Source organism: Streptomyces panaciradicis (genome assembly GCF_023516615.1).
Classification (GTDB): Bacteria; Actinomycetota; Actinomycetes; order Streptomycetales; family Streptomycetaceae; genus Streptomyces; species Streptomyces panaciradicis.
In genome coordinates this window covers 1-50,718 of the sequence record NZ_JAMGBF010000089.1, presented here as the reverse complement: position 1 = coordinate 50,718, position 50,718 = coordinate 1, and the positions used below count along the sequence as shown (strand labels likewise).

Genomic DNA, 50,718 nt, shown 5'->3' with positions numbered 1-50,718 from the left:
CGGGACTCCGGTGGGCTCCGGCCCGTCCGTGGTGCCCGGCCCGTCCGTGGTGCCCGGCCCCGCCGTCCCCGGGTCCTCCGCCGTCCCCGGGTCCTCCGCCGCCTCGGGGCGGACCGCGGTCTCCGCGCAGCGCCGATACGCGCGCGCGTCCGCGCCGCTCGTGCTCGTGGCCTGCTCCGGCGGCGCCGACTCCATGGCCCTCGCCTCCGCCCTCGCCTTCGAGGCCCCCAAGCTCGGCATCCGCGCCGGGGGCGTCACCGTCGACCACGGCCTGCAGCCCGGCTCCGACCTGCGCGCCGAGGAAGTCGCCCTGCGGCTGCGCGAGTTGGGCCTGGACCCGGTCGACTCCGTCGCCGTGACCGTCGGCCGCGAAGGCGGCCCGGAAGCCGCCGCCCGCGACGCCCGCTACGCCGCCCTCGACGACGCCGCCGCCCGCCACGGTGCCGAGGCGATCCTGCTCGGCCACACCCGCGACGACCAGGCCGAGACCGTTCTGCTCGGCCTCGCCCGCGGCTCCGGCATCCGCTCCCTGTCCGGAATGGCCGCGGTCTCGGGGGCCGGCGGCCGTTACCGCCGCCCCTTCCTCCAGCTCGACCGGCAGACCGCCCGCAAGGCCTGCATGGTCCAGTCCCTGCCCGTCTGGGACGACCCCCACAACGCCGACCCCGCCTACACCCGCTCCCGGCTGCGCCACGAGGGCCTGCCCGCCCTGGAGAAGGCCCTCGGCAAGGGTGTCGTCGAGGCTCTCGCCCGCACCGCCCAGCTCTCCCGCGACGACGCCGACGCCCTCGACGCCTGGGCACGTCAGGCCGAGGCCTCCGTACGGGACGCCGCGGGTCTGCTGGAGTGCGCCAAGCTCTACGCCCTGCCGCCCGCCGTGCGCCGCCGCGTCCTGCGCCAGGCCGCCATCGAGGCCGGCGCTCCCGCGGGCTCCCTGTTCGCCCGCCACATCGAGGAAGTCGACCGGCTGATCACCGGCTGGCGCGGCCAGGGGGCCATCAACCTGCCCGGCAAAGTCGTCGCCCAGCGCCAGGGTGGCAGACTGGTGATTCGGCAAGGCTGAATCTCATCCCCATTTGTGGGGGATCCGGGTCCCTCCAGGGGCCGGGCAGCCGGTGGGACGACCGAAAGTGATGCGGGTGGACGCGAAAGACATGGGTGCCGACCTTCAGCAGGTGCTCATCACCAAGGAAGAGATCGACGCGAAGCTGGCCGAGCTGGCCGCGAAGATCGACGCGGAATACGCGGGCAAGGACCTGCTCATCGTCGGTGTCCTCAAGGGCGCGGTGATGGTCATGGCCGACCTCGCGCGGGCGTTGTCCACCCCCGTCACCATGGACTGGATGGCCGTGTCGTCGTACGGCGCGGGCACCCAGTCCTCCGGAGTGGTGCGGATCCTCAAGGACCTCGACACCGACATCAAGGGCAAGCACGTCCTGATCGTCGAGGACATCATCGACTCCGGACTGACGCTGTCCTGGCTGATCAACAACCTCGGCTCGCGCGAGCCCGAGTCCCTGAAGATCTGCACCCTGCTGCGCAAGCCGGACGCCGCCAAGGTCGCCATCGACGTCGAGTGGGTCGGCTTCGACATTCCGAACGAATTCGTCGTCGGCTACGGCCTCGACTACGCCGAGAAGTACCGGAACCTCCCGTTCGTCGGTACGCTCGCGCCCCACGTCTACGGCGGCTGACCGGTCCCCGAGGGCATCCTTGGGGCCAAGAGAGCCTTCTTTGTAGGACGATCGGGAACCCCAGCGGGTTTCGCGCCGTTGGAGCATGCAGACGGGTTGCCAGCCCGCCCGTGCGGCTTCGGGCGACAATGCTGGGGTACCGTCAGAAGAACTGTCTTATCAAACTCACTATGGCAGGAGGGACGGGGCGGCTCCGCTCCGTGTGGATGGACGTGAAGCGATACTTCCGTGGGCCGGTCATGTGGATCGTGCTGGCCGTCCTTGCCGTGGTCGTGTTGATGCAGGTCGTCGGTTCGTCCGGCGGCTACAAGACGGTGGACACAGGCCAGGTCGTCGCAGCGATCAACGACAACAAGGTGGAGTCGGCCAAGCTGACCACCGGTGACGAGCAGACCGTCAAGGTCCAGCTCAAGTCTGGCGAAAAGGTCGAGGGCAGCTCCAAGATCCAGGCGAGCTACATCGGCGACCAGGGCGTGGCCATCGCCAACACGCTGCAGACCAAATACCAGGACAAGCAGATCCCGGACGGCTACACCGTGTCGCCGTCCAAGCAGAACCCCTTCCTGGGCATCCTGCTCTCCCTGCTTCCCTTCGTCCTGATCGTGGTCGTCTTCCTGTTCCTGATGAACCAGATGCAGGGCGGCGGCTCCCGGGTCATGAACTTCGGGAAGTCCAAGGCCAAGCTCATCACCAAGGACACGCCGAAGACGACGTTCTCCGACGTCGCGGGCTGTGACGAGGCCGTCGAGGAACTCCACGAGATCAAGGAGTTCCTGCAGGAGCCGGCGAAGTTCCAGGCCGTCGGCGCCAAGATCCCCAAGGGCGTGCTGCTCTACGGCCGCCCCGGTACCGGCAAGACGCTGCTCGCGCGTGCCGTCGCCGGTGAGGCGGGGGTCCCGTTCTACTCGATCTCCGGTTCCGACTTCGTCGAGATGTTCGTCGGTGTCGGTGCCTCCCGGGTCCGTGACCTGTTCGAGCAGGCCAAGGCGAACGCCCCGGCGATCGTCTTCGTCGACGAGATCGACGCGGTCGGCCGCCACCGCGGCGCCGGCCTCGGCGGCGGTCACGACGAGCGCGAGCAGACGCTGAACCAGCTGCTCGTCGAGATGGACGGCTTCGACGTCAAGGGCGGCGTGATCCTCATCGCGGCCACCAACCGTCCGGACATCCTCGACCCGGCGCTGCTGCGCCCGGGCCGCTTCGACCGCCAGATCGCGGTCGACCCGCCGGACCTGCAGGGCCGTCTGGAGATCCTCAAGGTCCACCAGAAGGGCAAGCCGGTCGCGCCGGACGTCGACCTCGCGGCGGTCGCCCGCCGTACGCCGGGCTTCACCGGTGCGGACCTGAGCAACGTCCTCAACGAGGCGGCTCTGCTCACGGCCCGCAGCGACCGCAAGCTCATCGACAACTCGATGCTCGACGAGGCGATCGACCGTGTGGTGGCGGGCCCGCAGAAGCGGACCCGGATCATGTCGGACAAGGAGAAGAAGATCACCGCGTACCACGAGGGCGGACACGCCCTGGTCGCGGCGGCTTCCCCGAACTCCGACCCGGTCCACAAGATCACCATCCTGAGCCGCGGCCGCGCGCTCGGCTACACGATGGTGCTCCCGGACGAGGACAAGTACTCCACCACCCGCAACGAGATGCTCGACCAGCTCGCCTACATGCTGGGCGGCCGGGCGGCCGAGGAACTGGTCTTCCACGACCCGACCACGGGCGCGGCCAACGACATCGAGAAGGCCACCGCCACGGCCCGCGCGATGGTCACCCAGTACGGCATGACCGAGCGGCTGGGCGCCATCAAGTTCGGCGGTGACAACACCGAGCCGTTCCTCGGGCGTGAGATGGCTCACCAGCGCGACTACTCGGAAGAGGTCGCCGCGCTGGTGGACGAGGAAGTCAAGAAGCTCATCGAGAACGCGCACAACGAGGCCTGGGAGATCCTGGTCGAGAACCGCGACGTCCTCGATAACCTCGTCCTGCAGCTGTTGGAGAAGGAGACGCTGAACAAGGAGGAGATCGCCGAGATCTTCGCCCCCATCGTCAAGCGTCCGCCGCGGCCCGCGTGGACCGGTTCCTCGCGGCGTACGCCGTCCACCCGCCCGCCGGTGCTCTCCCCCAGGGAGCTCGCACTGACGAACGGCGCCAACGGCGCGACCCCGGCGATCTCCACCGCCAAGTCGACGGCGACGGAGCACGCTCCGGCGACCGAGGCGATCCCGGAGGACCGGCCCGAGAGCTGACCTCGCCGTTCGGCCCGCACGGACCGGAATGGCTGCACGCGCCCCCCAGGTTTTAGCCTGGGGGGCGCGGCGTTTTCAGCCAGGCCGCAGACGAGGCGCGTGACCCGCACGCGTGACCCGCACAGGAACGAGAATCCACATGACCGACCCCGTGACGCTGGACGGCGAAGGCAGCATCGGCGAGTTCGACGAGAAGCGTGCCGAGAACGCCGTCCGTGAGCTGCTGATCGCGGTCGGGGAGGACCCGGACCGGGAGGGCCTGAAGGAGACGCCGGCGCGGGTCGCGCGGGCGTACAGGGAGATCTTCGCGGGGCTGTGGCAGAAGCCCGAGGACGTGCTGACGACGACGTTCGACCTGGGGCACGACGAGATGGTCCTGGTGAAGGACATCGAGGTGCTCAGCTCCTGCGAGCACCACCTCGTGCCGTTCGTCGGCGTCGCCCACGTCGGGTACATCCCGTCGGCGGACGGCAAGATCACGGGGCTGTCGAAGCTGGCCCGGCTCGTGGACGTCTACGCCCGCCGTCCGCAGGTGCAGGAACGCCTCACCACGCAGATCGCCGACTCGCTGATGAAGATCCTGGAGCCGCGCGGGGTGATCGTGGTCGTCGAGTGCGAGCACATGTGCATGTCCATGCGCGGGGTCCGCAAGCCGGGCGCCAAGACCATAACGTCGGCCGTGCGCGGGCAGCTGCGCGATCCCGCCACCCGCAACGAGGCGATGAGCCTCATCATGGCCAAGTAGGGCCCGCCGGGGCCCCGGTGTCCCGACCCTCAGGCCGGGGACGCCGCGCCGTTGTCGTTCTCGTCGTCGTCCGGGAGCTTGCAGACGCGCTCCAGGAAGATGGCCGCCGCTATGACCGCGATGCCCGCCACGACCGAGAAGCCGGCGTAGATGGCCTGGTCGCGGCGGGCCGGGATGTCCAGGAGTTCCAGCAGGAAGACACCGGTGCCGCCGTACATCCCGGCGACGAGGGCCGCGACGAGCGCGCTGGCCTGGCCGAAGACGACCGCGCGGGCCGCCATCAGGGGGTCGACGCCCTTGGCCTCGGGACGGCGCTCGCGCTGGGCCTTGAGACGGCCGCGGATCGAGAGCGCCGTGGCCGTCAGGACGACGGCGATCAGGGCGAGGACGATGGGGGCGGCCAGGGGGACGCTGGGGAGCGTCCCGATCGAGTTCCAGAGGCGGGCGCCCGCCCAGGACAGGATCCCGGCCACGACGAACACGCCGGCCAGCACCCTGATGCGCAGCTCTCTCACGGTGTCCCTTCAGCTCCCCCGGTTGACGGGCCCGACCCGTGGACCGTGGTTGTCCCGCGCCCGCGGACGGTGGTCGTCCCGGCGTTGTCGTCTTGACCTTAACGACTACTCGGGCAGGTGGAGTTCCAGGTCCTCGCGGGGTTCCACGCCGTGCCGGGTGACGGCGCCGAGGAGGCCGGCCACCGGGCCGCGGCCGGGCAGCTGGGCCTCGGGGTCGACGTCGTGCCAGGGGGCGAGGACGAAGGCGCGTTCATGGGCGCGGGGGTGCGGAAGGGTCAGCAGCGGGTCGTCGGAGAGGACACCGTCGTAGGCGACGATGTCGACGTCGAGCGTGCGGGCGCCCCAGCGCTCCTCCCGGACGCGGTGGAAGGCCTCCTCGACCGCGTGCGCCCGCTCCAGGAGCGAGGAGGGGGGCAGGGTCGTCTTCACCAGGACCACCGCGTTGAAGTACGAGGGCTGGCTGCCCGGCTCGACGCCCCACGGCTCCGTCTCGTACACCGGCGACACGGCCTTGACCCGGACGCCCGGGGTGTCCTCCAGGGCGTCGATGGCGCCCTGGAGGGTCTCCAGGCGGTTGCCGAGGTTGGAGCCGAGGGAGATCACGGCCCGTTTCGGGTTGTGCAGGGTGGTGTCGGCGGCGTCCACCTGCTGCACGACGGAGGCGGGCACCGGCTGTACGGTCGGGTCGCTGTGCCCCTCGGTGGAGAACGCGGTCATACTCGGCTCCGGGTGATGGTGACGGTCACGTCGTCGAAGGGGACCGTGATCGGCGCGTCCGGCTTGTGGACGCGTACTTCGACCTCCTGGACCCCGTCGTGCTTCAGACAGGCCTGGGCGATGCGCTCGGCGAGCGTCTCGATGAGGTTGACGGGCTCGCCCTCGACGACGGCCACGACCTCCTCCGCCACGATGCCGTAGTGCACGGTCTTCGCCAGGTCGTCGTCGGCCGCGGCCGGCCGGGTGTCCAGCCCGAGGACGAGGTCCACGATGAAGGTCTGGCCCTCCTCGCGCTCCTTGGGGAACACACCGTGGTGCCCGCGGGCCTTCAGGCCGCGCAGCGCGACACGATCCACGCGAATCACTCCTGCAGTCGTCGGTGACGGCCGGTCACTGCCGTGTGCGGGCGGCACACCGGCCTCGAACGAATCTACCCGCGGGCACTGACAGGCACCGGCCACGGGGGCGCGGGCCGATGCCGGGACCAGGAGCTTTCATCGTGTGTTTCCCCTGGGGGACCCGGCGGCTCACGGGTTGGTAGCCGCCCCTACCCAGCACGCCGTGATTCCAACCACTTCTTGCTCCCGGCGGGTGCCGACGTGACCCGTGAGGGTGCGAGCGGGGCGAGGGGGGGTCTCCTCGGAGGTCCGCCTACCCCGTCAGGACGGGGTGTCCTCGTCCTCGCCCTCCTCGTTTTCGGACAGAACCGGGGAGGCGTGGTGCGACCACATCTTCCAGCCGTCGGGTGTGCGGCGGAACACGTTGGTGGCGACCACCAGCTGGCCGACGAGCGGGCCGAGCTCCTCGCCGCCCTCCGGCGCGGGGCCGCCGCTGAGGATGTTCTCGGTGCAGGTGACCAGGGCGGTGTCGCCGGTGACGGAGACGTGCACGTCGGTGAGGAAGAACTGGATGTAGTCGGTGTTCGCCATGATCAGCGCGTACGACCGCAGGACCTCACCGCGGCCGGTCAGCACGGGCCAGCCGGGGTGCACGCAGGAGACCACGCCGGCGTCCGCCGGGTCGTGGTACTCCTCGTCGATGCCCAGGTCGGCGGGGGTGAGCCAGAGGGAGGACAGTTCCTCGAAGTCGCCGCGCTCCAGTGCCTCGTAGAAGGCGGTGTTGGCGGCCTCGACCTGCTCGACGTCGGTGTGGGGGGCGCTCACCGGGCTCCTTCTGCGCCGGGGGCGGTCGCGCGGGGCGCGTGCTCGGTGGTGCGCGCCTCCTCCACGGCGCGCGCGACCCGTACCGCGTCCGCGGTGGCGCGCACCTCGTGCACGCGCACCGCCCACGCGCCGGCGTGCGCGGCGAGCGCGGAGACGGCGGCCGTCGCGGCGTCGCGCTCGCGCGCGGGCGGCGGCGCGCCCTGCGGCCCCGCGAGGACGCGTCCGAGGAACCGCTTGCGGGAGGCGGCGACGAGGAGCGGGTGGCCGAGGACGAGCAGACGGTCGAGGTGGGCCAGGAGCGAGAGGTCGTGCTCGGCGTCCTTGGAGAAGCCCAGGCCGGGGTCGACGACGACGCGGTCGGGGGCGATGCCGCCGGCCAGGACGGCCTCCACGCGCGCGCGGAGTTCGTCGACGACCTCGGTGACGACGTCGTCGTACACGCCCTTGACGTTGCCGCCCTCCAGGAAGCCGCGCCAGTGCATGACGACGAAGGGGGCGCCGGAGGCGGCGACGACGGGGATCATCGCGGGGTCCGCGAGGCCACCGCTGACGTCGTTGACGAGGCGGGCGCCGGCGGCGAGGGCGCGCTCGGCGACGGACGCGCGCACGGTGTCGACGGAGACGGTGACGCCCTCGGAGGCGAGACCGCGCACCACGGGGATGACGCGCTTGAGTTCCTCGGCCTCGTCGACGCGGGTGGCGCCCGGGCGGGTGGACTCGCCGCCGACGTCGACCAGGTCCGCGCCCTCGGCGACCAGCTCGAGTCCGTGTTTGACGGCGGCCGTGGTGTCGAAGAAGCGGCCGCCGTCGGAGAAGGAATCGGGGGTGACGTTCACGACTCCCATGACCGCGCAGCGGTCCCACTCGGGAAGGCCCGCGACGCGCCCGCGTCCGCTCTGCTTGCTCATACGTTCAGCGTAGGCCCCGGACCGGGGCGTACGACGCCACGGTCCGCCGCGGAACACGACGGCCCGGACGCGAGCCCCCGGGCTGGAGGGGAGGGACTCGCGTCCGGGCCTGTCCTTCGCGGCGTGCGGCCGGTCCGGTCGTCCCGTCCGGCCGGCGGCTCACGCCGCGCGCTCGTGCCCCCTCACGCGGCGCGTACGTCGCGCTCCGCGACGGAGTGGGCGCACACGCGCGGCGCGGACCTGCGGCGGCGCAGGAAGCGCGGCAGCGGCAGGGCGAGGTTGACGAAGCCCTCCGCCTGCATGGCGGCGAAGCCGATCCGGGGCAGGTCCGCCGAGGCGCGGTAGACCACGAAGCGGGGCTCCCAGCGGGGCTGGAACTTCGCGTTGAACTTGTACAGCGACTCGATCTGGAACCAGCGCGAGAGGAAGACCAGCAGCCCGCGCCAGGCGCGCAGCACCGGGCCCGCGCCGATCTTCTCGCCGCGGGCGAGGGCCGAGCGGAACATCGCGAAGTTCAGCGACACGCGCGTGATGCCGAACTTCGGGGCCGCCTGGAGGGCGGCGACGATGAGGAGTTCGTTCATGCCGGGGTCGGCCGAGCGGTCGCGGCGCATCAGGTCCAGCGAGGCGCCGTCCTCGCCCCAGGGGACGAAGTGCAGGATCGCCTTCAGGTCGCCGTACTCGCCCGGCTCGTCGTCGGCCTTGTGGGCGGTGGCGATCAGGCAGTCGCCGTCGGAGGCGTCGCCGATCCGGCCCAGGGCCATGGAGAAGCCGCGCTCGGTGTCGGTGCCGCGCCAGTCCTCGGCCGCCTGCCGGATACGCGCCAACTCGGTGTCGCCGAGGTCACGTACACGTCGTACCCGGGTTTCGTAACCGGCGCGCTCGATGCGCTTGACCATCTGCCGCACGTTGCGCATCGCGCGGCCGGCGAGGGAGAAATCCGCGACGTCCACCACCGCCTCGTCGCCCAGTTCCAGGGCGTCGAGACCGGTCTCGCGGGTCCACACCTCGCCGCCCGTCTCCGAGCAGCCCATGACGGCGGGCGTCCAGGAGTGGGCCTTGGCCTCGTCCATGAAGCGCTCGATGGCGCCCGGCCAGGCCTCGACGTCGCCGATGGGGTCGCCGCTGGCGAGCATCACGCCGGAGACGACGCGGTACGTCACCGCCGCCTTGCCGCTGGGCGAGAAGACGACCGCCTTGTCGCGCCGCAGGGCGAAGTGGCCGAGGGAGTCGCGCCGGCCGTGCTTCTCCAGCAGTCCGCGCAGCAGCGCCTCGTCCTGCGGGGTCAGCCGGGCCGCCGGGTGCTCGGGGCGGAACGCCAGGTAGATCGTCGTCACCGCGGTGAGCAGGCCCAGGGCGCCCAGGGAGAAGCCGACGGTCCAGGAGGTGTTGCCCTGGTAGTCGACCGGGCCCTCGAAGCCGAAGAGGCCGTAGAGGACGTGCGTAATGCGATCGGCCAGGCTCGGGTCGCCGACCATGCGATTCGGGTGGACGCTGACGATGATCAACCCGAGAACGAGGGATCCGGCGCCCATGAGGACGAAGTTGGCGAGCGCGCGCCACCGGCTGCGCGGGTCGGGCAGCGCGCTGAACTGGTCGCGGTGGCGCAGCAGCGGCGCGAGCAGCGCCAGCGAGATGACCACCCCGATCAGGGAGTGGCGGTACGTGAACTGCGCGACGGCGCCCGCCGGCAGCAGCGCCACCGCGGCCCGCCAGGCGCGCCGCTTGCCCCGCCTGAGTCCGTGCGCGAGCAGCAGCAACAGCACGCCGGCGCTGAGCGAGAGCGCGGCCGCGAACGGCCCGAACGCTCCGGGCAGCACCTCGGCGATGGTGTGCATACGGCTGTGCCGGAAGCGCGGGAAGACGCCCGCGGCGATGTCCAGGACGCCCACGAGCGCGCAGGCCCGGGCGACGAGGACGGGGACGGCCTCGGGGCGCGGACCTCGCAGTACGCGCCGAGCGTTGCGTGATCGAGAGGGAACCCCGCCCGACATTTCCTCATCTGTCCTGACAGACATCGCATCCCGTAGTTCTGCGAGAGACCTTGAATCCGGTGCCGATCGGGGCATCCGGCGACATTGCGCCCTCTAGGACGGTGTCTCGGGGAGCAAGGTTCCAGCGTCTCCCCAAAGCCGGTCCAAAGGCCGAGGAAAGTCCCGGACAAGCCCTTGCGAAGGCGTGGGGGAGCCGGTTGAGAACCGCAGGCAGGAAGCAGGTCATGGGTCTTACGAGCAACAAAGTGCTGTGTCTGGCGGTCGCGTTCGCCGTGCTGCTGTTCGTCGGCACGGTGTGGCTGTGGCCGCGTCTGGCGCGGCGGCACTGGCGGGCCGTCGGCGGGCGGGTGGGTCTGCTGCTCGGCACCCAGTTGGCCCTCTTCGCCTCCCTGGGCCTCGCCGCCAACCAGACCTTCGGGTTCTACGCCAGCTGGGCGGACCTGTTCGGTCAGGAGAAGGACCAGGGCGTGGTGGTCAACCACACGGCGCTCGGCGGCTCGGGCGGCCCGCTGGAGGTGATCGACACATCGAACGTGCGGGGAGCCGGCGGAGCCCCGCCGCAGTCCGGCGGGCAGATCCAGAAGGTCGACATCGTCGGCCGCCGCACCCACATCGCCACGCCCGCGTACGTGTATCTGCCGCCGGAGTACTTCCAGCCGCGCTACCGCACCCGGACCTTTCCCGCGACCGTCGTTCTCACCGGATATCCGGGTACGGCGCAGGCGCTCGTGGACAAACTGCGCTATCCGAGCACGGCGGAGGCGCTCGCGAAGAACGGGCGTATGCAGCCGATGATCCTGGTGATGCTGCGGCCGACGGTCGCGCCGCCGCGGGACACCGAGTGCGTGGACATCCCGGGCGGCCCGCAGACGGAGACGTTTTTCGCCAAGGATCTTCCCGACGCCGTAATCGCGCACTACAGGGTGGGCAGAAAACCGGCAGGCTGGGGGATCATCGGCGACTCCACGGGCGGCTACTGCGCACTGAAACTCGCCATGCACCATCCCGGGTCCTATGCCGCCGCAGCCGGGCTGTCGCCGTACTACAAGGCGCCCCTGGACCCCACTACGGGCGATCTCTTCCAGGGTGACAGGAATCTGCGGGACCGGGCGGATCTGTGGTGGTGCCTCAAGCACCTGCCCGCCCCCGACACTTCACTGCTCGTCACCAGCAGCCGGATCGGGGAACACAACTACAAGGACACCCTGAAGTTCATTTCGCGCGTGCAGGCGACCCGGTTGACGCGGATCTCGTCGATCATCCTCGACAGCGGAGGTCACAACTTCAACACGTGGCGGCGCGAGATTCCGGCGACACTGCAGTGGATCAGTGGCCGGCTGAGCGACCGGTGACAGGGGATTCGGCGGGTTCGGCAGAGGATGATCTTGCCGAATTTGCGGGAGCCATTTCCTGATGCCCTGTGAACGTTTCGTTATGGCTGTGTTTTTGCGGGGCGGGGCGCCATGGGTCGCCTACGCGCGGTAAGTTTCTGGCCATGCCACGTGGACGTCACCGCCATTCCCCGCCTCTGCACAGGCTGTTGCCGCCGTCGGCGATAGCAGGCGTCTCCCTTGTCTGCGCCTTCGGCCCCTGGGTCTTCTCCTCCGCGGCCGCGCTCCGGGTCGTCGCCGCGTTCGCCGCCGCCACCGCCGTCGTGGGCGCGGCCGTCATGCGCCGCTGGGACGCGCAGGCCGGCAAACAGGTGGCCGACCTCACGCGCGCGCGTGCGAGCGACGAGTGGCGGCACGAGGAGCGGGTCGCCGAGCTGGAGGCCGACCTCGACGAGTCGCGCGAGCTGCGCACCAAGCTGGAGCAGCGGCTGCGGGCCAAGCGGGCGGAACTGGCGGGCCTGCGCAACGAACACGCGGCCCTGCTGCGGCGGTACGCCACGGCGGAGACCGAGCGGGCGAGCGCCCTGGAGGGCCGCCGGCTGCTCGAGATAGAGGCGGGGGATCCCACCCCCTCGCGCGCGTTGCCGCCGGTGCCGGCCCAGGAGGCGGAGCCCGCGACGGACGCCGAGGCTGTGGCTGCCTCGCCGGCCGACGACGAGACGGCGGCCGACGCGGACGACAGGACCGAGGCTCCCGCCGTCTTCTCGCCCGAGGGGTCGCAGCTGTTCCTTCGGGCGAAGGCGGCGCTGGAGAAGTTCGACGAGGACGTCGAGGAAGACGTCGAGGATGACGTCGAAGAGGGTGCCGGAGACGACGCCGAGGAGCGCTTCGAGGAGGACGGCGACGGTTCTCCGGAGGGCGACGACGGTGTGAACGGCGAGAGCGTGGAGAGCGGCGCGCAGGACGGCACCGGTCCTGAGGACGACGGCTCCCCGAAGGGCGCCGGCCCCGGCAAGGGTGACGGGCCGGGGAAGGGTGACGGTCCGGGGAGGACCGGGTCCGCGAAGGGCGGCCCGGTGCGGGCGACCGCCGGTTCCCAGGCCCCCACGGCCGAGACCGCCGCGAAGGGTGCCGCGGAGCCGGTCGCCACGGTGACCGGGGCCGCCGAGGACGACACGGAGGCCGCGGCGCGGGAGGACGAGGCGCAGGGGCAGCCCGAGGCGGTCGACGAGCACGAGCGCGCGGCCGCCACCACTTCGGCCCGGACGCCCGTGCCGTCCGCGCAGCCCGTGCAGCAGCCCTCCGGGCACTTCGTCGAGCCGACCGCGGTGGCCGTCGTGCCGGCCGCGCCCGTGCGGCGCCCGTCGGTCGAGGGCGGCTTCGACTTCTTCGGCACCAAGACCGAGCCCTCGCCCGGCGACCTGGAGTCCGTGCAGAACGAGGACCTCGCCGACGTGGTCGGCCAGGAGGCGCTCGCTCTCCACAAGGCCGAGGCCGAGGCGGACTTCAAGCCCGCCGACGAGGAGGCGCGCGGTGTCGGCCAGGTGATCGACCTGACGGCGCACGACGAGACGGAACAGATCGACCTGCAGGGGCTGCGGGGCGTACGGAGCGCGGTCTCCTAGCCGGTCGGGCCTCGCGGTGGTGAACCGGGCGAGGCCGCCCCGACGGGGTCAGGCCATCCACCGGTCCGGCGGGGCGTCGCGGCGTCCCGTCCGTGACCGCTCCGCCTGCGCCCGCAGCAGCTCCTGCGCCTCCTGGGCGTCCCTCAGCCGGGCCGTGACGGTCTTGTCGGCCCCCGTGTCCACGTGCACGTCGGCGAGCCGCCACAGCCCCTTCCAGGGTCCTTGCGTCAGCCGCACGCTCTGCACCTTCGCGTGTGGAACGAGGGTCAGGCGCCGTCGCAGCAGGCCGTGCCGGGCGGCGAACACCGCCTCGGTGACGGCGAGTCCGTACCCGCGCCACCACACCGGCACACACCGCCAGGCCCGGCGCGGAGGCCGGGAGAGCGCCGCGGCCTCCGGCACGCTCACGTCGGGCAGCACGCGCGCGACGACGGCCTCCGCGAGCTCGCGCGGAGCGACCGGCACGAGCACGGAGTTGGACGACCCGGCCACGTCCAGCTCCACCCGGACCCAGCCGCGCCGCCGCCACAGCAGCGGCTCCACGATCCGCACGGCCTGCACCCGCCCGGGCGGCACCGTCTCGTGCGTACGGTCCAGCAGCCCGTGGTCGATGCGCAGCCCGTCCGGCGACTCGCCCACCGTCCAGTCGTACTCGCCGACGAAGCGCCCCACGCTGCTCGTGGCCGCCGCGCCGAGCAGGGGTACGCCGGTCGCCAGGACCGTCCACACGCTGTGGGTGGCCAGCCACAGCACGGGCGGTACGACGAGGGCGGCGGCGAGGGCGCCCCAGGTGGAGCCCGTCAGCACGAGGGAGATCGCGAGCTGGAACGGGGGCGTGCGCAGCAGCTCGCGCGCCGGCGCTTCTCCGACTTCGTGCGCCGTCTCGGGCGCGAAACCGGCGGCGCGCGCCAGGAGTTCCGCGCGGAGCGCACGCGCCTCGCGCTCCCCGAGAAAGGCTAGTTCGTCCTTCTTGTCCGCCCCTATGACGTCGAGTTTCAGCTTCGCGACGCCCGCCACGCGCGCGAGAAGCGGCTGGGTGACGTCGATCGCCTGGACCCGCTCGAGCCGGATGTGCGCGGTGCGCCGGAACAACAGCCCGGTGCGGATGCGCAGTTCGCTCTCCGTCACGGCGAAGTGTGTGAACCACCAGCTGAGGAAGCCGTACAGGGCGGCCACCGGCACGAGGACGGCGAGCCCGATCAGCAGGGCGGTGGTCGTCAGCCGGGTCAGCTGGCGCTGCGCCTGGTCGGGGTCGTGCAGGGCCCACCCGATGACCACGGCGACCGGCGCCCACGCCCGCCTGAGGGGCGTCACGGGATGCAGCCGCCGCTCGGCGACCGGATTCCCCTTCAGTACGGCGTCGTCGACGCCCTGCGCGGTCACAGGCCCGCCGATCGGGCCTCGCCGAGTTCGGTGAGCCGGTCGCGCAGGCGTTCCGCCTCGGCCGGGTCCAGGCCCGGGATGGTGGCGTCGGTCGCCGCGGCCGCCGTGTGCAGCTGCACGCTGGCCAGCCCGAAGTGCCGCTCGACCGGCCCGGAGGTCACCTCCACCAGCTGCATGCGCCCGTACGGCACGACCGTCTCCTCGCGCCACAGCACGCCCCGGCTGATCAGCAGGTCGTCGGCGCGTTCGGCGTACCGCCAGGAGCGCCAGTTGCGGCCGAGCAGCACCCAGCCCCAGGCCGCCAGCGCGAGCGGCAGCAGGGCGAAGGCCGCCCAGGCCGGCCCGGCGAACAGGCCGAGCAGCACCCCCAGGGCGAGGGCGAGCAGCCCCAGCCACACCACGAGCAGCAGCCGTCGCATGCGCAGCAGCCCGGGCGGCAGTCCGCGCCACACCGGCTCCGTCGTACCGTCCCCCCGCGCGCCCGTGTCCTGCGGGCTCCCCGTTTCCATACGGCCAGCGTACGTAGGAGAGACTGTGTCCATGACTCCCACGACGGAGACCATGGTCGGTATCGGCGGCGCCGCGGAGAGCACCGACATGGTGCTCAACATCGGACCGCAGCACCCCTCCACGCACGGCGTGCTGCGCCTGCGGCTGGTGCTGGACGGCGAGCGGATCACGCACGCGGAGCCCGTGATCGGCTACATGCACCGGGGCGCGGAGAAGCTCTTCGAGGCGCGCGACTACCGCCAGATCATCATGCTCGCCAACCGCCACGACTGGCTGTCGGCCTTCTCGAACGAGCTGGGCGTCGTCCTCGCCGTCGAGCGCATGCTCGGCATGGAGGTGCCCACGCGCGCGGTGTGGACGCGCACGCTCCTCGCGGAGCTGAACCGGGTGCTCAACCACCTGATGTTCCTCGGCTCCTATCCGCTGGAGCTCGGCGGCATCACCCCGGTGTTCTACGCGTTCCGGGAGCGTGAGGTCCTCCAGAACGTCATGGAGGAGGTCTCCGGCGGCCGGATGCACTACATGTTCAACCGCGTCGGCGGCCTGAAGGAGGACCTGCCGGCGGGCTGGGCCGCACGCGCGCGTGCCGCGGTCGCCGACGTGCGCTCGCGCATGGACCGCTTCGACGACCTGGTGCTCGGCAACGAGATCTTCCGTGGGCGCACGCGCGGCGTGGGGCCGCTCTCGCCCAGCGCGGTGCACGCCTACGGCGTGAGCGGGCCGATCGCGCGCGCCTCGGGCGTCGACTTCGACCTGCGCCGCGACGAGCCGTACCTGGCCTACGGCGAGCTGCAGGACACCCTGAAGGTCGTCACCCGGCAGGAGGGCGACTGCCTCGCCCGCTTCGAGGTGCTCCTGGAGCAGACCCACAACGCCCTCGACCTCGCCGACGCCTGCCTCGACCGGCTCGCCGACCTTCCGCCGGGGCCGATCAACCAGCGGCTCCCCAAGGTCCTCAAGGCGCCCGAGGGCCACACCTACGCCTGGACCGAGAACCCCCTCGGCATCAACGGCTACTACCTCGTCAGCAAGGGCGAGAAGACCCCGTACCGGCTGAAGCTCCGCTCCGCGTCGTACAACAACATCCAGGCTCTCGTGGAGCTGCTGCCCGGGACGCTGGTCGCGGACATGGTGGCGATCCTGGGGTCGCTGTTCTTCGTGGTCGGGGACATCGACAAGTAAGCGGTCGTGGCTGGAGCGCGGCGGCCGGCCGGGGAAGGTCCACCGTGGCGGGCCGGGGCGCGGCGGGTCGGTCGTGGTGCGGGTCTTCAGTCGATCGGCGCGGCCGGGATGCCCACCGGTTGCAGCAGCCAGCCGAAGTCGCCGAGGCCGCCCGGGGCGGTGAGCTCGGCGGCCTCCCCGGCGCTCGCGAGAGCGCGTACGTAGGCCGCGGGGTGCGTGGACGCCAGCGTGAGCGGGGGGCGTGCGCCGGTGATACCGAGGGCGCGCAGGGCGTCGCGCTGGCGCAGGAGGCGCGCGCGGGGAACGGAGTGCGCGGCTGAGGGCGCCGTACGCGCCCCTGCCTCCGCCTCTTCGCGCGCCGTGCGCGCCCCCACCGTGGCCTCCCCGCGCGCCGCGCACGCGTCCAGCGCGACGTGCGCCGTGATGTCGCACGACCCGTCCGGCACGGGCGCCGTCTCGCGCCCCGCGCGAAATCCGGTGAGCGTCCCGAACAGGGGGCGCGCGGCCAAGGTGTGCGCGTAGTCCACGGCGACCGCGAGCCCCCGGTCGACCGCGGCGACCGCCCCCGCCCAGGCCTCGTCCCGGGGCAGCCCGATCTCGGCTCGCAGCCCCTCCCCGCCGCCCCCCGAGACCCCGCCCGCACCGCCCAGCGGCCACCACCGCGCCAGCCACTCCGCCTCGGCCCCGTCGACCGGGGCGCCGAGGCGTTCGGTCCCGTCCCGGCGTACGAGAACCCGGCGCGGCACGCCCTCGGAGTCCACCTCGGCGATGTCGAGGGGCACGTTGTCGAGCCACTCGTTGGCGAACAGCAGGCCGGTGACGCCGTGCGGCGGCTCGGACAGCCACTGCACGCGGTCGTCCAGGCCGCCGGGGCGGTCGGTGATGTCGACGGCGTACACGCGCGTGCGTGCGGCAACGTCGGCGGGCAGGGCGGTCAGGACGCCGGCGGCCAGTTCGCCCCGGCCCGCCGCCATGTCGACGAAGTCCAGCCGGGCGGGCCGGGCCAGAGACTCGTCGACCCGGCACAGCAGCCTCGCCACGGCCTCGGCGAACAGCGGCGAGGCGTGGACGGACGTACGGAAGTGCCCGGCCGGTCCCTCGGGCCGGCGGTAGAAGCCCTCCGGCCCGTACAGGGCCGCCTCCGTCGCCGCCCGCCAGCCGTGCCACTCACCCGCCGCCGCTTCCGTCACCGGCCCAGGCTAAGCGCACAGGCGAACGGGGCCTCCACCTTGCGGAGTATGCGCGCCCGGCGCGGATCGGCCCTCCGGTTGACCCCTGCACGCATCTCGCTTCCCTACGCTGGGTTACGTGCAGCGCCTCTATGACTTCCTCCGCAGACACCCGACCGGGGTCGACACCTTCTGGGCGGTCTTCCTGTTCGGGATCTCGCTGGTCAGCGGGGTCAGCCATCCGGACACCCGGGGCACGACGTCGCTGGCGCTGATCGTTCCGATCTCGCTGCTGCTGTGCCTGGTGATCGCCCTGCGGCGGCGGATGCCGGAGAAGATGCTGCTGCTGACCATCGGCCTCGGCGTGGCCCAGCTCGCGCTGGACGTCGCGACGCTGCCCGCCGACTTCGCGATGCTGGTGATCGTCTACACGGTGGCCGTGATGGGCGCCCGCTGGGCCTCCCGCATCGCGCTGGCCGTCGGCCTGTCGGCCGCGACCGCGGCGGAGATCCGCTGGCCCGTGGAGAACTCCAGCTCCCTGGGCCATGTGGCGGTGGTGATCTTCCAGACGGTGCCGTTCGCGCTGGCCTGGGTGCTCGGCGACTCCATCCGCACCCGGCGCGCCTACTTCGCGCAGCTGGAGGAGCGCAACGCCCGGCTGGAGAAGGAGCGCGAGGCGCAGTCCAAGGTCGCGGTGGCGGCCGAACGCGCCCGGATCGCGCGCGAGCTGCACGACGTGGTCGCGCACAACGTGTCGGTGATGGTGGTGCAGGCCGACGGCGCCGCCTACGTCCTCGACACCGCCCCCGACCAGGCCAAGAAGGCCCTGGAGACCATCTCCTCCACCGGTCGCCAGGCGCTCGCCGAGATGCGCCGCCTGCTGGGCGTGCTGCGCACCGGCGAGCACAAGGAGGTCGGCGAGTACGTGCCGCAGCCCGACGTCGAGCAGATCGACGAGCTGATCGAGCAGTGCCGCACCTCGGGCCTGCCCGTCGACTTCAAGGTCGAGGGCACCCCGCGCCCGCTGCCCAGCGGCGTCGAGCTGACCGCGTACCGCATCGTCCAGGAGGCACTGACCAACACCCGTAAGCACGGCGGGCCCAACGCGGGCGCGAGCGTGCGGCTGGTGTACTTCGACGACGGCCTGGGGCTGCTCGTCGAGGACGACGGCAAGGGCGCCCCGCACGAGCTGTACGAGGAGGGCGGCGCCGACGGACAGGGGCACGGCCTGATCGGGATGCGCGAGCGGGTCGGTATGGTCGGCGGCACCCTGGACGCGGGCCCGCGCCCGGGCGGCGGATTCCGCATCAGTGCGCTGCTGCCCCTGAAGTCCGCGCACTGAGCTGCGCGTGCGTACACCGGTGACACCTGCAATGCCCATGGAACGACCCAGCCGAAGCGAACGGAAGAGGCCCCGATGACGATCCGCGTGATGCTCGTCGACGACCAGGTGCTGCTGCGCACCGGGTTCCGGATGGTGCTCGCCGCGCAGCCGGACATGGAGGTCGTCGCGGAGGCGGGGGACGGCGTGGAGGCCCTTCAGGTGCTGCGTTCGACCGACGTGGACGTCGTCCTGATGGACGTCCGCATGCCCAAGCTCGACGGTGTGGAGACCACCCGGCGCATCTGTCAGGACGAGGACCCGCCGAAGGTGCTGATCCTGACGACGTTCGACCTCGACGAGTACGCCTTCTCCGGGCTGAAGGCGGGCGCCTCCGGGTTCATGCTCAAGGACGTGCCGCCCGGTGAGCTCCTGCACGCCATCCGTGCCGTGCACAGCGGGGACGCGGTGGTGGCGCCGTCGACCACGCGCCGGCTGCTCGACCGGTTCGCGCCGATGCTGCCGAGCGCCGGCAAGGAGCCCCAGCACAAGGAGCTGGAGCGGCTCACCGAGCGCGAGCGCGAGGTGATGGTGCTGGTCGCGCAGGGTCTGTCGAACGGCGAGATCGCGGCCCGGCTCGTGCTGTCCGAGGCGACGGTGAAGACCCACGTCGGCCGCATCCTGACCAAGTTGGGGCTCAGGGACCGGGTGCAGGTGGTGGTGCTGGCGTACGAGACGGGGCTGGTGCGCGCGGGTGGGCACGGGTGATCCACGGGAGTGTGATCCCCGCGTGACCGGAGGCCACTAGGGTCTGCGCATGCTCCTGTGGATCAACGGCCCTTTCGGGGGCGGCAAGACCCAGACCGCGCACGAGATCCAGCGGCGCCTGCGGGGCAGCGTCATCTGCGACCCGGAGCACGCCGGTTTCGGTCTGCGCCGGATGCTGCCACCCGAACTGCGCGGTGATTTCCAGGACTTGGCGGCCTGGCGGCAGGGCGTGGTGGAGGTGCTGGACCTCGCCCTGACCCAGCACGAGGGCGTCGTCATCGCTCCCATGACGGTCACGGACTCCGGCTGCTTCGAGGAGACCGTGGGACGGTTGCGCGAACTCGGCCACGACGTACGTCACTTCACGCTGCTGGCCCAGCGCGAGACCGTCCTGAAGCGGCTGCGTGAGCGCGGCCTGGGGCATGTCCTTCGGTTCGTCGGCGGAAAGGGCGCCGGCCCGGGGCGGGAGAGCTGGGCCGTGCGGCGGCTCGACCACTGTCTGGAGCGTTTGCGGGAACCGGAGTTCGCCGAGCACCTGTGGACGGACCACTCGACCGTCCCGAAGACGGCGGACCGGATCGCCGTGCTCGCCGGGCTGACGCTGCGCCCCAACAACGAGGGCGCGCTGCGTACCCGGCTGCGGCAGGCCCGGGTGGGCGTCCGGCACATCCGGTTCGACTGACCGGCCGCGCGGGCGCCCGGCCCACGCGCTACCTGAGGACGCCTTCCAGGAAGTCGCTGCCCAGGCGGGCCACCACCGTCACGTCCAGCTGGTGCTGGACGTACCGTCCGCGGCGGCGGGTGGTGATCAGTCCCGCCTTCTTCAGGACGCCCAGGTGCCGGGATATCTCGGGGGCGGTCATGCCGTGGATCTGCGCCAGCTCGCTCGTCGTGAACGCGCTGCGGGCGAGGCTGCGGCACAGTCTCATCCGCACCGGGTGGGACAGCGCGGTCATCCGCAGGGTGAGCTGCTCCACCGAGGGCGGGGCGGCGAGCTCGGGGGAGCCGACCGGGTAGTGGAGCACCGGCTGCCAGCCGTAGCGGTGCAGGACCATCAGGTGCGGCCAGCCCAGGCTCGTCGGCACCAGGAGAAGGTCGCGGCCCGCCGTGGCGGTGCGGCCGCTGCCCAGTTTGTCGATCGTGATCACGCCGGCCGTCTCGTCCACGGTGACGGCGGGCGACACCGACGTGAGCGCCTCGGTCAGCCCCCTGCGGCGCAGCAGCTCCGTCTTGTGGCGGGCGTCGGCGGCGAGTTGGTGGCGCAGCCGGGACCAGGTCTCCGCGAAGAACGCCTCGTCGCAGTCCCGCAGGAACTGCCTGAGCCAGGCCCGGATGCGGGGCGGGTCGCTCAGCAGCCGTTCGCCGAACCGCAGTTGCCGCGGACCGCGCGCGGCGGCCAGGTCCAGGGCGCGGCGGCGCAGGTCGGCGTCGGAGAGCGGTCCGGGGCCCGGCAGGCCGTAGGGGAGGGCGCAGGAGAACTCCAGTGCCGCGTCCACGAACTGCTCGTCGGACAGCTTGTCCAGCAGGTCCAGTTCCTCGGCGAGGGTCGCGCCGGGCAGCGCGCCCGGAATGCCCGCGTACGGCAGGAAGAGATCCGCGAACGTCGTCCGCCACAGGAAGTCGGCCTCGCACAACCGGTCGGCCAGGTGCGAGTCCAGCCGGGCGGTCACGCCGGTCACCCAGCCCTGCAGCCCGGGGTGGTGGCCCGGCTCGGACAGCGCGTGCAGCGCCATGCAGAGCTCGGCCAGGGGTGAGGGGACGACGGCGACCCTCTCCGGCCGCAGCCCCGCGATGTCGATGCGCACGCTCATGACCTCATGGTGCACCCCGCCACTGACAACGCCGACCCCGATTGACGGCGCCCGTCAATCGGCACGACTTCCCGGCCGGCGCGGCGCAGCCTTGGGACTCCGGGGCAGCCGCGGAGCCCACGAATCCTCGTCTCCACGTCCCGAGAGGGCCATCGGCCATGAGCATCACCCAGCAGTACTTCCTCGACGCCTACCGTGCCGGGCAGGCCGGCGAGCCCGCCCCGCCCGCGCCGGGCGCGAACGACTGGCAGGTCGTGCGCGAGTGGCGCGACCAGCGCGAGTTCCGCGCGGTCGTCGCCGGGCGCCCGGCCCACGGGCCGATACGGCTCGCACTGGGCCGGTGGCTGCATCGGCGCCGGCGCTCTAGCTGCTGACGCCCGCGGTCGTACCGGCCTCTCCCGCCGCGCCGGCCTCCTCGGTGAGGCGGGAGACGAACTCCGCGACCGCCGCCCGTACGTCGTCGGCCGTCCACTCCAGGGCCTCGGCGCGCACGCTCACCTCGGTGGCGGCGACACCCGGGCCCTTCTCGGCCCAGCCGTTCGCGAAGAGAACGGTCTTCGTCTCCTCGCCCTGCCGGATCGCCGCCTCCGAGAGCACGTCGACGTCGTACGGCAGCCAGACCTGGAACTCGTGCGTGTGCGGGGTGCCGGGGTGCACGCGCGCCCACGGCACCCCCGCCGCCGCGAACCCCTCGCGGAGCGCGGCGGCCACCACGCGCGCGTGGGCGACGTACGCGGGCAGCCGGGGCAGTTCGCGCTCCAGCCCGGCGAGGGCCGACAGCGCGGTCGGGAACTGCTGGAAGACCTGGCCGCCGTAGCGGTGCCGCCAGGCCTTCGCCTCGTCGATCAGCGGCTTCGGGCCGGCGAGGGCGGCACCGCCGTAGCCGCCGAGGGACTTGTAGAACGACACGTAGACGCTGTCGGCGAGGGACGCGATCTCGTGCAGGGGGCGGCCGAAGTGCGTGGTGGTCTCCCACAGGCGCGCGCCGTCGAAGTGCACCACCGCGTCGCGCTCGCGCGCGGCGTCCACGACCGCGGTGAGCTCCTCCCAGGAGGGCAGCACGAAACCGGCGTCCCTGAGGGGCAGTTCGAGCATCAGCGCCCCGAAGGGCTCCTCGAAGTCGCGCACCTCGCCGGCGGTGGGCAGCCGCGGTTCGCTCGTCAGGCGCATCGGGCGCAGTCCGCTGACCCGGCTGAACGCGTCGCGTTCGTGCACCTCGGGGTGGGCGAGGGCGTGCAGGGCGACCGTCCGGTCCCCGGTGCGGCCCGCCCAGCAGCGCAGGGCCACCTGCTGGGCCATCGTGCCCGTCGGGAAGAACGCGGCGGCCTCCGTGCCGAGCAGCCCGGCGACCTTCGTCTCCAGGGTCTCCACGACGCCGTCGCCGTAGACGTCCGACGGCTGGTCGAGGTCGTGGACGTCGCCCACGCCGTCCAGCAGCGCCAGGCGCTCCCGGAGCGTGCCCAGATGGCCGGGGCGCCCGAGCACGCGCCGCGCGCCCCGCAACGCGCTGACGCGCCGTGCACGCCGGCGCCTGCCCCGCTCGTCCTCGGACACCGGCTCCGCTGCCTGCCCGTCCTGCTCCACCGCATCGCTCATGACCCGGATCATGCCCGCCGCCGCTCGCTGCGAGCACCCCGATTTCCACCGGCGTTCGAGCGATGCGAACAACGTGCGATAACCCACAGCCTGTGGACAACCGGACGCCCCTGGAACCGATCGCGTTAACATGACGAGAAATCGTCCGGTACCCGGAGCGGACTGGAACGGGAAGGCCGCCGTCGCGTGAGTACAAGCCAACAGCCAGACCCCAGGGACCGCCCCGCGCGGCTCACCGTCGGCGTCGTCGGCGCCGGGCGTGTGGGTCCGGCACTCGCCGCGTCCCTCCAGCTGGCCGGGCACCGCCCGGTCGCCGTGTCCGGGGTCTCCGACGCCTCTCGCCGGCGTGCCGCCGAGATGCTGCCCGACGTGCCCGTCGTCCCGCCCGCCGAGGTGCTGCAGCGCGCCGACCTGGTCCTGCTGACCGTCCCGGACGACGCCCTGCCCGGCCTGGTCGAGGGCCTCGCCGAGACCGGGGCCGTCCGCCCCGGACAACTGCTCGTGCACACCTCCGGGCGCTACGGCGCGAAGGTGCTGGACCCCGCCCTGCGCGCGGGCGCGCTGCCGCTGGCCCTGCACCCGGCGATGACGTTCACCGGCACCCCCGTCGACGTCCAGCGGCTCGCCGGATGCTCCTTCGGGGTCACCGCGCCGCAGGAGCTGCGGCTGGCCGCCGAGGCTCTCGTCATCGAGATGGGCGGCGAACCGGAGTGGATCGCCGAGGAGAGGCGCCCGCTGTACCACGCGGCGCTCGCCCTGGGCGCCAACCACCTGGTCACGCTGGTCGCCCAGTCCATGGAGCTGCTGCGCGAGGCAGGCGTCTCGGCCCCCGACCGGATGCTCGGCCCGCTGCTCGGCGCCGCCCTCGACAACGCCCTGCGCTCCGGCGACGCGGCCCTGACCGGCCCGGTCGCGCGCGGAGACGCCGGCACGGTCGCCGCCCACGTCACGGAGCTGCGCAAGCACGCCCCCCAGACCGTCGCCGGCTATCTGGCGATGGCCCGCGCGACCGCCGACCGGGCGCTCGCCCACGGCCTGCTCAAGCCGGAACTCGCCGAGGACCTCCTCGGCGTCCTCGCGACCGGCACCGACGGCGCGGAGGGAGACGCCCGATGACCACCACCCTGCTGCGCACCGCCGAAGAGCTCCACGCACGCGCGCGTACCGGCCGTCGCGCCGTCGTGATGACCATGGGCGCCCTGCACGAGGGGCACGCCACCTTGATCCGCACCGCCCGGGAGATCGCCGGTCCGGACGGCGAGGTCGTCGTCACCGTCTTCGTGAACCCCCTGCAGTTCGGCGCGGGCGAGGACCTCGACCGCTATCCGCGCACCCTGGACGCCGACGTGAAGCTCGCCGGACTGTCCGGCGCGGACGTCGTGTTCGCGCCCTCCGTGGACGAGGTCTACCCGGGCGGCGAGCCCCAGGTGCGCGTCAGCGCCGGCCCGATGGGGGAGCGCCTGGAGGGCGCCTCCCGCCCCGGCCACTTCGACGGCATGCTCACCGTCGTCGCCAAGCTGCTGCACCTCACCCGCCCGGACGTCGCCCTGTACGGGCAGAAGGACGCCCAGCAGCTCGCCCTGATCCGCCGCATGGCGCGCGACCTGAACTTCGGCGTCGAGATCGTCGGCGTCCCCACGGTGCGCGAGGAGGACGGCCTCGCCCTCTCCAGCCGCAACCGCTACCTCTCGCCCGCCGAACGGCGCACGGCGCTGAACCTCTCCCGCGCGCTGTTCGCCGGGCGCGACCGGCACGCGGCACAGGAGGCGCTGCGCGCACGGGCGCTGGCGGCACCCGCCACGCACGCGCGCGCCGAAGCCCTCAGCGCCCTCGGCGAGTCCCGCGCGGCCGCCGACGCCCACGCCGTCGCCAAGTCCCGCCCGGCCACGGCCCCGGGCGAGGACGCCGCGCGCCGCACCTTCCACGGCGCCCCCTCCGCCGTACGCGCCGCCGCCCGCCAGGTCCTCGACGACGCCGCGCGGCTCACGCCGCCCCTCCAGCTGGACTACCTCGCCCTGGTCGACCCCGCCGACTTCACCGAGATCGGGGACGACTTCACCGGCGAGGCGGTCCTCGCCGTCGCCGCCCGGGTCGGCACGACCCGGCTGATCGACAACCTCCCTCTGACCTTCGGAGCCGCCTCGTGACCAGCACAGGCATAAAACTGCACGCGCCCGCACCCGGCTGGGCCATCTCCGCCGACGTCGTGGTCGTCGGCTCCGGAGTCGCCGGCCTGACCGCCGCGCTGCGCTGCGAGGCCGCCGGTCTGAACACGGTCGTGGTCACCAAGGCCCGCCTCGACGACGGCTCCACCCGCTGGGCGCAGGGCGGCGTCGCCGCGGCCCTCGGCGAGGGGGACACCCCCGAACAGCACCTGGACGACACCCTGGTGGCCGGCGCCGGCCTGTGCGACCAGGAGGCGGTGCGCATCCTCGTCACCGAGGGCCCCGACGCCGTGCGCCGGCTCATCGCGACCGGCGCGCACTTCGACGAGTCCGAAGAGGGCGACCTGGAGCTCACCCGCGAGGGCGGCCACCACCGCCGCCGCATCGCCCACGCGGGCGGTGACGCGACCGGCGCGGAGATCTCCCGGGCGCTCGTGGAGGCGGTACGCGCGCGTGGGCTGCGCACGATCGAGAACGCGCTCGTGCTGGACCTGCTGACGGACGCCGACGGCCGTACGGCGGGCGTGAGCCTGCACGTCATGGGCGAGGGCCAGCACGACGGCGTGGGCGCCGTGCACGCGCCCGCGGTGGTCCTCGCGACCGGCGGCATGGGACAGGTCTTCTCCGCCACCACCAACCCCTCGGTCTCCACCGGTGACGGCGTGGCGCTCGCCCTGCGCGCGGGCGCGGAGGTCTCCGACCTGGAGTTCGTGCAGTTCCACCCGACCGTGCTGTTCCTCGGCCCCGACGCCGAGGGCCAGCAGCCGCTGGTCTCCGAGGCCGTGCGCGGCGAGGGCGCGCACCTGGTCGACGCCGACGGCGTGCGGTTCATGGTCGGACAGCACGAACTGGCCGAGCTTGCGCCCCGGGACATCGTCGCCAAGGGCATCATGCGCCGCATGCAGGAGCGGGACGCCGAGCACATGTTCCTCGACGCCCGGCACTTCGGCGCCGACATGTGGGAGCACCGCTTCCCGACGATCCTCGCCGCCTGCCGCGCCAACGGCATCGACCCGGTCACCGAGCCCATCCCGATCGCCCCGGCGGCCCACTACGCGTCCGGAGGCGTCCGCACGGACTCCCAGGGCCGCACCACCGTCGCGGGCCTGTACGCGTGCGGCGAGGTCGCCTGCACCGGCGTGCACGGCGCCAACCGGCTCGCCTCCAACTCCCTGCTGGAGGGCCTGGTCTACGCCGAGCGCATCGCGGCCGACATCGCGGCCGAGCGCGCGGCGGACGGCCTTCACGCGCGCGTGCCCGAACCGGTCGAGCACCCGGACCGGCCCGCGCACCCCCTCCTCGCCCCCGAGGACCGTTTCGCCATCCAGCGGATCATGGCTGACGGAGCGGGCGTCCTGCGCTCCGCACAGTCCCTGGAGAAGGCCGCCGACCAGCTCGACCGGCTGCACGCGGACGCCCGCGACGCCCTCGCCGAGAACGGCAAGACCTCCGAGCCGGGCGTCGACACCTGGGAGGCCACCAACCTCCTGTGCGTGGCCCGCGTCCTGGTCACCGCCGCCCGTCTGCGCGAGGAGACGCGCGGCTGCCACTGGCGCGAGGACCGCGCCGAGCGCGACGACGCCGCATGGCGCCGCCACATCGTCGTACGGCTGAATCCGGACCGCACACTCGCCGTACACACCACCGATAGCCCAGACTTCCCCCCGACCCGGCCGACTCGGCAGCGCCCTCAGGAGCAGTGACAGAAGTGAGCACCCCCGACCTCCCCCTCGTGTCGAACGGCGGCTGCGGTGACGGCTGCGCCTGTGGCGCGGGCGCCGACGCGGACGCGGAATACCTGGAGTGCGGGCTCGACCCCGCGCTCGCCCAGCTCCTGGCCGACGCCGGACTCGACCCCGTGGAAGTCGAGGACATCGCCAACGTCGCCATCCAGGAGGACCTCGACCACGGCGTGGACGTGACCACCGTCGCGACCATCCCCGAGGACGCCGTCGCCACCGGCGACTTCACCGCGCGCGAGGCGGGCGTCGCGGCCGGCCTCAGGGTCGCCGAGGCGGTGCTCTCCGTGGTGTGCACGGACGAGTTCGAGGTCGAGCGGCACGTGGAGGACGGCGAGCGGGTGGAGGCCGGGCAGAAGCTGCTGTCGGTCACCACGCGCACGCGTGACCTCCTCACCGCCGAGCGCAGCGCGCTCAACCTCCTGTGCCGCCTGTCCGGCATCGCGACCGCCACGCGCGCGTGGGCGGACGTACTGGAGGGCACGAAGGCCCGGGTCCGCGACACCCGCAAGACGACGCCGGGGCTCAGGTCCCTGGAGAAATTCGCCGTCCGCTGCGGCGGCGGCGTCAACCACCGGATGTCGCTGTCCGACGCGGCGCTGGTCAAGGACAACCACGTGGTCGCCGCGGGCGGCGTCGCGCAGGCCTTCAAGGCCGTCCGGGAAGCCTTCCCGGAGCTGCCGATCGAGGTCGAGGTCGACACCCTGCACCAGCTGCGCGAGGTCGTCGACGCGGGAGCCGACCTGATCCTGCTGGACAACTTCACGCCCGGCGAGTGCGAGGAGGCCGTCGCCCTCGTGCACGGCCGGGCCGCGCTGGAGGCCTCCGGCCGGCTCACCCTCGACAACGCGCGCGTGTACGCGGACACCGGCGTGGACTACCTCGCCGTAGGAGCGCTCACCCACTCCTCCCCGATCCTGGACATCGGTCTCGACCTGCGAGCGGCGGAGTAGGTACGGGCCATGCTGCTGACGATCGACGTGGGCAACACCCACACCGTCCTGGGCCTCTTCGACGGCGACGACATCGTCGAGCACTGGCGCATCTCCACGGACGCGCGCCGCACGGCGGACGAACTGGCGGTGCTGCTGCAGGGCCTGATGGGGATGCACCCGCTGCTCGGCGACGAGCTCGGCGACGGCATCGACGGCATCGCCATCTGCGCGACCGTCCCCTCCGTGCTGCACGAACTGCGCGAGGTGACCCGGCGCTACTACGGGGACGTGCCCGCCGTCCTCGTCGAGCCCGGCGTGAAGACCGGCGTGCCGATCCTCACCGACAACCCCAAGGAGGTCGGCGCCGACCGGATCATCAACGCCGTCGCGGCCGTCGACCTCTACGGCGGCCCCGCGATCGTCGTCGACTTCGGCACGGCGACGACCTTCGACGCGGTCTCCGCGCGCGGGGAGTACATCGGCGGGGTCATCGCCCCCGGCATCGAGATCTCCGTCGAGGCGCTCGGCGTCCGGGGCGCGCAGCTGCGCAAGATCGAGGTGGCGCGGCCCCGCAGCGTGATCGGCAAGAACACGGTCGAGGCGATGCAGTCCGGCATCGTCTACGGGTTCGCCGGCCAGGTCGACGGAGTGGTGAGCCGGATGGCCCGCGAGCTCGCGGAGGACCCGGACGAGGTCACGGTGATCGCGACGGGCGGACTGGCGCCCATGGTGCTCGGCGAGTCGTCCGTGATCGACGAGCACGAGCCGTGGCTGACCCTGATCGGACTGCGCCTGGTGTACGAGCGGAACGTGTCGCGTATGTGAGGACGGCCGGCGGCCGGCCGCACGAAACGCGGCCGGCCCCGCCCTCCCTGCGCCGCACGGGGTGTGCCCGCGAGGCAACCGGGTGGCTCTGCCGCGCCACACCGGTCCTTTATGTCGAATTTGTCTGATTAGCGCGTACCGTCGCCGCATGCCCACGCCATACGGATCCCGCGGCGGCATGGCGTTCGGCGTGGAGGAGCTGCGTGTGCTCCGCCGCGCTCTCGCCCTCGCCCTTCAGCCCAGCCCCGCCTCGGCCGAGGACGTCCAGGACTGCCTCCGCCTCGCCGACTCCCTCGACGAGGCGATGTGTGAGGGTGCCCGGCTGCGTGCCTTCCTGGTGGCCGATCTCGCCCGCTACCGCGCCGCCCTGCCCGGAACCGCCGCCGGCTATCTGGCCCTGCTGGAGGAGACGCTGGCCACCGGCTACCGGCCGGGCCCCGACGACCTCGCCGCGCTCAGGGCGCTGCGGGGCAACTCGGTCGCCGCCGCCCTGCTGGGGCGCTGCCGGACGCTCGCGGAGCAGGACGTGCGCGCCCGTCTGGCGCGCGCCACGGCCCGCACGGCGGCCCCGGCCGTCCCCGCCTCCCGTACCCGCCTCACGGCGCTTCCCGGGGGCCTCTCGGGCGCCCTGGAGGGCGCCGGGACGGACTCGGGCGACGGAGCCGGGCAGGACCCCGCGCGAAAGCCCGAGAAGAAGCCCGCGGAGAAGCCGGCGTCCCCCAGGCCCGCCCCCGCTCCGGCCCCGGCCGCCCCCAAGCCGGGGCGTCCGGTCCCCACCCCCGGCGAGGTCTTCCCGCGCCGCAGGCCGACCCCGCCCGCCACCTCGGCGACCCCGCCCCCGCGGCTCGTCGCGGGCTGAGACGAAAGGCGGCCACCCGGCCGACACCCGCCCCCGCCCAGGCCGTCCGTCGCCCCCTGGCTACTCTGGAGGCATGGACTACGTCTCCGCGCTCGTGCCCCCGGTCGTCATGGCCGTGTTCTTCATCGGCGTGATCAGGGTGATCGTGAAGACCCAGGGCGGGGCCAACAAGGCCAAGGAGGACGCGGCCGTCGACGCCGTGCTCGCCCGCACCGAGGGAGTGCGGCAGGAGACCGCGAAGACCGACGGCTGACGACGGCCCGGCACCCCCGGCGCCAAGCCCGGCGTACGGCTCGACACCCGAGTCGTACGCCCTTTTTGTTCACGTTTGCCAGAGAAACCGCACGTCCGGCACGCGAATGTCGAGTTCTGCCACTATTGTGCGAGCTGTGCCTCGCCCATTGGGAGAACTCGAAGACGCGGTCATGACGCGGGTGTGGAAGTGGAACCGCCCGGTCACCGTTCGAGAAGTCCTGGAAGACCTTCAGCAGGAACGGTCCATCGCGTACACCACGGTGATGACCGTTTTGGACAATCTCCATCAGAAGGGCTGGGTGCGCCGCGAAGCGGAAGGCCGGGCCTATCGATATGAGGCCGTCTCCACCCGGGCCGCGTACGCAGCCGCGCTGATGAACGACGCGTGGTCCCAGAGCGACAACCCCGCGGCCGCTCTCGTCGCCTTCTTCGGGATGATGAGCGAGGAACAGCGACAGGCCCTGCGAGACGCGGTACGGATGGTCCAAGGACCGGAAGAGGCGACCGAACAGGAGAACCCCGGCTCTCCGCCCGGCGACGGCGGGCGATAGCGTCCGCTCATGTCAGCAGAGAGCCCCGAAGGTCTCGAAGGTCCTGAAGTCAGCGCTAAAGCCATCACCGTCCGCCGGGCGCGTACCGGCGATGTCGCGGCCGTGCGTCGTCTCCTCGACACCTACGTGCGTGACCGCATCCTGCTCGACAAAGCGACGGTCACGCTTTACGAGGACATCCAGGAGTTCTGGGTCGCCGAACGAGACGACAACGCGGAGGTCGTCGGCTGCGGTGCCCTGCACGTCATGTGGGAAGATCTCGCGGAAGTTCGCACTCTCGCGGTGAAGCCGGGCCTGAAGGGCGCCGGCGTCGGACACCAGTTGCTGGAGAAGTTGCTGCACACAGCGCGCTGGCTGGGTGTTCGCCGCGTTTTCTGCCTCACCTTCGAAGTGGACTTCTTCGGCAAGCACGGCTTCGTCGAGATCGGTGAGACGCCGGTGGACATGGATGTCTACGCGGAGCTGCTGCGTTCCTATGACGAGGGCGTGGCGGAGTTCCTCGGTCTCGAACGGGTGAAACCCAACACCTTGGGCAACAGCCGGATGCTTCTGCATCTGTGATCACCGATCACGGGAAGTATTCGAGCGCCTACCTGCCCGCGTTCCCTATGTCCGAAACGCGCATGTTCCCTGACTGTGCCGGACCGGCTGTCCCGCTGTCGAGGGGTTTGTGTTTTTCCCGGAAAAGCGGTTTGCTTTCCGACGTACTGCAGTACTGCATATAACAGGGGACGGCGAAACGGCGGACGCCGCAGACCCCAGGCCCTCAAGTTTTGGATGAAAGGAAATCCGGTGGCACAGAAGGTTCAGGTCCTTCTTGTCGACGACCTCGACGGCGGCGAGGCGGACGAGACCGTCACGTTCGCGTTGGACGGCAAGACGTACGAGATCGATCTCACGACCGCGAATGCGGACAAGCTCCGCGGCCTTCTCGAGCCTTACGTGAAGGGCGGTCGTCGTACCGGAGGCCGTTCCGCGGGCGGGCGCGGAAAGACGCGCCCCGCTTCCGGTGGCAGCCAGGACACCGCACAGATCCGCGCCTGGGCGAAGGAGAACGGTTACGAGGTCAACGACCGCGGCCGTGTTCCCGCGTCCATCCGCGAGGCCTACGAGAAGGCCAACGCCTGATCACTGGCCGGATCGACGGCCGAAGGCTGGGCGCACGCGCGCCTCAGCCGCAACCGGTGGCAGTGCGCTGCCACCGTGTCCACGAGTCGTACGAGATCGGGGGCGCCACCGACGCCCCCCGTGGCCGACAGCGTCGGCAGCGAGGCCTCGACCGCGCGCCCGGGTTCGGGGGGCCGCAGCCATACGGCGGCCCCCTGCAGGGTGTCCCCGCGGTCCGGCGGCGACGGCGCGTCCATGACGCCCCCCTCGCCGATCGCTCGCAGGTCGGGCACCAGCCCGCCCCACTCCAGCCAGTCCAGCAGCCCCGGCAGCTCCTCCGCGCTGCCCGGCGCCACCAGCAGCCGCATCCGCTCGCCCTGGAGGGCCACCGGAGAGTACGGCCCGAGATGGCGCAGCCCCGCCCGGCCCGCTGCCGCCGGCACGTCCAGGACGTCGAAGCGTTCGCCCACGGAAAGCCGCACCGGAGCACCGGGCCGCACGGGCACCGTTCGCCACTCCAATTCGTTCTCGTACCACTCGCGGATTCGCGAGCCCGCCTCGAGAGGCCGGCGGGGAAGTGGGACCGTGAGATCCGGGGTGACCGAGGGGTCGCTGCCAACCATGCCAATGGCAACCGTGAGAAGTGCTCGCGAGTTACGCTGGGTGTTCTGGCGAATGCGCTGAGTTTCGGAAAAGGGGGCGTGCGGGGGTGCGGGGTGGCGCAAGGTTGTTCGCCCATAGCGGAGCAATGGGGGGCGCGCGGCATGGAGTGTCAGTCCCAGCGGGTAAGACATCCCTAGTGGGAGGGGGCGACACGCAGGCAAGGTGGTCTCACGTTCGCCATCGGCGTACTGGCGAGTGGGGTAACTGCCTGGCCTGCGGGAACATCGTCTCGCACCATCGGGTTGGAGCAGATGTCGGCGTTCGGGGTCAGGAGGCCATCGACGGTGTCGGCAGTTGGAATGAGCGGTCCCCGCTTGCGGGACTAAGCTGCGGAAGGACAGGGAGGGGAAGTTCCCCCCACTGCCTGACCGCTCTGAGGAGCGATTAACGATGTTCGAGAGGTTCACCGACCGCGCGCGGCGGGTTGTCGTCCTGGCTCAGGAAGAAGCCCGGATGCTCAACCACAACTACATCGGCACCGAGCACATCCTCCTGGGCCTGATCCACGAGGGTGAGGGTGTCGCCGCCAAGGCCCTTGAGAGCCTCGGGATTTCGCTCGAGGCGGTCCGCCAGCAGGTGGAGGAGATCATCGGCCAGGGCCAGCAGGCCCCGTCCGGGCACATCCCCTTCACCCCCCGTGCCAAGAAGGTCCTGGAGCTGTCGCTCCGCGAGGCCCTTCAGCTGGGCCACAACTACATCGGCACGGAGCACATCCTGCTCGGCCTGATCCGTGAGGGCGAGGGCGTCGCCGCCCAGGTCCTGGTCAAGCTGGGCGCAGACCTCAACCGGGTGCGGCAGCAGGTGATCCAGCTGCTCTCCGGTTACCAGGGCAAGGAGACCGCCACCGCCGGCGGGCCTGCCGAGGGCACGCCCTCGACGTCCCTGGTCCTCGACCAGTTCGGCCGGAACCTCACCCAGGCCGCTCGTGAGTCCAAGCTCGACCCGGTCATCGGGCGCGAGAAGGAGATCGAGCGGGTCATGCAGGTGCTGTCCCGCCGTACCAAGAACAACCCGGTGCTGATCGGTGAGCCCGGCGTCGGCAAGACCGCCGTCGTCGAGGGCCTCGCCCAGGCCATCGTCAAGGGCGAGGTGCCCGAGACCCTCAAGGACAAGCACCTCTACACCCTGGACCTCGGCGCGCTGGTCGCCGGCTCCCGCTACCGCGGTGACTTCGAGGAGCGCCTGAAGAAGGTCCTCAAGGAGATCCGCACCCGCGGCGACATCATCCTGTTCATCGACGAGCTGCACACGCTGGTCGGTGCGGGTGCCGCCGAGGGCGCCATCGACGCCGCTTCGATCCTGAAGCCGATGCTGGCCCGCGGTGAGCTGCAGACCATCGGTGCGACGACGCTGGACGAGTACCGCAAGCACCTGGAGAAGGACGCGGCCCTCGAGCGCCGCTTCCAGCCCATCCAGGTCGCCGAGCCGTCCCTGCCGCACACGATCGAGATCCTCAAGGGTCTGCGCGACCGGTACGAGGCCCACCACCGTGTGTCCATCACGGACGAGGCCCTCGTCCAGGCCGCGACCCTGGCCGACCGGTACATCTCGGACCGCTTCCTGCCGGACAAGGCGATCGACCTGATCGACGAGGCCGGTTCCCGGATGCGCATCCGCCGGATGACCGCGCCGCCGGACCTCCGCGAGTTCGACGAGAAGATCGCCGGTGTCCGCCGGGACAAGGAGTCCGCGATCGACTCGCAGGACTTCGAGAAGGCCGCCTCCCTGCGCGACAAGGAGAAGCAGCTCCTGGCCGCCAAGGCCAAGCGCGAGAAGGAGTGGAAGGCCGGCGACATGGACGTTGTCGCCGAGGTCGACGGCGAGCTGATCGCCGAGGTCCTCGCGACGGCCACCGGCATCCCGGTCTTCAAGCTGACCGAGGAGGAGTCCTCGCGTCTGCTGCGCATGGAGGACGAGCTCCACAAGCGGGTCATCGGCCAGAAGGACGCCGTCAAGGCGCTGTCGAAGGCGATCCGCCGTACGCGTGCCGGTCTGAAGGACCCCAAGCGTCCCGGTGGTTCGTTCATCTTCGCCGGCCCGTCCGGTGTCGGTAAGACCGAGCTGTCGAAGGCGCTCGCGGAGTTCCTCTTCGGTGACGAGGACGCGCTGATCTCCCTCGACATGTCGGAGTTCAGCGAGAAGCACACGGTCTCGCGGCTCTTCGGTTCGCCTCCCGGCTACGTGGGCTACGAAGAGGGCGGCCAGCTGACCGAGAAGGTCCGCCGCAAGCCGTTCTCCGTGGTCCTGTTCGACGAGGTCGAGAAGGCCCACCCGGACATCTTCAACTCGCTGCTGCAGATCCTCGAGGACGGTCGTCTGACCGACTCCCAGGGCCGGGTCGTGGACTTCAAGAACACGGTCATCATCATGACGACCAACCTCGGCACCCGGGACATCTCCAAGGGCTTCAACCTGGGCTTCGCGGCCTCGGGCGACACGAAGTCCAACTACGAGCGCATGAAGAACAAGGTGTCGGACGAGCTCAAGCAGCACTTCCGTCCCGAGTTCCTCAACCGTGTCGACGACGTGGTCGTCTTCCCGCAGCTGACGCAGGAGGACATCCTCGCGATCGTCGACCTGATGATCAGCAAGGTGGACGAGCGCCTCAAGGACCGGGACATGGGCATCGAGCTCTCCCAGTCCGCCAAGGAGCTGCTCTCGCAGAAGGGTTACGACCCCGTCCTGGGCGCCCGGCCGCTGCGCCGGACCATCCAGCGCGAGATCGAGGACACCCTCTCGGAGAAGATCCTCTTCGGCGAGCTGCGTCCCGGCCACATCGTGGTCGTCGACACGGAGGGCGAGGGCGAGACCAAGACCTTCACCTTCCGCGGTGAGGAGAAGTCGGCCCTGCCGGACGTCCCGCCGATCGAGCAGGCGGCCGGCGGAGCCGGTCCGAACCTGAGCAAGGAGGCGTAAGCCTCACGGCGACGCCAGAAGGGGCCGGTGCTTTCGGGCACCGGCCCCTTCTCCATGCCCGCAGCAGGAGCGGCTACGACAGCTGACCGTCGTAGTCCGGCAGTTTGAAGGTCTTGTCGGCGTGGCCGCCCGAGAGGTCGGTCGCGCTGTTGCCGATGTTGGCGATGATGTCGTAGCCCTTGTTCTCGATGGCGACGCGCTGGGCGGTCTTGTAGGCGGCGACGTCCTTGAAGAGGTCGACGAGACCGCGGACGTAGAGGCCGGACACCTGGTAGCCGTCGTGCTCCAGGTTGTACTCGGTGGGCAGGTAGATGATGCCGGGGCGGGCGGTGACGAAGAACAGCGAGACGCCGTGCTGCTGGGCGTACCGGGCGACCTCCAGGACGGGCTTGTTGGCCGGCTGCGGCCAGCTGAAGCCGAAGTCGGTCTCCAGGGCCGTGTTGTCGATGTCGAGGACGACCGCCTGCTTCTCGCCCGTCCCGGCGGCGGCGATGCGCTCCTTGATGTACGGCAGGGCCTGGTCCATCACGCTCTGGCAGTCCTTCTGCCAGGTGGCGTAGTCGACGCTCCCGGTGCTCGTCGCCGCGTTCGCGGGGGCGGCCAGTGCCGCCAGGGCCGAGGCGGAGACGGTGATGACGGCTGTGCGGCGAGCCCAGAGGCGTCGGCTTGTCATGGGGGGTCCTCTCGCGACCGTATGTCGTTGTCCTGTGCATGTTCGAGGGCACGGGTGGCGCGAGGGGAACCGTAGGGTTACCGACTGGTAAGTGGCCAGAGATGTACGTCACATGGGGCCGATCGAAGTTTTCGGGGCCGGTGACATGTCGCACAGGCGATCAGGTGCGTACTACGGCTCTTAGTGGGGCGGGGTGGCCTTTTTCGTCGTAGAACGGCAAGTTTCGCGTTCAATTACTAGCGCACGTCGTAGATGTCCTATTTTGGGATCAATGGGGGCTCGGGGTACCAAGGATCTGCCCATCCGGCGGCCGATTGCGCGCCGGGTGGTTTTCTCTGCCCCCGATCCCCTGAGGTTTCGATGTCCCCGCGTCTCACGTCCCGTTCTTCCCGTACGTCCGCCCTGCGCACCCGTGCGGCCGTCCTGGCCGCCGGCTTCGGCATGTCGGCCGTACTGGGTGCCGGGGTCGCGGTCGCCGCCGACACCACCTCCGTCGGCACCTCCGCCTCCGCCTCCGCGTCGGTCTCCGGCGTGGCGAGCGCCGTCGAGGCGCAGGCGGCTGCCCAGGCCAAGGCCGCCAAGACGGCCGCGGCCGCGAAGGCCAAGGCGGCGGCCGCGAAGAAGGCGGCCGCCAAGAAGGCCGCCGCGAAGGCGGCCGCGAAGAAGAAGGCGGCGGCCAAGGCGGCCGCCAAGAAGGCCGCCGCGAAGGCGGCCGCGAAGAAGAAGGCGGCGGCCAAGGCGGCCGCCAAGAAGGCCGCCGCGAAGGCGGCCGCGAAGAAGAAGGCGGCGGCCAAGGCGGCCGCCAAGAAGGCCGCCGCGAAGGCGGCCGCGAAGAAGAAGGCGGCGGCCAAGGCGGCCGCCAAGAAGGCCGCCGCGAAGGCGGCCGCGAAGAAGAAGGCGGCGGCCAAGGCGGCCGCCAAGAGGGCCGCCTCCTGGGTCCACCCGGTCCGGAAGTACACGCTCTCCGCGAAGTTCGCCCAGGCCGGCGGCATGTGGCAGTCCACCCACAGCGGCCAGGACTTCGCCGTGAACAGCGGCACCGACGTCGTCGCCGCGCACGGCGGCACCGTCGTCAAGGCCGGCCCGAACGGCGCCGGCGACGGCCCGGCGTACGGCAACGCCATCGTCATCCGGCACGGCAACGGCACGTACTCGCAGTACGCCCACCTGTCACGGATCGACGTCCGGGTCGGCCAGGTCGTCAGGACGGGCCAGCACATCGCCCGGTCCGGCAACACCGGCAACTCCAGCGGTCCGCACCTGCACTTCGAGATCCGCAGGACCGCCGACTACGGCTCGGCGATCGACCCGGTCGCCTTCCTGCGGGCCAAGGGCCTGAGCCTCTGACCCGTCAGCCCGCGGTGTGCGTGCCCTGGTGTGCCTGAACCACCAGGGCCGTCGCGACCTCCAGGACCGCCTCGCGCTTCTCCGCGTCGGTGCCCGGCAGGTCGTTGAGGGCGAACATCCCGGCGTGCATCGCGAACACCGCGCTGATGCAGCGGACCTGGTCGACGAGGGCCGCGTCCGGGTCGATGAGGATGTCGCGCATGCCCATCATACGGTTGCGGAACATCTCGCCGATGCGCAGTTCCTTCACCGTCGCCTGGTTCTCCTGCATGAAGCGGAAGAGCGGCAGGGCCTGGGACAGGGCCTCGTTGTAGCGGCGGATGATCTCCTGCTTGGTCTCCAGCGTGTGCGGCTGGAGCTTTCCCCACTCGATCAGTTCCTCGATCGGCTCGGAGAGGTCCTCGAAGATGCTGACGAGGATCTCTTCCTTGGTCTTGAAGTGGTAGTAGAGCGCCGCCTTGGTGACGTCCAGGCGCTCGGCGATCTCGCGCAGCGAGGTCTTCTCGTAGCCCTGTTCCGCGAAGAGTTCGAGCGCCACGTCCTGGATGCGCTGGCGAGTGTTTCCGCGGCGCTGCCGCTTGGTGCCGTCCATCGTGCCGCCCATTGTCGCGCTCCTCACGCCCCCTGCGAACTTACTTGCCGCCCGACTAGAAAACTTACTTGACGCCCGGCTAGTTACGGGTCTACTTTCCTCAGTGTAGTCAACTAGCCGGGCGGCAAGTAAGTGCCCGCTCGGTGGGAAGTGCGCAGGACCAAGGGGAGTGGGAACCATGGCGGACACACAGACGGTCGAGAGCGAGCCGGACAAACAGCCGAAGAGCGTGCGGGTCGTCCTGCTCGCCCTCATGATCACCATGATGCTCGCGATGCTGGACAACATGATCGTGGGCACCGCGATGCCGACGATCGTGGGCGAGCTCGGCGGCCTCGAGCACCTGTCGTGGGTGGTGACGGCGTACACGCTGGCCACCGCGGCGGCCACCCCGGTCTGGGGCAAGCTCGGCGACATGTTCGGCCGCAAGACCACGTTCATGACGTCGATCGTGATCTTCCTGATCGGGTCCGCGCTCAGCGGCATGGCCCAGGACATGGGCCAGCTGATCGGTTTCCGGGCCGTCCAGGGCCTCGGCGCCGGCGGCCTGATGGTCGGCGTCATGGCGATCATCGGCGACCTGATCCCGCCCCGGGAGCGGGGCAAGTACCAGGGCATGATGGCCGGCGTCATGGCGATCGCGATGATCGGCGGACCGCTGGTCGGCGGCACCATCACCGACAACTGGGGCTGGCGCTGGGCGTTCTACATCAACCTGCCGCTCGGCGTGGTCTCCCTCGGCCTGATCAGCGCGGTGCTGCACCTGCCGAAGAAGCGGGCCAAGGCCGGCATCGACTACCTCGGCGTGATCCTGCTGACCGTCGGCATCACCTCGATCGTGCTGGTCACCACCTGGGGCGGCTCGCAGTACGCCTGGACCTCCGCGCGGATCATGGAGCTGATCGGCATCGGCGTCGCCGCGCTGATCGGGTTCGTGTTCTGGCAGACCAAGGCCGTCGAGCCCGTCGTGCCGCTGCACATCTTCCGCAGCCGCAACTTCACCCTGATGTCGATCATCGGCTTCATCACGGGCTTCGTGATGTTCGGCGCCACGCTGTACCTGCCGCTGTACCAGCAGTCCGTGCAGGGCGCCTCCGCCACGAACTCCGGTCTGCTGCTGCTGCCGATGCTGGGCGCGATGCTCGTGACCTCGATGGTCGCCGGCCGGGTGACCACGAACACCGGCAAGTACAAGCTGTTCCCGGTGGTCGGCAGCGGCCTGATGATCGTCGGGCTGTACCTGCTGTCCACCATGGACACCGGCACCACGCGGTTCACCTCCGGCGTGTTCATGGCGGTCGTCGGCCTGGGCATGGGCTGCCTGATGCAGATCACCATGCTGGTCGCGCAGAACAGCGTCGAGATGAAGGACATGGGCGTCGCGTCCTCCTCGACCACCCTGTTCCGTACGCTCGGCTCCTCCTTCGGCGTCGCGATCATGGGCGCGCTGTTCAACAACCGTGTCCAGCACGTGATGGCGGAGCGGGCCGGCGCGCTGGGCTCGAAGATCACCGAGAAGTCGGCGGCGCTGGACGCCAAGAGCCTGGCCAAGCTGCCGGCGGTGGCGCGCGAGGCGTACCAGCACGCGGTGTCCGCGGGCGTCCACACGGCGTTCCTGCTCGGCTCGGTGGTCGCCGTGGGCGCCCTGATCGCCGCGGTGTTCGTCAAGGAGGTCGCGCTGCGCGGCACCGGACCGAAGACCGAGGGGTCGCCGGAGGACGCGGCGGTGCAGCCGCCGGTCGTCGAGGCCGTCTGATCCCTCAGTGAACCGAAGGCCCCCGGCAGGTGTCCGCCCCGGGGGCCTTCGTCATGTCCACGGCCCCAGGCTCGGCCTCGGGCCGTTGTCAGTGCCGCGTGCCACCATCACCGTATGGACAAGATGCGGCAGCTCAGGCTGGCCAAGGACGCCATGGATCGGGACTGGGCCGATTCCGGGCTGGACCTCGACGCCGTCGCCGCGCACGCCGGATACTCCCGCTTCCACTTCCTGCGGGCCTTCAAGGAGACCTACGGCGAGACGCCCCGGCAGTACCTGACGCACCGCCGGATCGAGCGCGCCGAGGAGATGCTGCGCAGCGCGGACCTGAGCGTCACCGAGATCTGCCACCTCGTCGGCTTCAGCAGCCTCGGGACGTTCTCGGCACGCTTCAAGACCCGCACCGGCCTGACCCCGAGCGAGTACCGCACCGAGCACGTCGGCCGGGGGGCCGCGCTCATACCGGGCTGCTACGCGATGCTGTGGGCCGGCGGGTTCCCGCGCAGGGAGAGCAACTCCGAAGAAGCGCCCTGAACCCCGCCCTGCCTACGGTGACGGACAGGAACGACGGCACCGAACAGGGAGAGCACAGCCATGATCCTCGGTCTCGGCATCAGCACCGTGTGGACCTTCGACCAGCAGCGCACCAAGGCGTTCTTCACCGAGAAACTGGACTTCGAGGTCCGCAGCGAGGTCTCCATGGGGGAGATGAAGTGGGTCACGGTCGCGGCGAAGGACCAGCCCGACCTCGAACTCACCCTGATGAGCCTCGACGGGCCCGGACTGGACCCCGAGTCCGCGGCGGCGCTGAAGAAGCTCGTCAGCAAGGGGGTGCTCGGCGCGGGGGCGTTCCGTACCGACGACTGCCGCGGCGACTACGAGACCTTCAAGGCGCGCGGGGTGGAGTTCCTGCAGGCCCCGCAGGAGCGGCCGTACGGCATCGAGGCGATCTTCCGTGACGACAACGGCAACTGGTACTCGCTGACCGAGCGCAGCGAGGAGCTGGACCTCTCCAAGGACTTCGGGTGAGCGCCGAGGAGCCGGGACCCGAGCACACCGCCGTGCGGGTCGCCCTGTGGCGGGCCCTGCACCTGCGGGCCGACGCGCCGCCGCATGTCGTCGAGGACGAGGTCGGGCTGCGGCCCTCGCGTGGGGAGGAACTGGTGGTTGCGACCGTGTGAGGGACAGGGCGGCGTCTACGGCAGCACTGGATGGCTGCCGGTGTGGTCGGCGCGGCAGCGGCTACGGCAGGACCGGGTAGCTGCCCGTGTTGGTCGGGGCGTGTTCCGGGAGCCAGAGGACTGCCACAGCGCCCTCCGCCGGGACGTGGTCCGGGGCGCCGGCCGGGCGGACGTTGCGGAAGGTCAGGCGGGCGCCCAGGACCCGGGCCTGGCCGGCCGCGATCGTCAGGCCGAGACCGTGCCCGTGGCCCGACCGGTCGCTGCTGCCGGTGCGGAAGCGGCTCGGGCCGTCGGCCAGCAGGTCGGCGGGGAAGCCGGGACCGTGGTCGCGGACGCGGATCACCCGGCCCTCGACGGTGACCTGGATCGGCGGCTTGCCGTGCCGGGCGGCGTTGGCGAGCAGGTTGAACAGGACGCGCTCCAGGCGGCGCGGGTCGGTCGTGACCATCGACTCGTGCACCACCCGCACCTCGATGCCAGGGTCCTTCGTCGCCACCCGCCGGGTGACGAACTCCCCCAGCAGGAGGTCCTGGAGCTCGGCCCGCTCGGAGGCGCCGTCCAGGCGGGCCACCTCCAGGACGTCCTCGACGAGGGTCCGCATGGCCTTGGCGCGGTCCAGGACCAGCTCCGTGGGCCGGCCGGGCGGCAGCAGCTCGGCCGCCGTCAGCAGACCCGTCACCGGGGTGCGCAGTTCGTGCGCGATGTCGGCCGTGACCCGCCGCTCCGCCTCCAGGCGCTGCTGCAGGGCGTCCGCCATGGCGTCCACGGCGCTGGCCAGGTCGTCGGTCTCGTCCCGCACCACGCCGCCGATCGCGGCCCGCACCCGCACGTCCGTCTCGCCCTTGGCGACCCGGTTCGCCGCGGCCGCCGCCTTGCGCAGCCGGCGCGAGAACTGGCCGCCGATGAGCACGCCGAGCGCGCTGCCGCCGAGGACGACCGCGATGGACCCGATGACCAGCGCCTGGTCGAGGTCCTTGAGGATGTCCGTGCTGCGGTCGGTGAACCCCGTGTGCAGCGACAGCACATGGCCGTCCTTGACGGGGACGGCGGCCCAGATGTCCGGCACGCCGTTGTGCCGCTCGGTGACGTACGTCGCCCGGCGGCCCTCGTCGACCTTCTCCCGCAGCGCCCCCGGCAGCTCCGGGTCGTCCCGCTGGAGGTTGGGGAAGTTCAGCCGGCCGGACAGTTCGTAGTTGCGCTGGGCGATCTGCAGCCGCTCGTCGGCGAGGTCGCGCGCGTTGTCCAGCATCGACACCCGCGCCGCGTTGTGCACGACCAGGCTCAGCGTGATCGCGATCAGCGCGCCGACCAGCGCGATGGCCGCGCTGAGCTTCCAGCGCAGGCCGGTACGGATACCGCCCGCCTCGTGTGTCCCCTGGCCCCGGAAGGTCCCCCGCATGTCCGTGCCGTCCCCGCTCAGGCCTTCAACTTGTAGCCGAAGCCGCGGACCGTCTCGATCCGGTCCTGGCCGATCTTCGTACGCAGCCGCTGCACATGGACGTCGACCACGCGTGTGTCCCCGCCCCAGCCGTAGTCCCACACGCGTTCCAGCAGCTTGTCGCGCGAGAGGACCGTGCCCGGCGCCGAGGAGAACTCCAGCAGCAGCCGCATCTCGGTCGGGGTGAGCGCCACCGGCTGCCCGGCCCGGCGCACCTCCATGCCCTCGGTGTCGATCTCCAGTTCGCCGAAGGTCAGCACCCCGCCGGACACCCCGTCGGCGCCCTCGTCCGACTTCTCGCCGCCGCCGGCGTGGCCGAAGCGCCGCAGCACCGCCCGAATGCGGGCGACCAGCACGGCGCCGTCGAACGGCTTGGTCACGTAGTCGTCGGCCCCCGCCTCCAGGCCGAGGACCACGTCGATGGAGTCGGCGCGCGCCGAGAGCATGATCACCGGCACGGTCGACTCGTCGCGGATACGGCGGCACAGACTGACCCCGTCGAGGCCGGGCACCATGACGTCCAGCAGCGCGATGTCCGGGCGGTTCGCGCGGAACGCCTCCAGCCCCGACAGTCCGTCGGGCATCGCGGTGACCGCGAAGCCGTCCCGCTCCAGGGCGAGCTGGGTGGCCTCGCGGATGACATCGTCGTCCTCGACGAACAGGACGTGGGTCTGGTCTGCCATCCCGGTGCTCTCAGTTCTTGTCTCGGTCGTGGTGAGTGTGCGGCCTGCTGCAGATGAATCGTTCCGCGGGGGCCGATCGGTTCACTCGGCCCCGCGACAGGGCCGACCCTACGACGAGGGTGACGCGCCGCCTCCGACCGCGTTGCTGTAGTCGTTGCGCGTGTGGAACCGCTCGGTGAAGCGGCCCGCGGCCCAGCTGTACGTCGTCACGACCTCGCCGGACGGGCTCGACACCGGGTCACCCTTCTCGTACACCTGCTTGGTCACCACCAGGTCGCCCCGGTCGATCTCCGCGTAGACCGGGGGTTCCTCGGCCTGGAACACATTCTCGTACCGGCCGCCCTGCTCGCGATACACGTACGAGCCCACACCCACCGCGTCCCCGCAGGTCAGCACGTTGACGACGACGTCGTCCACGGTGCCTCCGGTGAGGTCGCCGTACGACACGTCGACCGGGTACTCGTCGGCCACGCACGGCTTCAGCTCGCGCTTGACCTCCGCCGAGACCGTGGGGTCGTCCTTGACGAGCTTGACCGCGTCCACCCGCTTGGCGGCCTTCGACGCGGAGGGGGTGGACGAGGGCGTCGCCGCGGCGGCGCCCGCGACCGAATCGGCGTGCGCCGGGCCCTCGTCACGGGCGCCGGTGCCGCCGGTGGCGCAGGCGGAGGCCAAAAGGCCGACGGCGGCGAGCACGGCCACCGCCGTGCACGCCGCCCGCAGGTTCCCCCGGCCCGGTTCGGGCCCGGCGGGGGTCAGACCGCGCAACGCTCCCGCTCCTCATGCTCCAGCGCGCGTGCGTCCAGGTCGCGGCTCTCCAGCTCCTCGCGGAGCCGGGCGAGCGCCCGGTGCAGCGTGCTCTTGACCGTGCCGGCCGACATGCCGAGGGCGGCGGCCGTCTCCTCCGTGGACATCTGCTCCCAGTGTCGCAGCACCACGACGCTGCGCTGCTTCGGTGCCAGAACTTTCATGATGTCCATCAGGAGCGCGCGGTCGGCGTGCTGCTCGGTGGCGTCGTCGACGCTCGCGTCCGGAAGCTGCTCGGTCGGGACCTCCTCCAGCTTGCGCGCCCGCCACCACTCGGTACGGGTGTTGATCATCACGCGGCGCAGATAGGCGTCCGCGAGGCGCTTGTCCGCGATGCCGTCCCAGCGGCCGTACGTCCGCACCAGCGCCGTCTGGAGGAGGTCCTGGGCGTCCGTCGGGTCCGGGACCAGCCGGCGCGCGCTGCGCAGCAGCGCGTCCTGCCGGGTGCGGACATACTCCTCGAACTCGAGCACCTCGCCCTGCGCCATGTCGAACCGCCTCCTGATCCCCGTTTCCGTCGGCCCCTCGCCGTCGGTTTCTTCCGTGGCAATGAAGCTACGGAGGCCTTGTCACGGCGCTGTGCGCGGCAGCCCTCGGCTGGCAATCGGCTGTACGTCGGTTGTGTAACGGACGTAGGAACGGGGTAAAGCAGCACACCATTTGGTGGCAGTATGGGGTGATTTGGTGCTGCGGAGGCTGTGATGTTTCGGCGGCCTACGTCAACGGCAGCCGATACAAACCACCGGGAAGGGGCTCCACGAGCCCGTCCGCGACGAGTCCGTCGAGCGCGCGCGCCCGCTGCACGGGCTCGTGCCACACCCGGTCCAGCGCCGACTGCGGCACGGGCGCGTGGGCTTCCCGGAGTACGGCGAGAAGCTTGCCGCGGACCTGGCGGTCGGTGCCGGCGTAGGTCTGGCCGCGGCGCGGCGGGCCGTCGTGCTCGGGCTTGCCCGCCAGGCGCCAGGCGCACTGCGCGGCGATCGGGCAGCGGTGGCAGGACTCGTTCTTGGCGGTGCAGACCAGCGCGCCGAGTTCCATGGAGGCCGCCGCCCAGCGGGAGGCGGTGTGCTCGTCCTCGGGCAACAGGGCGCGGGCGAGCCTGCGTTCGGCGGCCGTGGTGGCGTTCGGCGGGTACTGCACGCCGGTGACGGCCCGGGCCAGGACGCGGCGGACGTTGGTGTCGAGGACCGGGTGGCGCTGGCCGTACGCGAAGGAGGCGACCGCCGCCGCCGTGTACTCGCCGATGCCGGGCAGGGCGAGGAGCTGGGCGTGGTCGGTGGGTACGTCGCCGCCGTGGCGTTCCGCTATGGCGACCGCGGCGCCGTGCAGCCGCAGGGCGCGGCGCGGGTAGCCGAGGCGGCCCCAGGCGCGGACGGCCTCGCCCGGCGCCTCCTCGGCGAGGTCGGCGGGGCGGGGCCAGCGGGACAGCCACTGTTCGTAGACCGGCAGCACGCGGTTGACCGGGGTCTGCTGGAGCATGAACTCGCTGACCATCACCCCCCAGGGACCCGCCTCGGGGCGGCGCCAGGGGAGGTCGCGGGCGTTCTCGGTGAACCAGTCGATGACCGGGGAGTGGAGCGCCGCGGGGGAGGGGGCGGTCCCGGGGGTCTCGGCGGCGGGGGTCTCGGCGGTGGCCGCGGGGATGTTCGTGAGCGCAGTCATGGCCTTCCGATCCTGCCATGGCCTGTGGCGGTTTGGCCGGTGTGGCGCCGGGGGCGTGTGGTGGGTCGGGTCGTGGCGGTGCGGTGGGCCCGCCGCCGGCGGGGCGCCTGCCCGGGGAGGAGTGGAGCGTGTGCCGGGGGCGCGCGGGACGGGCCGCGCCCTGTCGTCACGACCCGCTCCCGTGCGTGCGCGGGTGCGCCTGATCGTCTTCTCCGGGATGATGATCCGGAAAAGTTGCGCTGCGGGCGGCGGGTACGGCAAGCGAACGCCCCGATCTCTCGTACAGTTTGCGCCGTGGGATCTCTGCGCAATCCTGTCGGGCCGCTTCCCTCCACCATCTACTGGCGCCGGAGGGTCGTACTGCTGTCCGTACTGGCCCTGTTGGCGTTGCTGATCACGTGGATCGTGACCTCGGGCGGCGGGGGCGGCAAGAAGGACGACGGGGCGAACGGCAGGACTCCCGCGCCCACCATCTCCGCGGGGCCGTCGAGTTCGGGGCCCGCGATCAGTCAAGCCCCGGGCGGACGCGACGAGTCCAGCGGCGGGGGCTCCGGGTCGGACGCCGGAGGCACGGGCTCCGCGGGGAGTTCGGGCTCCGGTGGTGACGGAAGCGGCTCCGGCTCCGGGGCGGGTGGCTCCTCGGGCGCGGGCGGTGCGAGCGGCGGGGGCGCGGGCAGCGGGGTCGGGCAGGGCGACACCGTGCCGGCCGGGTCCACGCTGCCCAACTGCACCGCCGGCGCGGTGAAGTTGAGTGTGCGGAGTCTGCACAACTCCTACAGCCCCGGTGACACCGTCACGCTGCTGGTGACCGCGAAGAACTCCTCCGCCGGCGACTGCAAGGTCGATCTCGGGCCGAAGAGCGCGGTGTTGACGATCTCCAAGTCGACCGACAGCGCCGACGACTACTGGTCCTCGGCGGACTGCCCGAAGACCGCGGGCAGCCTGCTGTTCCGGGCGCCCGCCAAGTCCGGCATCACCTACACCGTGAAGTGGGACCGTAAGCCGAGCGCCCCGCAGTGCGCGACGCCCCCGGCGGGCTCGGCCGGGGCCGGGACCTACCTGGTGGAGCTGGCCGCGCCGGGGTACGGCAAGACGCAGACGTCCTTCGTGCTGGAGAACGACTAGAGAACGACCGGAGAAGGCTCCGGTCAGACGTAGCGTTCCAGGATCGAGCTCTCGGCCAGGCGGGACAGGCCCTCGCGGACGCTGCGGGCGCGGGCCTCGCCCACGCCGTCCACCGTCTGGAGGTCGTCCACGCTCGCGGCGAGCAGCTTCTGCAGGCCGCCGAAGTGCTCCACCAGGCGGTCGATGATCGCGCCGGGAAGGCGGGGGACCTTGGCCAGCAGGCGGAAGCCGCGCGGCGAGACCGCCGAGTCCAGGGCCTCCGGGGAGCCCGTGTAGCCCAACGCCTTGGCGACCGTGGTCAGTTCGAGGAGTTCGGCGTGGGTGAGCGCGTCGAGTTCGTAGAGGGCCTCGTCGACGGTGCGGGAGCGCTTGGCGGTCGGCTCGGGGACGTAGTCGCGGACCACCAGTTCCCGCTCGGGCTCGACGCCGGCGATCAACTCGTCCAGCTGGAGGGCGAGGAGACGGCCGTCGGTGCCCAGCTCCACCACGTACTCGGCGATTTCGGTGGCGATGCGGCGGACCATCTCCAGACGCTGGGCCACCGCGGAGACGTCCCGGACGGTGACGAGGTCCTCGATCTCCAGGGCCGAGAGGGTGCCCGCCACCTCGTCCAGCCGGAGCTTGTAGCGCTCCAGGGTCGCCAGGGCCTGGTTGGCACGGGAGAGGATCGCCGCCGAGTCCTCCAGCACACGGCGCTGGCCGTCCACGTAGAGGGCGATCAGGCGCATCGACTGGGATACGGAGACCACCGGGAATCCGACCTGCTTGGAGACGCGGTCGGCGGTGCGGTGGCGGGTGCCCGTCTCCTCCGTGGGGATCATCGCGTCCGGCACGAACTGGACGCCCGCCCTGAGGATCTTCGACAGGTCGGAGGAGAGCACGATGCCGCCGTCCAGCTTGCACAGCTCGCGCAGGCGCGTGGCCGTGAACTCGACGTCCAGCACGAATCCGCCCGTGCACATGGCTTCGACGGTCTTGTCGAAGCCGAGCACGATGAGTCCGCCGGTGTTGCCGCGGAGCACGCGCTCCAGCCCGTCGCGCATCGCCGTGCCGGGTGCCACGGCGCTCAGTGAGGCGCGCATCAGGCCATCGGCACCGGAACTCCCGCCGGACTTTCCGGGAGCTGCCGCCCGGTCGTTGGCTGCCACTGCACTCCTCCGGTCGCAGGTTCTGGGGCGCCCCCGTGTCGCACATTCGGTCGTACGGACGGGCGAGACCTGGGCAAAGTCTACCGGCGGTCCTCCTCCTCCCGTGGGGCCTCTCGTCGACGCGAGCGCGGAAGGACCCGCAGAGCGTCTCCTATGTCGGCGACTTCCAGGACCTTCATACCGGGAGGGATCTTGCCGGGATCGCCCGGGACGAGGGCGTGCGTGAAGCCCAGACGGTGTGCCTCGGAGAGCCGGCGCTGGACGCCCGTGACCCGTCTGACCTCGCCCGCGAGGCCCACCTCGCCGATCGCGACCAGGTTTTTCGGCAGCGGGGTGTCGCTGGCGGCGGAGGCCAGGGCGAGGGCGATGGCGAGGTCGGCGGCGGGCTCGGAGAGCTTCACGCCGCCGACCGTCGCGGAGTAGATGTCCCGCTTGCCGAGCGCGCTGATACGGCCGCGCTGCTCCAGGACCGCCAGCATCATCGAGACGCGGGAGGTCTCCAGACCGGAGGTGGTGCGGCGGGGCGAGGGGATCTGCGAGTCGACCGTGAGCGCCTGGACTTCGGCCACCAGGGGGCGGCGGCCCTCCAGGGTCACCGTCAGACAGGTGCCGGGAACCGGTTCGTCACGTCGTGTCAGGAAAAGTCCGCTTGGGTCGGCCAGGCCCGTGATGCCCTCGTCGTGCAGTTCGAAGCAGCCGACCTCGTCGGTGGCGCCGTAGCGGTTCTTGACGCCGCGGACCAGACGGAGGCGCGCGTGGCGGTCGCCCTCGAAGGAGAGGACGACGTCCACGAGGTGTTCCAGGAGGCGGGGGCCGGCGATCGCGCCGTCCTTGGTGACGTGGCCCACGAGGAGCGTGGACATGCCGCGCTCCTTGGAGGCGCGGATGAGGGCGCCCGCGACCTCGCGGACCTGCGCCATGCCGCCGGGGGCGCCGTCGATCTCCGGGGAGGCGACCGTCTGCACCGAGTCGAGGATGAGCAGGGACGGCTTGACCGCGTCCAAGTGGCCGAGGACGGCGGCGAGATCGGTCTCGGCGGCGAGGTAGAGGTGGTCGTCGATCGCCTTGATGCGGTCGGCGCGCAGGCGCACCTGGCTCGCCGACTCCTCGCCCGTGACGTACAGGGTGCGGTGTTCGTCACTGGCCGACTTGGCCGCCACGTCGAGCAGGAGCGTCGACTTGCCCACACCGGGCTCGCCCGCGAGAAGGACTACCGCGCCGGGCACCAGGCCGCCGCCGAGGACGCGGTCCAGCTCGGGCACGCCGGTCGAGCGAGCCGTGGCCTGGCGGCCGTCGACCTGGCCGATGGGCACGGCGGAGGTGGTGACACGGCCGGGGGCCGTCGTACGGACCGCGGGCGCGCCGTACTCCTCGATCGTCCCCCAGGCCTGGCACTCGGGGCAGCGACCGAGCCACTTGGCCGTCTGCCAGCCGCACTCGGTGCAGCGGTAGGAGGGACGGTCCTTGGTGGTCTTGGTACGGGCAGCCATGCCGAGAACCGTAGCTGGCGGCACTGACAACGCGTGGGGGCGCGTCCCCGGGCGGCCGGCCCGTACCGCGGGGGCGCCCCACGTAAATCGGCCACTCCGGCCCGAACCGGCCGTGGAAGGAAAGGTTCCTCTACCCGATTGAGGGATCGTTTCACCCGTACGGAGTAAATGTGCTCAAGTGGGCGGAAGGGCCTGCTCTCCGGCGCCTACCTTCCACGGATGATGAGCAGCAGTCCGGAGACCTCGACCCGCACCACCGGCGCACACCGGGCGCGCCGAGAGGCGCGTGACCGCGCCGCCGCGCGTACGTTGGCGCAGCGACCGCCCGCGCGCTACGAGCACTACCTGGACGGGCTGTTCACCTACTGCCTGTCCGTGCTGTGCGACCACGACAGCGCCACCGAGGCCCTCGGCGACGTCCTCGCGCTCGCCGAACGGCGCCGTGGCCCGGAGGCGGCCGGCGACCGCCGGGCCTGGCTGTACGCCCTGGCCCGCTGGGCGTGTCTGCGCAAGCTCGCCGAGGCCAAGCAGAAACGTCAGGGCACGCACGCCGCGGGCAGACACGGCGGCGAGAAGGCGCCCCCGGGCCCGCCCGTCTCCGAGGAGGTCCAGGAGCGGCGCCGGGGCCAACTCGCCCAGCTCGCCTGGCCGGAGGCGGCCGGCACCACCCCGGAGCAGCGCGAGGCCCTCGAACTCGCCGTGCGCCACCACCTCGCCGCCCACGAGGTCGCCGCCGTCCTCGGCCTCGACCTCGCCACCGCCCGTGAACTGCTCGCCTCCGCCGCCTGCGAGGTCGAGCGCACGCGCGCGGCCCTCGCGGTCGTGGAGACCGGCGGCTGCCCGGCCGTGGCCCGGCTCGCCGGCGACCACCAGCTGGTGCTCAGCTCGGCGGTGCGCAAGGAACTCGTCCGGCACGTCGACGACTGCCCCGTCTGCCGGCGCGCCGCCGAACGCGCGATCCCGGGCCGGTGGCCCGGCGCGATGGTCACCCCGGCCGAGCTGCCGGTGCTGGAGGCGCCCCGCGCGGCCCTGCACGTCGCGCTGGCGCATCACGCACGCACGCGTGGCGCCACGCTGCCCCGGTTCGACCGGCGCGGCTTCCCCCTGGACCCCAAGGACCGGGCCGCCCGCCGGGACCGGCTGCGCGCGCGTGCCGTGACGACGACGGTCGTGGCCACCGTCGTGGCGGCGCCGGTGCTGGCGCTGTGGGCCGCCTACCGGGCCGCGCCGACCGGGGAGGGCGCGGACGGCCGGTCCGCCAGCGCCAGTGAGGCGCACGGCGCCGACACCCTCGACGGCGAGGCGGGCGGCGGCTACGAGAACGCCGGGAACGCCAGCACCAAGCCCGGCGGCCGCTTCGGCAAGGGCGCCGGGACGGACGTCTCCGTCGAGGTCATCGGCGTCGCCGGGGCCGGCGCGAAGGGCGCGGGCGGGCTTCAGGTGGCGGCCGGCAACAGCGGCGACACCACGCTCGTCACCCTCACCGCGACCGGCTCCGCGCCGGTGAGCTGGTCCGCGACCACCGGCGCCTCCTGGCTCTACCTCAGCAAGGCGTCGGGAACCCTCGCACCGGGCGAGACGGTCACGATCAAGGTGTACGTCGACCATCTGCGGGAGCCCTCCGGCCACTGGAGCGCGCGCGTGGCGATCGCGCCGGCCGGCGCCGTCGTCACCATCGACGGCTACGGCACCGCGCCCAGCCCCTCGGACCCGTCCGGCCCCGGTTCCACCGCGCCCGCGGACCCGCCGCCCTCGTCCGACCCGGACCCGACGAGCTCGGCGCCCTCGACCCCGAGCGACCCGCCGTCGTCCCCCGCCCCCACACCCACCGACTCCGCCCCCTCCGACCCGAGCGGCTCGACACCACCCCCGGGCGACAGCGGCACCCCGACCCCGTCCACCTCGTAGCCCCCGGTGCCCGCCCGACGAACGGTCCCACCGCCACCGCGCGTCGGCCACCAGGCGGATCACCCCGCTGTCGTCGCCCGCCGCGCCACCCGGCAGGACATGCTGGTGCCGCGGTCGCGCGCTGCGGCTGTCCGGCGCATCATCCCGCCGTCGCCCCCGCCGGCCGCCGGGCGGATCATCCCGTGTCGTCGCGCTCGCCGCGGCCGTCCGGCAGGGCG

General features: G+C 71.8%; 50 protein-coding genes. 29 read left to right on the top strand and 21 right to left on the bottom strand.

Annotated features, from left to right (window positions below):
* Positions 1 to 46 precede the first annotated feature (46 nt).
* The 4 genes from tilS to folE all read left to right on the top strand — a co-directional run bounded on the left by tilS (position 47) and on the right by folE (position 4,685).
* On the top strand, positions 47 to 1,063 hold the full coding sequence (gene tilS / locus M8J74_RS27385) for a tRNA lysidine(34) synthetase TilS (protein ID WP_372500282.1): 1,017 nt from the start codon (positions 47 to 49) through the stop codon (positions 1,061 to 1,063).
* Positions 1,064 to 1,154: 91 nt separating this feature from the next.
* Positions 1,155 to 1,694, top strand: coding sequence for a hypoxanthine phosphoribosyltransferase (gene hpt / locus M8J74_RS27380; protein WP_239015224.1), 540 nt, complete (start codon positions 1,155 to 1,157; stop codon positions 1,692 to 1,694).
* 206 nt (positions 1,695 to 1,900) lie between these two features.
* The gene (ftsH, locus tag M8J74_RS27375) at positions 1,901 to 3,940 is read left to right on the top strand and encodes an ATP-dependent zinc metalloprotease FtsH (RefSeq protein ID WP_249838992.1); all 2,040 of its coding nucleotides are present in this window, start codon (positions 1,901 to 1,903) and stop codon (positions 3,938 to 3,940) included.
* A 139-nt stretch (positions 3,941 to 4,079) separates the two neighbouring features.
* On the top strand, positions 4,080 to 4,685 hold the full coding sequence (folE, locus tag M8J74_RS27370) for a GTP cyclohydrolase I FolE (protein ID WP_200699825.1): 606 nt from the start codon (positions 4,080 to 4,082) through the stop codon (positions 4,683 to 4,685).
* A 29-nt stretch (positions 4,686 to 4,714) separates the two neighbouring features.
* Here the strand turns inward: folE and M8J74_RS27365 are convergent, their stop codons facing one another.
* The 6 genes from M8J74_RS27365 to M8J74_RS27340 all read right to left on the bottom strand — a co-directional run bounded on the left by M8J74_RS27365 (position 4,715) and on the right by M8J74_RS27340 (position 9,982).
* The gene (locus M8J74_RS27365) at positions 4,715 to 5,200 is read right to left on the bottom strand and encodes a DUF3180 domain-containing protein (RefSeq protein ID WP_058924024.1); all 486 of its coding nucleotides are present in this window, start codon (positions 5,198 to 5,200) and stop codon (positions 4,715 to 4,717) included.
* 105 nt (positions 5,201 to 5,305) lie between these two features.
* Positions 5,306 to 5,917, bottom strand: coding sequence for a 2-amino-4-hydroxy-6-hydroxymethyldihydropteridine diphosphokinase (gene folK, locus M8J74_RS27360; protein ID WP_249838991.1), 612 nt, complete (start codon positions 5,915 to 5,917; stop codon positions 5,306 to 5,308).
* The gene (folB, locus tag M8J74_RS27355; protein ID WP_058924022.1) at positions 5,914 to 6,273 is read right to left on the bottom strand and encodes a dihydroneopterin aldolase; all 360 of its coding nucleotides are present in this window, start codon (positions 6,271 to 6,273) and stop codon (positions 5,914 to 5,916) included. The genes folK and folB overlap by 4 nt, the downstream gene beginning before the upstream one ends.
* Before the next feature lie 303 nt (positions 6,274 to 6,576).
* The gene (locus tag M8J74_RS27350) at positions 6,577 to 7,080 is read right to left on the bottom strand and encodes a nuclear transport factor 2 family protein (protein ID WP_058924021.1); all 504 of its coding nucleotides are present in this window, start codon (positions 7,078 to 7,080) and stop codon (positions 6,577 to 6,579) included.
* Positions 7,077 to 7,988 (bottom strand): dihydropteroate synthase, encoded by a 912-nt coding sequence (gene folP / locus M8J74_RS27345; protein ID WP_249838990.1) that lies wholly within the window; start codon positions 7,986 to 7,988, stop codon positions 7,077 to 7,079. Before folP ends, M8J74_RS27350 begins: the two co-directional genes overlap by 4 nt.
* A 182-nt stretch (positions 7,989 to 8,170) precedes the next feature.
* Complete coding sequence (locus tag M8J74_RS27340; RefSeq protein WP_249838989.1) at positions 8,171 to 9,982, bottom strand: phosphatidylglycerol lysyltransferase domain-containing protein; 1,812 nt, start codon at positions 9,980 to 9,982, stop codon at positions 8,171 to 8,173.
* Between the two features lie 224 nt (positions 9,983 to 10,206).
* Between M8J74_RS27340 and M8J74_RS27335 the strand changes: the two genes are divergently transcribed.
* Both M8J74_RS27335 and M8J74_RS27330 read left to right on the top strand, forming a co-directional pair.
* On the top strand, positions 10,207 to 11,334 hold the full coding sequence (locus tag M8J74_RS27335; protein WP_249838988.1) for an alpha/beta hydrolase: 1,128 nt from the start codon (positions 10,207 to 10,209) through the stop codon (positions 11,332 to 11,334).
* A gap of 143 nt (positions 11,335 to 11,477) precedes the next feature.
* Positions 11,478 to 12,938, top strand: a complete 1,461-nt coding sequence (locus M8J74_RS27330) for a hypothetical protein (protein WP_249838987.1) — start codon at positions 11,478 to 11,480, stop codon at positions 12,936 to 12,938.
* Positions 12,939 to 12,986: 48 nt separating this feature from the next.
* On the opposite strand, the gene M8J74_RS27325 is transcribed toward M8J74_RS27330, so the two are convergent.
* Together M8J74_RS27325 and M8J74_RS27320 are read right to left on the bottom strand one after the other, a co-directional pair.
* Entirely contained in the window at positions 12,987 to 14,321 is a 1,335-nt protein-coding gene (locus M8J74_RS27325; protein ID WP_249838986.1) for a PH domain-containing protein, read from the bottom strand.
* Positions 14,318 to 14,830, bottom strand: coding sequence for a PH domain-containing protein (locus tag M8J74_RS27320; protein ID WP_249838985.1), 513 nt, complete (start codon positions 14,828 to 14,830; stop codon positions 14,318 to 14,320). Before M8J74_RS27320 ends, M8J74_RS27325 begins: the two co-directional genes overlap by 4 nt.
* A gap of 31 nt (positions 14,831 to 14,861) precedes the next feature.
* On the opposite strand from M8J74_RS27320, the gene M8J74_RS27315 reads away from it, so the two are divergent.
* On the top strand, positions 14,862 to 16,013 hold the full coding sequence (locus tag M8J74_RS27315; protein WP_249838984.1) for an NADH-quinone oxidoreductase subunit D: 1,152 nt from the start codon (positions 14,862 to 14,864) through the stop codon (positions 16,011 to 16,013).
* A gap of 86 nt (positions 16,014 to 16,099) precedes the next feature.
* Here the strand turns inward: M8J74_RS27315 and M8J74_RS27310 are convergent, their stop codons facing one another.
* Positions 16,100 to 17,203: an SAM-dependent methyltransferase gene (locus tag M8J74_RS27310; RefSeq protein WP_249838983.1), complete on the bottom strand. Its 1,104-nt coding sequence runs from the start codon at positions 17,201 to 17,203 to the stop codon at positions 16,100 to 16,102.
* A 118-nt stretch (positions 17,204 to 17,321) separates the two neighbouring features.
* On the opposite strand from M8J74_RS27310, the gene M8J74_RS27305 reads away from it, so the two are divergent.
* From M8J74_RS27305 to M8J74_RS27295, 3 genes are all read left to right on the top strand, one after another.
* Positions 17,322 to 18,524 (top strand): sensor histidine kinase, encoded by a 1,203-nt coding sequence (locus M8J74_RS27305; RefSeq protein ID WP_249838982.1) that lies wholly within the window; start codon positions 17,322 to 17,324, stop codon positions 18,522 to 18,524.
* Positions 18,525 to 18,599: 75 nt separating this feature from the next.
* Complete coding sequence (locus M8J74_RS27300; RefSeq protein ID WP_058924012.1) at positions 18,600 to 19,271, top strand: response regulator; 672 nt, start codon at positions 18,600 to 18,602, stop codon at positions 19,269 to 19,271.
* Positions 19,272 to 19,320: 49 nt separating this feature from the next.
* A complete protein-coding gene (locus M8J74_RS27295; protein ID WP_249838981.1) occupies positions 19,321 to 19,953 on the top strand; it encodes an AAA family ATPase in 633 nt (210 codons plus the stop codon).
* A 28-nt stretch (positions 19,954 to 19,981) separates the two neighbouring features.
* Here M8J74_RS27295 and M8J74_RS27290 read toward each other — a convergent pair whose 3' ends face one another.
* Positions 19,982 to 21,082 (bottom strand): DUF5937 family protein, encoded by a 1,101-nt coding sequence (locus M8J74_RS27290; protein ID WP_249838980.1) that lies wholly within the window; start codon positions 21,080 to 21,082, stop codon positions 19,982 to 19,984.
* Positions 21,083 to 21,240: 158 nt separating this feature from the next.
* On the opposite strand from M8J74_RS27290, the gene M8J74_RS27285 reads away from it, so the two are divergent.
* Positions 21,241 to 21,456, top strand: a complete 216-nt coding sequence (locus M8J74_RS27285) for a hypothetical protein (protein WP_249838979.1) — start codon at positions 21,241 to 21,243, stop codon at positions 21,454 to 21,456.
* Here the strand turns inward: M8J74_RS27285 and M8J74_RS27280 are convergent.
* Entirely contained in the window at positions 21,446 to 22,678 is a 1,233-nt protein-coding gene (locus M8J74_RS27280) for a threonine aldolase family protein (RefSeq protein ID WP_249838978.1), read from the bottom strand. The two genes, M8J74_RS27285 and M8J74_RS27280, sit on opposite strands and share 11 nt — an antisense overlap.
* A gap of 186 nt (positions 22,679 to 22,864) precedes the next feature.
* Between M8J74_RS27280 and M8J74_RS27275 the strand changes: the two genes are divergently transcribed.
* From M8J74_RS27275 to M8J74_RS27230, 10 genes are all read left to right on the top strand, one after another.
* Positions 22,865 to 23,794: a Rossmann-like and DUF2520 domain-containing protein gene (locus M8J74_RS27275; RefSeq protein ID WP_249838977.1), complete on the top strand. Its 930-nt coding sequence runs from the start codon at positions 22,865 to 22,867 to the stop codon at positions 23,792 to 23,794.
* Positions 23,791 to 24,825 carry a pantoate--beta-alanine ligase gene (gene panC / locus M8J74_RS27270; RefSeq protein ID WP_249838976.1) on the top strand — a complete coding sequence of 345 codons (1,035 nt, stop codon included), beginning with the start codon at positions 23,791 to 23,793 and terminating at the stop codon, positions 24,823 to 24,825. The genes M8J74_RS27275 and panC overlap by 4 nt, the downstream gene beginning before the upstream one ends.
* Positions 24,822 to 26,546, top strand: a complete 1,725-nt coding sequence (locus M8J74_RS27265) for an L-aspartate oxidase (RefSeq protein ID WP_249838975.1) — start codon at positions 24,822 to 24,824, stop codon at positions 26,544 to 26,546. The genes panC and M8J74_RS27265 overlap by 4 nt, the downstream gene beginning before the upstream one ends.
* A 5-nt stretch (positions 26,547 to 26,551) precedes the next feature.
* The gene (gene nadC, locus M8J74_RS27260) at positions 26,552 to 27,535 is read left to right on the top strand and encodes a carboxylating nicotinate-nucleotide diphosphorylase (RefSeq protein ID WP_249838974.1); all 984 of its coding nucleotides are present in this window, start codon (positions 26,552 to 26,554) and stop codon (positions 27,533 to 27,535) included.
* A 9-nt stretch (positions 27,536 to 27,544) separates the two neighbouring features.
* Positions 27,545 to 28,342, top strand: coding sequence for a type III pantothenate kinase (locus M8J74_RS27255; protein WP_058924004.1), 798 nt, complete (start codon positions 27,545 to 27,547; stop codon positions 28,340 to 28,342).
* Positions 28,343 to 28,520: 178 nt separating this feature from the next.
* Positions 28,521 to 29,201, top strand: a complete 681-nt coding sequence (locus tag M8J74_RS27250) for a hypothetical protein (RefSeq protein ID WP_249838993.1) — start codon at positions 28,521 to 28,523, stop codon at positions 29,199 to 29,201.
* 73 nt (positions 29,202 to 29,274) lie between these two features.
* Positions 29,275 to 29,454 carry a hypothetical protein gene (locus M8J74_RS27245; RefSeq protein WP_249838973.1) on the top strand — a complete coding sequence of 60 codons (180 nt, stop codon included), beginning with the start codon at positions 29,275 to 29,277 and terminating at the stop codon, positions 29,452 to 29,454.
* A 148-nt stretch (positions 29,455 to 29,602) separates the two neighbouring features.
* Positions 29,603 to 30,007: a BlaI/MecI/CopY family transcriptional regulator gene (locus M8J74_RS27240; RefSeq protein WP_283948646.1), complete on the top strand. Its 405-nt coding sequence runs from the start codon at positions 29,603 to 29,605 to the stop codon at positions 30,005 to 30,007.
* 9 nt (positions 30,008 to 30,016) lie between these two features.
* Entirely contained in the window at positions 30,017 to 30,568 is a 552-nt protein-coding gene (locus M8J74_RS27235; RefSeq protein WP_058924000.1) for an amino-acid N-acetyltransferase, read from the top strand.
* Between the two features lie 231 nt (positions 30,569 to 30,799).
* Positions 30,800 to 31,135: a histone-like nucleoid-structuring protein Lsr2 gene (locus tag M8J74_RS27230; protein WP_058923999.1), complete on the top strand. Its 336-nt coding sequence runs from the start codon at positions 30,800 to 30,802 to the stop codon at positions 31,133 to 31,135.
* Here the strand turns inward: M8J74_RS27230 and M8J74_RS27225 are convergent.
* Positions 31,114 to 31,737: an SCO3374 family protein gene (locus M8J74_RS27225; protein WP_249838971.1), complete on the bottom strand. Its 624-nt coding sequence runs from the start codon at positions 31,735 to 31,737 to the stop codon at positions 31,114 to 31,116. The genes M8J74_RS27230 and M8J74_RS27225 overlap by 22 nt on opposite strands.
* 430 nt (positions 31,738 to 32,167) lie before the next feature.
* Here M8J74_RS27225 and M8J74_RS27220 point away from each other — a divergent pair, with 430 nt between their 5' ends.
* On the top strand, positions 32,168 to 34,693 hold the full coding sequence (locus M8J74_RS27220) for an ATP-dependent Clp protease ATP-binding subunit (protein ID WP_142154252.1): 2,526 nt from the start codon (positions 32,168 to 32,170) through the stop codon (positions 34,691 to 34,693).
* Positions 34,694 to 34,766: 73 nt separating this feature from the next.
* Here the strand turns inward: M8J74_RS27220 and M8J74_RS27215 are convergent, their stop codons facing one another.
* On the bottom strand, positions 34,767 to 35,366 hold the full coding sequence (locus tag M8J74_RS27215) for an HAD family acid phosphatase (RefSeq protein WP_249838970.1): 600 nt from the start codon (positions 35,364 to 35,366) through the stop codon (positions 34,767 to 34,769).
* 531 nt (positions 35,367 to 35,897) lie between these two features.
* Between M8J74_RS27215 and M8J74_RS27210 the strand changes: the two genes are divergently transcribed.
* Complete coding sequence (locus tag M8J74_RS27210; RefSeq protein ID WP_372500281.1) at positions 35,898 to 36,713, top strand: M23 family metallopeptidase; 816 nt, start codon at positions 35,898 to 35,900, stop codon at positions 36,711 to 36,713.
* A 4-nt stretch (positions 36,714 to 36,717) separates the two neighbouring features.
* Here M8J74_RS27210 and M8J74_RS27205 read toward each other — a convergent pair whose 3' ends face one another.
* Positions 36,718 to 37,317, bottom strand: coding sequence for a TetR/AcrR family transcriptional regulator (locus M8J74_RS27205; RefSeq protein ID WP_249838969.1), 600 nt, complete (start codon positions 37,315 to 37,317; stop codon positions 36,718 to 36,720).
* Positions 37,318 to 37,483: 166 nt separating this feature from the next.
* Between M8J74_RS27205 and M8J74_RS27200 the strand changes: the two genes are divergently transcribed.
* The 4 genes from M8J74_RS27200 (at position 37,484) to M8J74_RS27185 (ending at position 40,242) form a co-directional block, all read left to right on the top strand.
* Positions 37,484 to 39,061 (top strand): MDR family MFS transporter, encoded by a 1,578-nt coding sequence (locus M8J74_RS27200; protein WP_249838968.1) that lies wholly within the window; start codon positions 37,484 to 37,486, stop codon positions 39,059 to 39,061.
* 114 nt (positions 39,062 to 39,175) lie between these two features.
* Entirely contained in the window at positions 39,176 to 39,595 is a 420-nt protein-coding gene (locus M8J74_RS27195; RefSeq protein WP_372500279.1) for a helix-turn-helix transcriptional regulator, read from the top strand.
* Between the two features lie 60 nt (positions 39,596 to 39,655).
* Entirely contained in the window at positions 39,656 to 40,090 is a 435-nt protein-coding gene (locus M8J74_RS27190) for a VOC family protein (protein WP_249838967.1), read from the top strand.
* On the top strand, positions 40,087 to 40,242 hold the full coding sequence (locus M8J74_RS27185) for a hypothetical protein (protein ID WP_283948652.1): 156 nt from the start codon (positions 40,087 to 40,089) through the stop codon (positions 40,240 to 40,242). Before M8J74_RS27190 ends, M8J74_RS27185 begins: the two co-directional genes overlap by 4 nt.
* Before the next feature lie 61 nt (positions 40,243 to 40,303).
* On the opposite strand, the gene cseC is transcribed toward M8J74_RS27185, so the two are convergent.
* From cseC to M8J74_RS27160, 5 genes are all read right to left on the bottom strand, one after another.
* Positions 40,304 to 41,641, bottom strand: a complete 1,338-nt coding sequence (gene cseC / locus M8J74_RS27180) for a two-component system sensor histidine kinase CseC (RefSeq protein WP_249838966.1) — start codon at positions 41,639 to 41,641, stop codon at positions 40,304 to 40,306.
* A 17-nt stretch (positions 41,642 to 41,658) separates the two neighbouring features.
* The gene (cseB, locus tag M8J74_RS27175) at positions 41,659 to 42,363 is read right to left on the bottom strand and encodes a two-component system response regulator CseB (protein ID WP_058923988.1); all 705 of its coding nucleotides are present in this window, start codon (positions 42,361 to 42,363) and stop codon (positions 41,659 to 41,661) included.
* A 108-nt stretch (positions 42,364 to 42,471) separates the two neighbouring features.
* The gene (locus tag M8J74_RS27170) at positions 42,472 to 43,128 is read right to left on the bottom strand and encodes a hypothetical protein (protein WP_249838965.1); all 657 of its coding nucleotides are present in this window, start codon (positions 43,126 to 43,128) and stop codon (positions 42,472 to 42,474) included.
* Positions 43,116 to 43,655: a SigE family RNA polymerase sigma factor gene (locus tag M8J74_RS27165; protein ID WP_058923986.1), complete on the bottom strand. Its 540-nt coding sequence runs from the start codon at positions 43,653 to 43,655 to the stop codon at positions 43,116 to 43,118. The genes M8J74_RS27170 and M8J74_RS27165 overlap by 13 nt, the downstream gene beginning before the upstream one ends.
* A 226-nt stretch (positions 43,656 to 43,881) precedes the next feature.
* The gene (locus tag M8J74_RS27160) at positions 43,882 to 44,829 is read right to left on the bottom strand and encodes an HhH-GPD family protein (protein ID WP_249838964.1); all 948 of its coding nucleotides are present in this window, start codon (positions 44,827 to 44,829) and stop codon (positions 43,882 to 43,884) included.
* Positions 44,830 to 45,123: 294 nt separating this feature from the next.
* Here M8J74_RS27160 and M8J74_RS27155 point away from each other — a divergent pair, with 294 nt between their 5' ends.
* Positions 45,124 to 45,954 carry a hypothetical protein gene (locus M8J74_RS27155; RefSeq protein ID WP_079078026.1) on the top strand — a complete coding sequence of 277 codons (831 nt, stop codon included), beginning with the start codon at positions 45,124 to 45,126 and terminating at the stop codon, positions 45,952 to 45,954.
* 23 nt (positions 45,955 to 45,977) lie between these two features.
* Here M8J74_RS27155 and disA read toward each other — a convergent pair whose 3' ends face one another.
* Together disA and radA are read right to left on the bottom strand one after the other, a co-directional pair.
* Entirely contained in the window at positions 45,978 to 47,102 is a 1,125-nt protein-coding gene (disA, locus tag M8J74_RS27150; RefSeq protein ID WP_058923984.1) for a DNA integrity scanning diadenylate cyclase DisA, read from the bottom strand.
* 80 nt (positions 47,103 to 47,182) lie between these two features.
* A complete protein-coding gene (radA, locus tag M8J74_RS27145; RefSeq protein ID WP_058923983.1) occupies positions 47,183 to 48,592 on the bottom strand; it encodes a DNA repair protein RadA in 1,410 nt (469 codons plus the stop codon).
* A gap of 219 nt (positions 48,593 to 48,811) precedes the next feature.
* On the opposite strand from radA, the gene M8J74_RS27140 reads away from it, so the two are divergent.
* Positions 48,812 to 50,500, top strand: coding sequence for a BACON domain-containing protein (locus M8J74_RS27140; RefSeq protein ID WP_249838963.1), 1,689 nt, complete (start codon positions 48,812 to 48,814; stop codon positions 50,498 to 50,500).
* Positions 50,501 to 50,718: the final 218 nt, after the last annotated feature.

What these genes read in the sequence shown, in the direction of transcription:
- M8J74_RS27340 (WP_249838989.1), bottom strand. Translation starts at nt 9,982, where the DNA reads ATGTCGGGCGGGGTTCCCTCTCGATCACGCAACGCTCGGCGCGTACTG.
- M8J74_RS27300 (WP_058924012.1), top strand. Translation starts at nt 18,600, where the DNA reads ATGACGATCCGCGTGATGCTCGTCGACGACCAGGTGCTGCTGCGCACC.
- M8J74_RS27195 (WP_372500279.1), top strand. Translation starts at nt 39,176, where the DNA reads ATGGACAAGATGCGGCAGCTCAGGCTGGCCAAGGACGCCATGGATCGG.
- M8J74_RS27225 (WP_249838971.1), bottom strand. Translation starts at nt 31,737, where the DNA reads ATGGTTGGCAGCGACCCCTCGGTCACCCCGGATCTCACGGTCCCACTT.
- M8J74_RS27295 (WP_249838981.1), top strand. Translation starts at nt 19,321, where the DNA reads ATGCTCCTGTGGATCAACGGCCCTTTCGGGGGCGGCAAGACCCAGACC.
- cseC (WP_249838966.1), bottom strand. Translation starts at nt 41,641, where the DNA reads ATGCGGGGGACCTTCCGGGGCCAGGGGACACACGAGGCGGGCGGTATC.
- hpt (WP_239015224.1), top strand. Translation starts at nt 1,155, where the DNA reads ATGGGTGCCGACCTTCAGCAGGTGCTCATCACCAAGGAAGAGATCGAC.
- M8J74_RS27220 (WP_142154252.1), top strand. Translation starts at nt 32,168, where the DNA reads ATGTTCGAGAGGTTCACCGACCGCGCGCGGCGGGTTGTCGTCCTGGCT.
- radA (WP_058923983.1), bottom strand. Translation starts at nt 48,592, where the DNA reads ATGGCTGCCCGTACCAAGACCACCAAGGACCGTCCCTCCTACCGCTGC.
- panC (WP_249838976.1), top strand. Translation starts at nt 23,791, where the DNA reads ATGACCACCACCCTGCTGCGCACCGCCGAAGAGCTCCACGCACGCGCG.
- M8J74_RS27290 (WP_249838980.1), bottom strand. Translation starts at nt 21,082, where the DNA reads ATGAGCGTGCGCATCGACATCGCGGGGCTGCGGCCGGAGAGGGTCGCC.
- M8J74_RS27200 (WP_249838968.1), top strand. Translation starts at nt 37,484, where the DNA reads ATGGCGGACACACAGACGGTCGAGAGCGAGCCGGACAAACAGCCGAAG.
- M8J74_RS27205 (WP_249838969.1), bottom strand. Translation starts at nt 37,317, where the DNA reads ATGGGCGGCACGATGGACGGCACCAAGCGGCAGCGCCGCGGAAACACT.
- M8J74_RS27285 (WP_249838979.1), top strand. Translation starts at nt 21,241, where the DNA reads ATGAGCATCACCCAGCAGTACTTCCTCGACGCCTACCGTGCCGGGCAG.
- M8J74_RS27215 (WP_249838970.1), bottom strand. Translation starts at nt 35,366, where the DNA reads ATGACAAGCCGACGCCTCTGGGCTCGCCGCACAGCCGTCATCACCGTC.
- M8J74_RS27140 (WP_249838963.1), top strand. Translation starts at nt 48,812, where the DNA reads ATGATGAGCAGCAGTCCGGAGACCTCGACCCGCACCACCGGCGCACAC.
- M8J74_RS27280 (WP_249838978.1), bottom strand. Translation starts at nt 22,678, where the DNA reads ATGAGCGATGCGGTGGAGCAGGACGGGCAGGCAGCGGAGCCGGTGTCC.
- M8J74_RS27165 (WP_058923986.1), bottom strand. Translation starts at nt 43,655, where the DNA reads ATGGCGCAGGGCGAGGTGCTCGAGTTCGAGGAGTATGTCCGCACCCGG.
- M8J74_RS27235 (WP_058924000.1), top strand. Translation starts at nt 30,017, where the DNA reads ATGTCAGCAGAGAGCCCCGAAGGTCTCGAAGGTCCTGAAGTCAGCGCT.
- ftsH (WP_249838992.1), top strand. Translation starts at nt 1,901, where the DNA reads ATGGACGTGAAGCGATACTTCCGTGGGCCGGTCATGTGGATCGTGCTG.
- M8J74_RS27160 (WP_249838964.1), bottom strand. Translation starts at nt 44,829, where the DNA reads ATGACTGCGCTCACGAACATCCCCGCGGCCACCGCCGAGACCCCCGCC.
- cseB (WP_058923988.1), bottom strand. Translation starts at nt 42,363, where the DNA reads ATGGCAGACCAGACCCACGTCCTGTTCGTCGAGGACGACGATGTCATC.
- folP (WP_249838990.1), bottom strand. Translation starts at nt 7,988, where the DNA reads ATGAGCAAGCAGAGCGGACGCGGGCGCGTCGCGGGCCTTCCCGAGTGG.
- M8J74_RS27245 (WP_249838973.1), top strand. Translation starts at nt 29,275, where the DNA reads ATGGACTACGTCTCCGCGCTCGTGCCCCCGGTCGTCATGGCCGTGTTC.
- M8J74_RS27335 (WP_249838988.1), top strand. Translation starts at nt 10,207, where the DNA reads ATGGGTCTTACGAGCAACAAAGTGCTGTGTCTGGCGGTCGCGTTCGCC.
- M8J74_RS27255 (WP_058924004.1), top strand. Translation starts at nt 27,545, where the DNA reads ATGCTGCTGACGATCGACGTGGGCAACACCCACACCGTCCTGGGCCTC.
- folK (WP_249838991.1), bottom strand. Translation starts at nt 5,917, where the DNA reads ATGACCGCGTTCTCCACCGAGGGGCACAGCGACCCGACCGTACAGCCG.
- M8J74_RS27330 (WP_249838987.1), top strand. Translation starts at nt 11,478, where the DNA reads ATGCCACGTGGACGTCACCGCCATTCCCCGCCTCTGCACAGGCTGTTG.
- M8J74_RS27250 (WP_249838993.1), top strand. Translation starts at nt 28,521, where the DNA reads ATGGCGTTCGGCGTGGAGGAGCTGCGTGTGCTCCGCCGCGCTCTCGCC.
- M8J74_RS27190 (WP_249838967.1), top strand. Translation starts at nt 39,656, where the DNA reads ATGATCCTCGGTCTCGGCATCAGCACCGTGTGGACCTTCGACCAGCAG.
- M8J74_RS27320 (WP_249838985.1), bottom strand. Translation starts at nt 14,830, where the DNA reads ATGGAAACGGGGAGCCCGCAGGACACGGGCGCGCGGGGGGACGGTACG.
- folE (WP_200699825.1), top strand. Translation starts at nt 4,080, where the DNA reads ATGACCGACCCCGTGACGCTGGACGGCGAAGGCAGCATCGGCGAGTTC.
- M8J74_RS27315 (WP_249838984.1), top strand. Translation starts at nt 14,862, where the DNA reads ATGACTCCCACGACGGAGACCATGGTCGGTATCGGCGGCGCCGCGGAG.